The organism is Flavobacterium sp. CF108 (assembly GCF_900129795.1).
In the GTDB taxonomy this organism is placed as follows: Bacteria; Bacteroidota; Bacteroidia; order Flavobacteriales; family Flavobacteriaceae; genus Flavobacterium.
Genome location: NZ_FQWW01000007.1, coordinates 288,357 through 346,027 on the forward strand (window position 1 = coordinate 288,357; position 57,671 = coordinate 346,027).

At 33.3% G+C, this 57,671-nt stretch carries 45 protein-coding genes (2 of these 45 cut by a window edge); 32 read left to right on the top strand and 13 right to left on the bottom strand.

Going from position 1 to position 57,671, the window contains the following annotated elements:
* The 3 genes in view from BUE10_RS19250 to BUE10_RS19260 are tightly spaced (at most 45 nt apart) and all read right to left on the bottom strand, a layout consistent with a single transcriptional unit that may run on beyond the window.
* Positions 1 to 287, bottom strand: the 5' portion of a protein-coding gene (locus BUE10_RS19250) for a hypothetical protein (protein WP_073487750.1). The gene continues 265 nt to the left of window position 1, outside the view; 287 of the gene's 552 nt are visible here — the first part of the coding sequence; it begins with the start codon at positions 285 to 287; its stop codon lies beyond the left edge, outside the window.
* Positions 288 to 332: 45 nt separating this feature from the next.
* Positions 333 to 1,709 carry a hypothetical protein gene (locus BUE10_RS19255; RefSeq protein ID WP_073487752.1) on the bottom strand — a complete coding sequence of 459 codons (1,377 nt, stop codon included), beginning with the start codon at positions 1,707 to 1,709 and terminating at the stop codon, positions 333 to 335.
* Positions 1,710 to 1,718: 9 nt separating this feature from the next.
* The gene (locus BUE10_RS19260) at positions 1,719 to 2,837 is read right to left on the bottom strand and encodes a hypothetical protein (protein ID WP_073487754.1); all 1,119 of its coding nucleotides are present in this window, start codon (positions 2,835 to 2,837) and stop codon (positions 1,719 to 1,721) included.
* 635 nt (positions 2,838 to 3,472) lie between these two features.
* Between BUE10_RS19260 and BUE10_RS19265 the strand changes: the two genes are divergently transcribed.
* The 3 genes from BUE10_RS19265 to BUE10_RS19275 all read left to right on the top strand — a co-directional run bounded on the left by BUE10_RS19265 (position 3,473) and on the right by BUE10_RS19275 (position 10,588).
* The gene (locus BUE10_RS19265; RefSeq protein ID WP_073487756.1) at positions 3,473 to 5,401 is read left to right on the top strand and encodes an AbiJ-related protein; all 1,929 of its coding nucleotides are present in this window, start codon (positions 3,473 to 3,475) and stop codon (positions 5,399 to 5,401) included.
* Positions 5,388 to 6,230: an HNH endonuclease gene (locus BUE10_RS19270; protein ID WP_073487758.1), complete on the top strand. Its 843-nt coding sequence runs from the start codon at positions 5,388 to 5,390 to the stop codon at positions 6,228 to 6,230. The genes BUE10_RS19265 and BUE10_RS19270 overlap by 14 nt, the downstream gene beginning before the upstream one ends.
* Positions 6,231 to 6,508: 278 nt before the next feature.
* Positions 6,509 to 10,588, top strand: a complete 4,080-nt coding sequence (locus tag BUE10_RS19275; protein WP_159439072.1) for an NACHT domain-containing protein — start codon at positions 6,509 to 6,511, stop codon at positions 10,586 to 10,588.
* Between the two features lie 114 nt (positions 10,589 to 10,702).
* On the opposite strand, the gene BUE10_RS19280 is transcribed toward BUE10_RS19275, so the two are convergent.
* Positions 10,703 to 15,286 (bottom strand): NACHT domain-containing protein, encoded by a 4,584-nt coding sequence (locus BUE10_RS19280; protein ID WP_073487762.1) that lies wholly within the window; start codon positions 15,284 to 15,286, stop codon positions 10,703 to 10,705.
* Between the two features lie 201 nt (positions 15,287 to 15,487).
* On the opposite strand from BUE10_RS19280, the gene BUE10_RS19285 reads away from it, so the two are divergent.
* Positions 15,488 to 18,769 (top strand): SMEK domain-containing protein, encoded by a 3,282-nt coding sequence (locus BUE10_RS19285; protein WP_073487764.1) that lies wholly within the window; start codon positions 15,488 to 15,490, stop codon positions 18,767 to 18,769.
* A 114-nt stretch (positions 18,770 to 18,883) separates the two neighbouring features.
* On the opposite strand, the gene BUE10_RS19290 is transcribed toward BUE10_RS19285, so the two are convergent.
* The 4 genes from BUE10_RS19290 to BUE10_RS19305 form a co-directional block, all read right to left on the bottom strand.
* A complete protein-coding gene (locus tag BUE10_RS19290; RefSeq protein WP_073487766.1) occupies positions 18,884 to 19,906 on the bottom strand; it encodes a PDDEXK nuclease domain-containing protein in 1,023 nt (340 codons plus the stop codon).
* Positions 19,907 to 19,974: 68 nt separating this feature from the next.
* Complete coding sequence (mobC, locus tag BUE10_RS19295) at positions 19,975 to 21,957, bottom strand: conjugal transfer protein MobC (protein WP_073488013.1); 1,983 nt, start codon at positions 21,955 to 21,957, stop codon at positions 19,975 to 19,977.
* Between the two features lie 20 nt (positions 21,958 to 21,977).
* Positions 21,978 to 23,264 (bottom strand): relaxase/mobilization nuclease domain-containing protein, encoded by a 1,287-nt coding sequence (locus BUE10_RS19300; protein ID WP_073487768.1) that lies wholly within the window; start codon positions 23,262 to 23,264, stop codon positions 21,978 to 21,980.
* The gene (locus BUE10_RS19305) at positions 23,249 to 23,644 is read right to left on the bottom strand and encodes a plasmid mobilization protein (RefSeq protein ID WP_317043647.1); all 396 of its coding nucleotides are present in this window, start codon (positions 23,642 to 23,644) and stop codon (positions 23,249 to 23,251) included. The genes BUE10_RS19300 and BUE10_RS19305 overlap by 16 nt, the downstream gene beginning before the upstream one ends.
* Before the next feature lie 368 nt (positions 23,645 to 24,012).
* Here BUE10_RS19305 and BUE10_RS19315 point away from each other — a divergent pair, with 368 nt between their 5' ends.
* The 4 genes from BUE10_RS19315 to BUE10_RS19325 all read left to right on the top strand — a co-directional run bounded on the left by BUE10_RS19315 (position 24,013) and on the right by BUE10_RS19325 (position 26,398).
* The gene (locus BUE10_RS19315) at positions 24,013 to 24,303 is read left to right on the top strand and encodes a hypothetical protein (RefSeq protein ID WP_073487771.1); all 291 of its coding nucleotides are present in this window, start codon (positions 24,013 to 24,015) and stop codon (positions 24,301 to 24,303) included.
* Positions 24,304 to 24,309: 6 nt separating this feature from the next.
* Positions 24,310 to 24,456, top strand: coding sequence for a hypothetical protein (locus BUE10_RS24050; protein ID WP_159439073.1), 147 nt, complete (start codon positions 24,310 to 24,312; stop codon positions 24,454 to 24,456).
* 43 nt (positions 24,457 to 24,499) lie between these two features.
* A complete protein-coding gene (locus BUE10_RS19320) occupies positions 24,500 to 26,029 on the top strand; it encodes a MauE/DoxX family redox-associated membrane protein (protein WP_073487773.1) in 1,530 nt (509 codons plus the stop codon).
* A gap of 87 nt (positions 26,030 to 26,116) precedes the next feature.
* Positions 26,117 to 26,398: a DUF6520 family protein gene (locus BUE10_RS19325; protein WP_073487775.1), complete on the top strand. Its 282-nt coding sequence runs from the start codon at positions 26,117 to 26,119 to the stop codon at positions 26,396 to 26,398.
* An 81-nt stretch (positions 26,399 to 26,479) separates the two neighbouring features.
* Here BUE10_RS19325 and BUE10_RS19330 read toward each other — a convergent pair whose 3' ends face one another.
* Genes BUE10_RS19330 through BUE10_RS19340 form a run of 3 tightly spaced genes read right to left on the bottom strand, consistent with a single transcriptional unit; the run spans position 26,480 to position 33,556 of the window.
* On the bottom strand, positions 26,480 to 29,137 hold the full coding sequence (locus BUE10_RS19330) for a S9 family peptidase (RefSeq protein WP_083598186.1): 2,658 nt from the start codon (positions 29,135 to 29,137) through the stop codon (positions 26,480 to 26,482).
* Between the two features lie 8 nt (positions 29,138 to 29,145).
* The gene (locus BUE10_RS19335) at positions 29,146 to 30,525 is read right to left on the bottom strand and encodes a RagB/SusD family nutrient uptake outer membrane protein (protein WP_234984773.1); all 1,380 of its coding nucleotides are present in this window, start codon (positions 30,523 to 30,525) and stop codon (positions 29,146 to 29,148) included.
* Between the two features lie 10 nt (positions 30,526 to 30,535).
* Entirely contained in the window at positions 30,536 to 33,556 is a 3,021-nt protein-coding gene (locus BUE10_RS19340) for a SusC/RagA family TonB-linked outer membrane protein (protein WP_073487781.1), read from the bottom strand.
* Between the two features lie 500 nt (positions 33,557 to 34,056).
* Here BUE10_RS19340 and BUE10_RS19345 point away from each other — a divergent pair, with 500 nt between their 5' ends.
* From BUE10_RS19345 to BUE10_RS19440, 19 genes are all read left to right on the top strand, one after another.
* Complete coding sequence (locus BUE10_RS19345; protein WP_143187746.1) at positions 34,057 to 34,281, top strand: helix-turn-helix domain-containing protein; 225 nt, start codon at positions 34,057 to 34,059, stop codon at positions 34,279 to 34,281.
* 368 nt (positions 34,282 to 34,649) lie between these two features.
* Positions 34,650 to 35,378, top strand: a complete 729-nt coding sequence (locus BUE10_RS19350) for a hypothetical protein (RefSeq protein ID WP_073487783.1) — start codon at positions 34,650 to 34,652, stop codon at positions 35,376 to 35,378.
* 172 nt (positions 35,379 to 35,550) lie between these two features.
* Complete coding sequence (locus BUE10_RS19355) at positions 35,551 to 36,549, top strand: FRG domain-containing protein (protein WP_073487785.1); 999 nt, start codon at positions 35,551 to 35,553, stop codon at positions 36,547 to 36,549.
* 174 nt (positions 36,550 to 36,723) lie between these two features.
* Positions 36,724 to 37,545, top strand: a complete 822-nt coding sequence (locus BUE10_RS19360; RefSeq protein ID WP_073487787.1) for a pentapeptide repeat-containing protein — start codon at positions 36,724 to 36,726, stop codon at positions 37,543 to 37,545.
* A gap of 325 nt (positions 37,546 to 37,870) precedes the next feature.
* Positions 37,871 to 38,635 carry a hypothetical protein gene (locus BUE10_RS19370; protein ID WP_143187747.1) on the top strand — a complete coding sequence of 255 codons (765 nt, stop codon included), beginning with the start codon at positions 37,871 to 37,873 and terminating at the stop codon, positions 38,633 to 38,635.
* Positions 38,636 to 39,061: 426 nt separating this feature from the next.
* Entirely contained in the window at positions 39,062 to 39,490 is a 429-nt protein-coding gene (locus tag BUE10_RS19375) for a TIR domain-containing protein (RefSeq protein ID WP_073487792.1), read from the top strand.
* Positions 39,491 to 39,492: 2 nt separating this feature from the next.
* Positions 39,493 to 39,903, top strand: a complete 411-nt coding sequence (locus BUE10_RS19380; RefSeq protein WP_073487794.1) for a TIR domain-containing protein — start codon at positions 39,493 to 39,495, stop codon at positions 39,901 to 39,903.
* A 3-nt stretch (positions 39,904 to 39,906) separates the two neighbouring features.
* The gene (locus tag BUE10_RS19385; protein ID WP_073487796.1) at positions 39,907 to 40,860 is read left to right on the top strand and encodes a caspase family protein; all 954 of its coding nucleotides are present in this window, start codon (positions 39,907 to 39,909) and stop codon (positions 40,858 to 40,860) included.
* Positions 40,861 to 41,033: 173 nt separating this feature from the next.
* Complete coding sequence (locus tag BUE10_RS19390; protein WP_073487798.1) at positions 41,034 to 41,642, top strand: hypothetical protein; 609 nt, start codon at positions 41,034 to 41,036, stop codon at positions 41,640 to 41,642.
* A 162-nt stretch (positions 41,643 to 41,804) separates the two neighbouring features.
* Entirely contained in the window at positions 41,805 to 42,443 is a 639-nt protein-coding gene (locus BUE10_RS19395) for a hypothetical protein (RefSeq protein ID WP_073487800.1), read from the top strand.
* A gap of 182 nt (positions 42,444 to 42,625) precedes the next feature.
* A complete protein-coding gene (locus tag BUE10_RS19400) occupies positions 42,626 to 43,399 on the top strand; it encodes a hypothetical protein (protein ID WP_073487801.1) in 774 nt (257 codons plus the stop codon).
* A gap of 140 nt (positions 43,400 to 43,539) precedes the next feature.
* On the top strand, positions 43,540 to 44,622 hold the full coding sequence (locus tag BUE10_RS19405; protein ID WP_073487803.1) for a toll/interleukin-1 receptor domain-containing protein: 1,083 nt from the start codon (positions 43,540 to 43,542) through the stop codon (positions 44,620 to 44,622).
* A gap of 194 nt (positions 44,623 to 44,816) precedes the next feature.
* Positions 44,817 to 45,830: an HNH endonuclease signature motif containing protein gene (locus BUE10_RS19410; protein ID WP_200801718.1), complete on the top strand. Its 1,014-nt coding sequence runs from the start codon at positions 44,817 to 44,819 to the stop codon at positions 45,828 to 45,830.
* 96 nt (positions 45,831 to 45,926) lie between these two features.
* Entirely contained in the window at positions 45,927 to 47,033 is a 1,107-nt protein-coding gene (locus BUE10_RS19415) for a hypothetical protein (RefSeq protein WP_073487807.1), read from the top strand.
* A 158-nt stretch (positions 47,034 to 47,191) separates the two neighbouring features.
* Positions 47,192 to 47,938: a hypothetical protein gene (locus tag BUE10_RS19420; protein WP_073487809.1), complete on the top strand. Its 747-nt coding sequence runs from the start codon at positions 47,192 to 47,194 to the stop codon at positions 47,936 to 47,938.
* 322 nt (positions 47,939 to 48,260) lie between these two features.
* Positions 48,261 to 48,497 carry a hypothetical protein gene (locus BUE10_RS19425; protein WP_073487811.1) on the top strand — a complete coding sequence of 79 codons (237 nt, stop codon included), beginning with the start codon at positions 48,261 to 48,263 and terminating at the stop codon, positions 48,495 to 48,497.
* 83 nt (positions 48,498 to 48,580) lie between these two features.
* Entirely contained in the window at positions 48,581 to 49,156 is a 576-nt protein-coding gene (locus BUE10_RS19430) for a hypothetical protein (protein WP_073487813.1), read from the top strand.
* Positions 49,157 to 49,317: 161 nt separating this feature from the next.
* The gene (locus tag BUE10_RS19435; RefSeq protein ID WP_073487814.1) at positions 49,318 to 50,445 is read left to right on the top strand and encodes a DUF3800 domain-containing protein; all 1,128 of its coding nucleotides are present in this window, start codon (positions 49,318 to 49,320) and stop codon (positions 50,443 to 50,445) included.
* Between the two features lie 34 nt (positions 50,446 to 50,479).
* Positions 50,480 to 50,872 (top strand): hypothetical protein, encoded by a 393-nt coding sequence (locus BUE10_RS19440; RefSeq protein ID WP_073487816.1) that lies wholly within the window; start codon positions 50,480 to 50,482, stop codon positions 50,870 to 50,872.
* Between the two features lie 103 nt (positions 50,873 to 50,975).
* Here BUE10_RS19440 and BUE10_RS19445 read toward each other — a convergent pair whose 3' ends face one another.
* Together BUE10_RS19445 and BUE10_RS19450 are read right to left on the bottom strand one after the other, a co-directional pair.
* Positions 50,976 to 51,236 (bottom strand): hypothetical protein, encoded by a 261-nt coding sequence (locus tag BUE10_RS19445; RefSeq protein ID WP_073487818.1) that lies wholly within the window; start codon positions 51,234 to 51,236, stop codon positions 50,976 to 50,978.
* A 206-nt stretch (positions 51,237 to 51,442) separates the two neighbouring features.
* The gene (locus BUE10_RS19450) at positions 51,443 to 53,125 is read right to left on the bottom strand and encodes an AraC family transcriptional regulator (protein ID WP_073487820.1); all 1,683 of its coding nucleotides are present in this window, start codon (positions 53,123 to 53,125) and stop codon (positions 51,443 to 51,445) included.
* Between the two features lie 328 nt (positions 53,126 to 53,453).
* On the opposite strand from BUE10_RS19450, the gene BUE10_RS19455 reads away from it, so the two are divergent.
* The 5 genes from BUE10_RS19455 to BUE10_RS19475 all read left to right on the top strand — a co-directional run.
* The gene (locus tag BUE10_RS19455) at positions 53,454 to 54,134 is read left to right on the top strand and encodes a hypothetical protein (RefSeq protein ID WP_143187748.1); all 681 of its coding nucleotides are present in this window, start codon (positions 53,454 to 53,456) and stop codon (positions 54,132 to 54,134) included.
* 269 nt (positions 54,135 to 54,403) lie between these two features.
* Entirely contained in the window at positions 54,404 to 55,291 is an 888-nt protein-coding gene (locus BUE10_RS19460) for a helix-turn-helix domain-containing protein (RefSeq protein ID WP_073487824.1), read from the top strand.
* 35 nt (positions 55,292 to 55,326) lie between these two features.
* The gene (locus tag BUE10_RS19465) at positions 55,327 to 56,520 is read left to right on the top strand and encodes a hypothetical protein (protein ID WP_073487825.1); all 1,194 of its coding nucleotides are present in this window, start codon (positions 55,327 to 55,329) and stop codon (positions 56,518 to 56,520) included.
* Between the two features lie 17 nt (positions 56,521 to 56,537).
* Positions 56,538 to 57,095: a hypothetical protein gene (locus BUE10_RS19470; protein ID WP_073487827.1), complete on the top strand. Its 558-nt coding sequence runs from the start codon at positions 56,538 to 56,540 to the stop codon at positions 57,093 to 57,095.
* Positions 57,096 to 57,329: 234 nt separating this feature from the next.
* A protein-coding gene (locus tag BUE10_RS19475) for a hypothetical protein (protein ID WP_073487829.1) crosses the window boundary here: on the top strand, positions 57,330 to 57,671 show its 5' portion. 162 nt of this gene lie beyond the right edge of the window; the window shows 342 of its 504 coding nt (coding positions 1–342); its start codon is at positions 57,330 to 57,332; its stop codon lies beyond the right edge, outside the window.

Here is a 57,671-nt window from a genome sequence, read left to right on the forward strand (position 1 = left end):
TGAATTGTGGTCACAAAAGTTGAGGATGCGGTAAGAAGGGTCACCGCGAAGTTTAGCCAAAAATATATCTGCTGATTTTTATCTTCTTCAATTTTATGATCTTTTATACAAGTAAGTAATTTTTTTTTGACCAAGTCGTAATCACTATTGCTTACAGATGTATCGAAACCTTTTCCACTAATTTCAAAATCATATCTTGAAATTGATGATGATACCACTAAATTATAAATGCTGCTAACAAGCAGTAATAATGATAATGCTGCAAATAGGTAAAATATTTTTCTCATATCAAATGGTATATTAATTAAGAATATAGTACGCTTTGTTTCTGTTTAAGGTGCAGTAAATAAGGTTTTTAATAATTCTACTGCTACACGTGTATCAATGGATGCACCAAAAAACACGCCTACATTCCATTCTTTTTTAATATTCAGCGTTGATTCGGTAAAAACATCCTCTCCGAAGTCGAAATTATTATGCCCTGGAATTACATTACGTCTGCCAAAGTGTGCCCCTAATATGACAGCTCCACCGCGGGCAAAATCAAAAGAAAAGCCACCGAGAAAATTTTCGTCTGCATCTTTTCCAAACTGTGTACCCACAACTACGCCAAATCGGCTAGGATCAAATATTTGTCCATGAGGAGGATAAAGAAATGATCTTCCTTGTGGATAAAATACAGCCATAACAGTAATAAGGCCTCTGATACTGGGGTCATCAGCAATAAGAGTATTTTGAGTTGCATTTAGGGGAACCTGTTCAATATTCTGCGGATTTCTAAGAGTGGTTGCAATCAGTCCTGTAGTTATGCTTACATGATATAATTTAGGGACAGTGACATCTGCCTTGACAATTTCCGTTAATTGGCTAGTATTGGTAATTGGTGCACGCTTGATACTAAAGTTGAATTTTTCGGTAAAGGGACCGATCCTGGCAAAATCTATAACCGTTATTTTCACTGGCCCTGCTGACTGAGCCGAGGCGTTTTTTTCTATGTTAAATGTAGGATTGTAATTTCCAGTGTAATCAAAAAAGTATAAATTTTCTTTCCCCAGACAGTCGGATGTAATCAAGTGTACCTGATAGGTATATTTCTCAGTAGCAGTAGTAGGAGGTGCATATCCATAGTATTTGCCATAATGATCAACAAAAATATGCACTGTATTATTTTTATCAATATAGAGATTATTTTTGTCTTTAAGTACTATCTCTACATCATCTTTATATTTCTTAAGTATTCTATTATCAAATTCAGTCTGAGCATCCTGTTGAAAGCTTCCTTGTTCGCATTGGGAACGAGAACCTGTTTCATTATTTCCAATTCTAACATCAAAGGAATAAACAGTTTTATCATTCTTTTTAATTTCAATTGTTGAACTGGATGTAAATCCCCGAATCACAGCACCAAAATTAACTTTGTAGGTTTTATTTGGAGCATCGTAGACCTTGCTGAGTATATTAACTTTATCCTTTTCAACTGAACCTGCATAGAACTTAAAGGGATCAATGTCAGTCTCAATATTGACACCTGTAATTTCTATGGTTAAATCTTTTCCAGGTGTTCCTTTATAATCATTTTGGTTTACAGGATCTCCCTGCTTTGCAGTGGCTGCAGTGTTTATTTCACTAAAAGCAATTTGCCGGTTTTGTGCTTTAACAGCTATTGCCACGAAAAGAAGGATACTTAATAATGAGTTAGTTGTTTTCATAGGTTTTGATTAAATAAATTTATAATTGGTTAGGTTTTCAATCGTATAAGCGGCAATAATATAGGTGAAGTTATTATCTGATGCCACTACATAGCCAATGTAATTCCCGCTTAAATCGCATACGGCGGCACCGCTATCGCCGTCGCTGGCACAACGGTCTATCTGGATTAGATTGATAAGATGATGATCTTTTTTTCCTTCATAGTCAATATACTGATCAAAAGCAATATTTCTTAAAAAACCTTCACGAACAGCCTTGGAACCATTCCCACGAAAACGTAAGATTATTTTGTTTTCCTGCTCCCTGGTAAGCGTGCGATAGTAAATTGGTCCGGGAATTTCACTATAATTGGGTACTATATCGATTTGTGGTTTCATTATTGCCACATCGAGAGACTCTGTCAAAAATCCCTCTATGATCGTACCAACGGGTGTAATTGGGGCCCCATTAAGGTCTGAAAAGCAAGGTGATATCAGGGTTGGGTCGTTGGGATTCTCAACAGATAATTTACCAGCGGCTAATTCTTTATTACAATAAACGTGATAACAGCTCATGTAAAATAATTCACTGCCTTTTTTGATTGGAATGCCAAGAGTTCCATACATCAAATCATCTTTACGGCTCACGCCAGAGGCAATACTAGTAAATTGTGCTTTAGCAATGCCGGCCTGTTGAACATCTGTGGGAATCCGAAAGCCTTTGTATTGTATATATAAAGGAAATGGCTTTACATTGCCTTCTTTTTTAGTGACTTGGATAATAATAGCAACCGCTTTTAAGTTTTTGCCCTTTATATTTTTTCTACCTGCTGCTATACCGGTTATCTCAGGATACTCAAGCTTAAGATTTTGCGATGATGACCGAATATACTCTTCGGCAAGTTTAAATTGCATGGGCATGTCAAGCATATCAAAGTATACTATTTTTTTTCTGGCTGGTTTATTGAAAAAAAATGTAATATAATGACCTAAAATAATTCCAAGGAGCAATATGGATATGACTTCGATATAGGTACTCAAAAGAGACCTGCTTCCATAACTAAGAGCCACATCAATAAGATTTAAAATAATTAAAGTGATTAAAAAACTAATTAAAAGCCTATTTTGTGGTTGAGTATTTTTTGACATCACGATTATAAATTTTTTAAAGTGATTGGGTATACTTGGCTAAAGGCTTATAAAATTTTAATTATAACTAAGTTTTTTTAATGTATTGAATGTGAGTAAAATGAGTGTTTAATGTGTAAGATATTATTTATTATGATAAATAAGTAATTAACAAAAAAAAATAAAATTTAGTAAATAAATGTAGCTATTTCAAATTTTACAGCAATACGTATTTTTACCTGTTTTTTCAGAATAATTATTTTTAAGTTCTATCAGTTTTGAATTGTTGAAATTTGTTTTTTATTTCTTAATATTAAAAAAGCAGAGAACTAATTGGCCGCAAGAGGATGCAGAGTGCCATAAGTCCCGTAGGGGGGGAGCGAAGCCGAGCCATTATGCGCACGGGCATACGGTGGGCACTATCTTGGCTGTCTTTTTATGCCGTTTCGATTGAAAATCTTAGATTTCATTTAACTATCTGTATAAAAAGCCTATACCGATTTTATGATATGAAAAGTGAAAAGTTTTGCATTTGTAGTTTATTTATGATAAAAAAAATAAGTATTTTGGACAGCGCTCAGAGAGGGCTTAATTGAGGCAAAACAGTTTTTATTGGAGTAATCACAGCTGTCAAATAATAATTTAACATACCGAAATTGGACGAAATTATACTAACAAAGCAATTAAAAAGAGGTATATACAATGCCCTTTCAGCAAGGGAAGACTTTTTGGGGGTTTATAATGACTTTGATGGAATTCTAACATTTTTAAATAAAATCTGGCCACTACAGGATATGCCATCAGAGGATGACAGATATTCTAATGCTTTTGATGATGCAAGACAGCATTTAGTCCTCAACAGTGACTGGAGCCTTGAGTATACTTTTTTAGAGCGTTTCAAACTTGTGGAAGGAGAAAATATTTTTTTCAATGCCTTCCTTGAGACTATAGTTGGTCCGGAAGTCAGAAGAACAAAAGAGGAGATTCAATTTTACGCCTATCTGATCAATAGTTTTGTTGAAAAATCAGGGGCCCGTATGGCTCTTGTTGACTACTTTGAAGAGATGCCTGTTTACAAACTAAGGTCCCTTGTAAGCGCAAGTGATTTACCTTTAGAAATAAAGATAAATAATATTCCTTTTTTTAAAGAAGAGATAGAAATTGATGAATATCCCTGCTTTGTAATGCGTTACAGCCATTGGAACGACTATGGACTGCGTACCCGTATAGCACTTCAGTACAGGGTTTCCGATACCGATAGAAGCCAGGAACTATTTGTTATGATTATGAAACGGGATTCCAAAACCACATGGGATGAACTGGATGATAAATTTTTTATGTTGAAGGAAGACTTTTGTTCATGTGGTACCTCATCACATTTTTACTTTGATATAAAAGAAATACTTCCTCATTCTTATCAGAGTGTTCTTTTAGCAATTCGTGATGTGGGTCTTTTTCCAAGGATATCGGAACAGTTTGAAAATGACAACATTTTTAAAACTTCCTTTATGCGGGATAACACCAAAGAGAAAATGTTAAGGACTATCAGGTTTGATCTTAATGGTATTGATTATTATCAGGCTTTTAAATTCAATTTTAAATACAGGCCTCCTTATGCAGAGAATGATCTGCGCCTAAATTTTGATTTTCAGTCAGAAGGAGTTATACAGCACAGGGTTTACGGACTTATAGGTAAAAATGGAACAGGAAAGACACAGATACTTAATGCAATTGTTAGCAGTCTTTCACAAGAAGCTCCCAGCACAATCACACCAAGAAAGCCTATTTACGGCAAAATTTTCACCATTTCGTACAGCTTTTTTGATAAGTTCAGCGGACCTCCTGCTAATGCCTCATTCAATTATGTCTACTGCGGGCTAAAAAAAACCGGAGGTGGATGGCTCTCTGAGGATGAGCTCGTAGAGCGTTTTCATGCATCAGCTTTAAAAATTGTAGAAAAAGAAGAGGTTGGAAACTGGAAAGCACTGCTAAGTATTTTTCTACCAGCCCAAGCTGTGTTGCAAATGTTTGAAAGTGACTGGATGGGACGATGGAGTTTTCTTCCTGAAAATTTTAAAGATGTTTATTCGAAAGTGAGTTCCGGGCAGAACATTCTGCTTTTTGTTGTTACCGAAATTGTAGCGCAGATTCGTTATAATTCCCTGATACTTTATGACGAACCCGAAACACATCTTCATCCCAACGCCATAAGCGAACTTATGAATATGATATTTGAGCTTGTCCGCAGATATGAGTCTTTCTGTATAATAGCTACCCATTCCCCTATGATTATTCAGGAGCTTCAGTCCAGAAATATTTATGTAATTGAAAGGGAAGGAAATTATGTTTCTTCAAGAAAACTGGAAAAAGAGCCATTTGGGGAAAACCTTACGGTTATAACGGATGAAGTTTTTGGGAACAGGGAGGTACCCAGACATTACTTTACGCTACTAAGAAAGCTTGTGGATGAAGGCAGAGAATTTGATGAAATATTATCTTTAATTGAGAACGACAATGTGCCTTTAAGCCTTAATGCCAGATTGTTTATTAAATTATTAATATCGGAGCGAAATGAAAAACATTAGAGAATACGATGGCAGCTCCAAAACAGTCTATCTGAATGCGGTATCGAGAAAAATAGATGAGAATTTACGCACACGCCTCAATGGAATATCATTAGGGTTAGGTAATCAATATGATATCTACGATAACAATTTTAATCAAAGTAGACTTGGTGTCTTACAGAAAAATATTGGATTTAACGAAATATCTTCCGATATCAGATCTCTCTATGATTATAAAAGCGTTCCTATACGGGAACTTCGTGAAGCAATTGAAAAGAACATTCCTGCTGCGATTAGATACACATGTCAGTATTGTACATTAACACCAACAGAATCATTTGACCACTATCTGCCGCAGGAGGAATTTCCTGAATATGTAATTCATACCAATAATCTTATTCCATGCTGTAAAACGTGTAATGGATTTAAATCGTTTGTTTGGCGTAATTTTACTGGAATGCGCTTGTTCATTAATTTGTATCGCGATCCTATCCCACAACAAAGGTTTTTATTTGTTGAGATACTCGATGAAGGAAATGGAGATATAGATTTTAGATATTATCTTGATAATTCAGCAGGAATAGATAATCAGACTTTTGGTCTTCTGTTTACTCATTTTGACAGGTTGAGACTCGAGGAGCGTATGAGGAAAAAGGCAGTGGGGATCATATCTGAACTTGAGAATTCCATACTTAGTTCTAAATTAGGCTTAACTGATATTATTGCTGAAGTTAAAGCGACAGCAGAGAGAAATTTCGCTTCTTATGGTTCAAATTATTGGAAATCTATAGCTGAAATTGCTTTGGTTGAAAGTCCAATATTTTTAGCACGGTTTTTAGATCAAGATTAAAAAAAGCGTTGAGAACCTTAATATAAAAAAACATGGCAGTAAAACTATGAAAACCCTATTCACAAAAGTATTAGGTGGAAGTATTTTGGTTCTTCTTTTAGTTTATTTCGTATACAAATGAATTCATTTCGTTTTATTTGACTATACTACGGTAGTGCTAAGCAGCAACGTCAAGGACTTCTAAAATCCTTATATTTAAATATTAAATTACAACTATGACAAGTCAGGAAAAAGGAATTTTATTTGAAACCATTACAAAAGATTTTTTTGTTTTGTTATTGGAAAAAATTGGATTTACTGTTACAAAGGCTCGAGTTCAAAGAAGTGGAACCCAGCACGGATTTGATATATTAATTATATTATCAAAAGATTATACAGAAAATAAGATTTTCATAGAATGTAAAAATTATGGATCTGATTTGTCAATTGGAAATATAGTTAGGAAAGGGCTTAGCCTGGAAGCAAATTACAGACTTGATGAAAATGATCTTTTTATTGCCATTAATCCCAAATCAAATTTTGCCAATGAAGATAATTCTGAAAAGTTGTCGCCTGTTTTAAGCAATAAATTTCCTTTCAGCTATTATGCCCTTGACCTATCTAATGGGGTCAAAGAGCTGTTTGCTTTGGACAAAGTTTTTTTTGAAGCATTATATGAAGAAGAAGTGAGCTTTGAGGTTGATGAAGAGAAAGAGTTAAACCGATTTAAAAACATTATTTTTTCACGAAAACCTTTTAAAAAAATAATAATTAAGACAGAGGATAAAGTGAAATTCATTGGCGATTTTACCTTAGATGAGAATTATATAGAAAGAACCTTTTCCGAAGAATTAAGAAAAGAGGACAGTTATTTTAAAGATGATTCACAGGCGCTGGGTGCGCTTCTTAATGAGAACAGCCACATATTTGTTTTAGGAAACCCTGGAAGCGGTAAATCAACAGAATTGGTTAAACTGGCATTATCGAACTGGAGTGAGGGCGAAGTCACTGGTTATGTACCAATTTTTAAAAGCCTTAAAAACTTTACCAGTATCGATACTGTTGAGAGTTATTTACCGGAAAACTGGATGGATCTGAGTAAGATATTGTTGATTCTTGACGGTATCGATGAAATACATGATATAGAATCATTTAAGTCAAAGTTTCAGAATTTTATAGAGCGGAATGTCCACGGGAAGAAAGATTTAAAATACGTTATCAGCTGCAGAACCAATATATACGAAAGTATTGTTTTGGGTATTCCTCAATTTAAGACATTTTACCTTCAGGATCTTACTTATGATCAGGGTATTGAATTACTGCAGAAAAAATGCGGAAATTTTACACTTGAGACCAGATTTAATGTTTTTCTAAAAACTCCATTTTTAATTGACATACTTGCAGATTATATCACGGTGGAAAAAGAAGGCCCGAGCAGTACTGCCAAGCTGTGGAAAGTATATATTGACAAAAGGCTTACCCATGACAAAAAAGATAAGCTTGTAAAGATTTCAATAGATCCTCTTTTGATAAAAAAATATTCTAAAAAAACGGCATTGATTAACGAGCTGATGAAAACGAGCGTCTTTGACGAAGAAATTTTATATGCAATTTTAAAAGAAAATTCTGCAGACCTAAATGAATTTAAAAAGAACCCTTTACTGGATAAGATTGCCAATGAGGATGTATGGTTTTTTGAACATAGAAATATTCAGGAGTATTTTGCAGCACTTGTATTGTCAGAATTGAGTTTTGAGAGGATTAAAGACTTTATTGTAATTACAGAAAGCAGCAAAACACATCCTTCTCTGTTTAATACGATCTCGTTTCTTTTGAATATTATTGAAGGACAGTCTTATGAGGATCTGGTAAAATGGCTTGCAGATAATGAACCTGAATTATTGTTTAAAGCTGATTCAGACAGGACAGGTGCTTTTCAGGTTCCGGTCTTTAAGCACTATTTTACAAAACAATGCATTGAAAAGGGATTTTGGATCAGCACCAACAGAACATTTTCGGCACTGGAAATTGCAAGATTTGGAGACTGTGAGGAGAATTTAGAATTTTTGCTAAAGCTGGTGCAAGATGACAAGTGCCATTTCAGGATTGTGATTTCGGCTTTAAATTTATTGAACTTTTTTACAATAGGGCATCAGTATCATCATCAGGTAAAGAATCTTTTTATTGATAAACTAGGCAATAAAACAATTTCAAACTCAATTAAAGCGGCTGTTATAAGATGCAGTATGCATCATCAATTTTTGGCTGAAAATCAGGATTATTTAAATACAGTGTTTTCTATTTTCAAGTTGGAAGACAACCAGGAGATCAACAATGCACTGCTTTCTATGATTAGAAATTATAAAAAAATCGGTGATTTCTTCTGGTATATAAAAGGTGAATTCTTGAGAATACACAATATTGTAAAAAGAAGTGATGTTGATGATGTAGTAAGAGGCAATAATGGGATTATGGATGATATTATTGTTAAAATAAAAGATTCATCTCATTTTATAGAATTAATAAGCTTTTATTTTAATGATGAGTTTAAGCTTTCTTTTAGAAAAAACTTTTCTTCTGAACTTGTTGAGAGGTTTTTAGAGTTTAGCAGATCAGAAGAGGATTTTGTTACCCGTTTTTTAAAAGCGATTAATGGTAAAACAAATTATTATGTGCGTGACAACACACTTTTTGAGATTCTTGTCAAATGTGAAAAGGCTTTGGAGTGTTCTGTTTATTTAATTGAAAACAACCCTTTTGAGAAAGCAAGGGTAATTCTTGCGCGTATTGCTGACAGAAGCGTGCTCGAACTTATACGGGACCAGTTTCAAAAGCAGCTTATAAATTCTGAAGAGATACATGCTTTCAGGAACAATCTATGGTTCCAGAAGAAGAAAGCCAGTTATGAATTTGAAGCTGTAATGGAAGAAAGCGGTTTTAAGTTTGACAAGCCACTTTTAAAAGAAGAAGGCCTTGAGGAACTTCAGGCCGAAAATAATAGGAAAATTCAAATAAATTTTGATATTCTCTTTGACAAGACAACACTACTGAATGAAATCAAAGTCATATTTAAAGAAAATAATTTAATAATTGGTGAACAGGAAATTAGAAAAATCGAGAATGAGTGGTATGATAATGAAGACAACTGGAGCGGCTCTATTGATTCATCTATAAGTATCCTGCATACATTAGTTTATGCGTATGGAAGGCCGCTAAGTTATGCCGAAGTCGAGGATATTCTGCAGGACGGCCATGTGCAATTTCATGAGATTGAAGAATTAATAAAGCATAATGTCAATTCAAATATCAGATTTACTGTTTCAAAAGACCAGGAAAAGGCAATAAAGTCCTGGTGCGTTAAAGCATCTTCAGAAATTGGTTTCAATAAAATTATTATCACAAACGATGAAAATGAGTTTTTTTACGGGGCGGATTATTCTAAATTCAGGACTATTTTTGATTTTTTTGAAAAGTATGATTTCGAGTTGCCAAAGGATTTTTTGCTAAACTCACTTGAGTATTTTGATTTTGATTGGGCTGACCGAAAGAATCAGGAAGAATCATTTTTTAAACTGATCAGCAAAATCAATGATGCTGATTTGGCAGGGGAAAGAATTGCAGACAATATTAGAAATAAAAAATTATTTTACAATGCAGAAGAAAGACATATAGATTTTGCCTTAAATTATAATCTGCAGGATACGTTTTCTAAAATCAGGGAATACCTGAAAGAGCAAGGACCGGACCGTAATTTTGAAAAAAGATTAGAAAAGTATTTTGATCTGACCGGGGATATCGACCTGATGAAAGAATGCTGTGCGGATGTATCATCTCATAAATGCTGGCCGGCAATTAATATTTTAACCAAGCTTGGCAGAGAAACTGATTTTTGTGTGAGTAAAGCTATTGATTACCTTGAACTGCCTGTTGATGATAAGAAATATTATGTTTCCGAAGCCCTTCTTTTGTTGTTTCAGCAGAACAGAAAAGAAGCTGTTATATATTATACAGCAATGCTTAAACATGATTTAACTCATTTGACATATCATACGAATTATTCTATAGTAGATTATAAATCTTTAGAAGAAATGTTTTTTGAGATTTATAGTTATGGACCCGATCGGAATAAATTTAATAACAGCGGTGCCTTTTTAACTGCGTATGTTTCAAATTTGTCTGAAAGCGACCAGGGCTATGAAAACACCCAAAAGGTATTGAACAATATCAAGGAAAAGCTCAATAAGAAAGACCATGATTCAGAATTGTTTCACATACATGCACTTTTAGACCATTCAACAAACGGCTATATCAATTCAAAATCAAAATCAATGAATTTCGAAAATGCCTTACGAAAAACAGAAGAAATTACCAGTAGATAAGAAAATCATTTTCAAGTATTTTTTGTTTTGAATAAAATGCTTTTGTGCGGGTTTAGATTTGCCTTTCAACTGCCACCAGGATATTTAAATCCTTTGTTTTAAGTTTTTATAAATTTAGGAAAGTTCTTCAAGTATTTTTTCTGAAATATTTCTGTATCTGTAATCTTTGAGCATCAAGCTGAAGGATTCCAATAGGAGTTTTCTTGTCTGTTTGCTTCTGGAATCATTGTCTTTTATGGCATTAAATGCGACCGCGACAAACTTAGTAAGACCATCAGTACGTCTTAGAAACGTTTGAATTCTGATCTTATTAGTTTGTTTTTGTAATGCCTTGTTAAAAAGCTCGACGCTTTGAAAAGGATAACCATTGCACTGAAGTGTAAGATATGATACCATTCCGTCAGAAAGTTCGAAATTATCTTTCTCGATAAATGCCTGAAGAAATTCAAAAATGTCATTGAGTTTTATATGGTCCATCTGTGAATAATTAAAACTGATTTTATCTTCGGCTTGAAAAACATCAAGCAGATACATCAACAGCAGTTGTGATTTTTGCTTCGAGTTCTCATCATGATAATAATGTTTGGAAATTTGCCTTACAGCATAAGCCCGACTGTGTCCATTGATCCTTAAAAAACTGTGCAGCAGTAGTTCTGCTTCAGGACGATTAAAGAGGTATGAAAAATATAGTATTGAAAAAAGCCATTGTGAATCCTGGACTCCGAGCTCGGGGGCTTGAATGAGTTTTAAAAAAACGGGCTTTAAATCTGTAAAGTTTACACTGACCATATACTGAAGCGACCAGATAGAGGAGGCGGCAACATATATATTTTCTTCTCTGGTCAGCGAAGCATTAAAAAGGGCATAGGCACGCTCTTTATTAAGGCTGTTAAGATAAGCAAAACGATATAGGATACAAGCTTTGGCCTCATCAGGACCATCTTCAAGTATTTTCTCAAGTGTTTCAAAAACAATGCTCTCCAGTTCGCCTCTGTCTGCATGAATAAGCCCTGAGATGGCGGTGCCGAATGTGTTATTGCGTCCTTTTAGTGCAATTCCGTCAAAGGATGTACCTTTAGCCGGGTCAGCGGTAAAGGTTTTTATAGATTTAAAATCAAGTGCTGCATCTACAATAAATTGAAGTGTGGCAGTATCATAGGTTCCTTTTTTTAGAAGTGCTGCGGCAGTCTGAACTGCATAATCTTTATAATATTCAGTTTCAGTTTCAGGCATAATCTGCCTAAAGAGTGGGAGTATAATTTTTGGTTCACAAGAGGATTCTGACAACCCCATAAGTCCCATTAAAGGATAATCAGTATCAATTTTTGAATCATCTAACGCAGATTTTATGATCTCAATTTTTAATGCATAAGGCTCTGTTTTACAGAAATCGCGAAAAGCTCTCGAATGGTCATAAATTCCACCTTTCAATGAATCGTTACCGGATCTTTCTGCATTTTTATGATATTTTTTAAAAGAACCAATCCAGTTTTTATGGCTCATTTTTGCAAAACGTTCTTCAGATATAGGAGGAAAGATGCCTGAAGAAATCAAATTTCCTGAATAGCGTTTTTCTGTAACAGTTCCAAATTTGCGTTGAAGCTCCAGATATTTTTTAAGGAGAATCGGATCTGTATCTATTTCTGTTTTTGGGATTCTTTCAAGCAGCAGATATTGGCAGTAACCAACGAAAAGATGTTTATACTTTTTGGTCCCGTCATTGTAGATTCTTATTTCCTTTTTAAGTCTTATATCTTTTATCGTACTGATTACTGTGTTTTTTTGCAGACTATCAAAATAAGGGAATGCTTTTTCAAATACTTCCCTGAACTCAATACCAAAATCACATGAAGTTATAAACAGGGAATGCGTATTGACATGTTTGAAGAGATCAAAAATTGTATCCTTGTATTTTTCTTCTTTTCCTGCTGCTGCATAGATGATCAGCCTAAGGACAGGCTCGAAGGTTGAAGTTTTATGAACCTGAATAAAATCCATAAGCACTTCATTTTTTTCTCCTGCACAGTTTCTAAGGCAGACAGCCAGAATTCTGTAGCAAATCTCCATTCCCTGAAGTGTATCCTCATTATCAAAGTCAACGTCATAAAGATAAACTGTACTATATATTTCGGTATCGTGCTTGTCAGAAGTTTTCAAATGATCTTTAAGAGTATTTTGAAGCTTTGGAATCATCTGCTCTGGGATTTTTTCTGAGAGTAATTTTAGTATTGCCTGCCCCTGGTAACTAATGTCGATCTGCTCGTCAAAGTAATTGCCCGATAAAAGAGACTTCTGAATTTTTTCCAGACAGTAGCAAGGATCAAATTCAGCAATTCTGTGAAGTATTGTCATATATTCTTCCGAATGGGTGTCATACAGATATTCACAGCGCTCCATAAGCTTCAAAGCTATCGGATTAGTCCAATTGTCAATATAATAGAGTATTCCGGATATAAATTTTTCATCTTTTAGTCCTTCCAGGAATCTCCATACAATTGAATCTTCCACGGCAGTGTATGAGGCAAGAAAAAGCTCGCAGCTTCTTCTGCGGTCCAGCTGATCGTCTCGATTTCGATCTGCATGCAGTTCAGGTTCCAAACCATTTTGTCCTTGTGTATTTTCAGCATTAAGAAAATCCAGTAAATTTGATTCAATAGCAATGCGTAGCCAGTCCTCTGACCGGGCATGCTGCAGAAACAAGATATTAAATTCCATATTTTCTGAGGCGACTTTCATTACCATGTCAGCTTCCTGATCAGAAGGATTTTCTATGAATACCAGCCAACAGAAAACCATATGCCGGACATGATGCATTATTTCCGGATCATCGAAGAGCTCTCTGAGGGTCTGATGGTAAAGGTCAGGGTTGTAATCCCTTAAATAATGAAATATCATCTTAACGGCAGATCTGATCAGTATGGACTGCTCCTGATTTTTGATGTAATCAATAAGCTCGCTGCCTTTTTCAACAAAACGTTTTGAGAAAGTAAAGTCGTAGAAAGTCTGGTGAAAGAACTGGATATAATTTTCTTCTCTTTTGATTAGTCTTTCACTTTCAAGATAACGGAGTTCTTTTGCATATTCTTCAAACTGTGCTGCGATTATGGTAATACGCTGAAATTTGAACATGCTCTCAGCGATCTTGTAGAGCAGTTTTTTTACTTTTTTTGCAGTGACAGGATGTTTGTGAGGAATGTCTGTTACTTTAATGCTCCATAATTCCGTGTAGAGATCCTGAAGGGAGTTAACTGATAGAATGTTCCCTTTGGATTTGGCAATTCTTGAGAAAATATTAAGATGATTAGGTGTGCGAAGCAGTGAAAGCAGTTTTGCATTAACCTGTGATCTTTGGATCCCAAGTTTATCGAGTTGTTGCAGTATAAGATCATCATTAAGAGGAGCTACCGTTATTGTCTTGATATTTCTATAAGCTCTAAAAGCAGGATCATAATGAAGGTCAAATATCCGTACCGATATAATAATCCTTACATTAGGATCGTAGGTGAATTTTTCAACCAGAGACCTAAAGACCTCCAGATAATTTCTGTCAGAGGACATGGATTGTGAAAGCGCATCGATTTGATCGATCAGTATTACGACCTTTTGATACTTAATCTTACATAAATCGATAAACTGAACTACTGGTAGGGAAAGTCCAATTTTATGCTGGAGGTCCAGTAGATTGGATGACTGGAGTTTATCGGCTTTAAGTCCAAGTACCGGAATTCCCTGCAAAGTGATAGTATCGTAAAGATCCTTAAGAATTACAGTTTTTCCTTTTCCTGCATTTCCCGCCAGCATACAGATATTGAGCTGCCGGTCTGATTGATCAATCTGTGCAGGCTGTGTGATCCAGTCATGAAGTAATCTAGTTTCTTCCCGCTCTATGTGGGAATCTGGAATATCGTCAAATTCATTTTTCTCGATTTTTAAACTTGAGGAGCCTTTTTGGAGTTCATTTTGAATTCTTTGCAGATCAAATTTAGGATCTAAAATGCTGCTTAATTGTTCTTGTAATTTTATTATTTCAGAATTATCTACAACAGTGAGTACATTGAAAAATAAAGGAATTAAACTCTTGCAAGCGGACTCAAAAAGGATGCTGTCAAGATCCTGAGGAATTATTTTCCTTACTTTTATTTTAGAGAAAATTTCACTTACCAGAGGGTTTACATTTTGTATTTCAAGACTGGCAAGAGTTGGATTTTTTATATTTTTGGCAACCCATTTATAAAGATCAGCGTCAACAGGAGCAAGGCGGTTAAAATCATCTATAAAATTGCTGCACTCCAGAGAAAATCCGGAAGATACCGCTATATAATAATGGAAGTCATCAGTATCTGGCAGAAGTTCTTCATCAATGATGCTGTAAAGAACATATTTAGTTATTTCTTCGGCAAACTGTTGTTTATTTAATGGAGAGGCATATTTTTTGCATTGAATCAAGCCTGTGTTAGAGTCATTTTTTCTCAAAGCGCAGTCTCTGCCCTGATCCCTGACACCAGACATAAGGCTAATATTATCAAATGGAAATTCCGTACTGTTTAGTTTTGGCCTGTATATGCTATAGAGTAGCTCTTCAAATCTCCTGTGGTCAAGATCGTTGTAAGGGAACGATTTACCGGCCAGAGGCTGGGGTTTATCATGTTCGTTTTTCAGGTTATCCAGATTTGGAATTTCGTAGGTTACAAGAGACATCTAAAGACTGTATTGGAATGATAATTAGCAAAAGTCATTAAGGTAAAAGTACGTAAATATTAATGAATTCAAAATTGAGAATTTAATCGGTTAGCTTAAATTTTATTTAAAAGAAGTAAATCCGAATCACCAAAAAATAAAATGAGATTACAATATCCGTTGAGTTGGAATATATTATTTTTACGTTTCAAATTTTAGGAAATGCCAAGACAGCAGGAAGAAATAAGGGAGATTAACAGTTACATACAGGCATGGCTTCTGGAAATTAAAATTTCCACCACATTAAGCTATACTGACATCAACAAGGTATCCGAAGGAACTTGCTTGAAACTGCTCAACCTAATTTACGGTTATGAACTGGAGGATCTTGATAAGGAGAAGAAAAATTTTCCTGCTGTAGATCTTGGCAACAGTACTTCATCAAAGATTGCATTCCAGATAACTTCCAATACTACAAAGGACAAAATAAGGCAGTCCCTTAAAAAATTTAAAAAGCATAATCTTGATAAGCGATTTACAGGTGGCATTAAATTTTTATTACTTCACGGCACAAAGAAAACCAGAACTACTATTGAAGGTTACGAGGATATTTTTGATGGGGACAGGGATATTCTTTATTTATCTGACCTTGTCAGAGAGATTGCTGCAATTTATGTGAGTGATCAAGAACGTTTTTTTGAAATAAAAGAATTTTTAAAATTTGAATTTGGAAATTATAATAAAAAAGTTAAACCCCTCATTTTTGGAGATGAAGCTGATAAGGTTAGGCATTATTTAGAAGTTACCCTAAAAAGCAACGCAGCGGATGTGGATAATCTGGTTCATTTTGATGTGGGCAGAGCTGATTCTATGATTAATACGGAGGTTTTATTTGAGGAACCTTTTGTTGGAAAAGGGGCCGTGATTACCGGGGAGTCAGGCCACGGAAAATCACTGATAATCAGGAGTTGGGCCATCTCGCTTTGTAATAAGGATTTTGTGCCGGTCATATTGGAGGCTAAATATTGCGGCTCAGGTCTTTCTGTTTCTATTGAGAAGGTGGCTTTAGAATATGGTTTTGCCTCTGCCTTAACTTTTGTAAAAGCCTGCAGGGCTACAGGAAAGAAAATCCTGCTTGTAATTGACGGGCTTAATGAATGTACAGCAGAGACCACTGAAAGAATTATTGCAGAGCTGAAAGAGCTTTTGCGTCAATATGAAACTCTTTTTTTAATAAGTACACAGCGGCTTACCGAGAGCCTAAAAGCACTTGGAGCTGAAACCATAAAAGTCTATAAGCCTGATTCCAAATTGAAGACCGCCATCGCCGGAAAATATTCAAATTCTGTAAACAAGCTTTACCCGATTCTAGATATGGTATCCACCTGTATGGAAGCCCGGATGGTCGGTGAGATTGGAGTATTTGGTGTTGAGAGAATCAGCAGATACAGCCTGTTTGAACTTTACGTGCGAAGAAAACTTGGACCTGTGGATAAAGATGGTATTTATTTATTATCTGCCTTTACCAGAAGAATGTCACAGGAAATTTCCTTTAGTATTTCTTTGAGCCAGGCTGAGGGCATCATGCATGATAGTAAAATAGAAACAACTGTTCTTGATAGCTGTCTGGTTACCAAATTGTTGGTTAAGGATTTTGCCAGGATAAGTTTCAGTCACGAAATGCTGTTGGATTTTTTTACTGCAGCGAGTATCAGCAGATTCAATGCCGATTTTGAAGCTTTCAATAAAGAGTTTAATGCTCCAAAGAACGACGGAAAAAAATTGCTGATTATAGGAGCAATAGAAGATCCGGTAATTAGGGTCAATGTCCTTGAAAGTATTACCGATACTAAGTTAATTCTCCTTCTTTTGGAAGGAGAAGGAGGAGAAGCCAGCCAATATTGGGCAATTGAGAAACTCAACACTGTATTAGCAAGAATAAGCGCAGAAACAGAATCCATAAAATTTGCAATAGAAGTAAAAGACCATCCGGAGGTAGTCATTGAGGCGGGTTCGATTTCTGTATGGTCATCTGATGAACTAGCCTTTGCTGAAGCGGTTGTTTACCAGCTAATGAAAGGAAAACTATTGAAAGAGGTGTTTTTAATTACCTCCTCCATGGACAATAATCTGGATACTTCCTTTAATAACATGCTTGCTGAAGCAAGAGAGAAGAAAGTTGGTCTTCGAAACGGCCTGTTTCGTGCCGTTTATGACCCATTTAATGGAAGCTCATTTACAGTTACCGGCATTGCAACGCTGTTCAGCTCTCTTAATTCCGGATTTATTTCCTTTAGTGCAGCCAATGAAATTTCTTCAGAAGAGGTAGCAGAACTTGCCGGGGAAAATCAGCTGAAAAATGGCCAGTTTTACCTGCTGCTGCTTTTTTGTCGTTTTAGTGAGCGTTCCAAGGTTTTATTTGATTTAATTTTAAAAGCACTGACAGAGCGATGGGACTATCTTCCTACTGTTCTTAGAATGGAAATTTTGAATGCTGTTCCGTATTGCCATGATAGAGAGGACCAGAGACTAGCACTAATCCAGGCTGTAGAAAACATCCATTCAAAACCGGGAAACCCATTTCTATCGAGCACACTTTTTGATATACTCAGCTCTTTGGGTGCGCTTGATGATGATGCTCAGAATTATGAAGGAACGGTGCAGGCCGATTTGAATGCTATATTGTCAAATCCGGATGACGAAAATTCGTGGCATCAAGCATTTTACATGTTTGACAATCAGTTTGACCATCCTTACAGTTCAGCCTTTAGTACTGTTTTAAACGGTCTTGATAAGAGTTCTGAGAGAACTTTTTACACGATGGCCCTTCGTCATGACGACGAATCTGATGCTTTTGTAAAAACATTAATATTCATAGCCGAGAGTGTTTTGGGAGAAGCATGCTGCCCGTATCTCATTAAGTACACAAATCGCGAAATGATTCAAACCAGCATGCCTCAGGAAAGGCTTAAAACTTATATTGTTGTTTGCCTAATTTTTGCAAAATACAGGTTTCCTTTGACTAGTTCTATAAAAAGTACCGATGATCCGGCTGCGAAATTTCTCTATGCCACAGCTGAGCTTTTATATTGGATCAACAGAATTGATTTGACTGATGCTGAGATTGCAGAGAATAGCAGGGATCTAATAAAGATAATTTTTAGCGATTTGTCTCTTTATGTAGTTGATGGTCTTAAACTGTTCGAACATGCCTGCTATCAATCCTTTTCTCCTGAAACTTTTAAAAGGGAGGAAGTTAAATTTATTAATTCATGTTTCGCAAATCATCTTTTGGCAGCTTGCCGATCTTCTTTAAAACTAAGAGATGCAAGATATGTCTACAACCATTTCAATAATTCAAGGGACGTGTACCGGTATGCTGTCGACCAGATCGGATTGCAAGGAAATAGTAATGACATTATGATGCTTAGGGAGATTGCTGATGATATTGATTTGGGGAAAAATGCTGTAGAAGCCATTATGAATATAGAGAAAAAAAGTTGATGCTAAAATCGATTATTTTGATAACTTAATTGCAATTGATATGAATAATTACCAAACTAATACTGTTTAATATAGATGAGAAAAGATAATAATTTTTAAAGGCAAAAACTTATTTTAGAGCAATCTTTTCCTCTCTATTCTTTCTTTAGCTTCGATCAAAATACTATGTATTTTTTTCTCTAATTCCTTTTTAGAGGGTAGTTCTGTCCAGTATTCCGCTACTATAATTCCATCCTTGTGCATCTCAAGTAATTCAATCTGCTCTCTTGAGCTCTCTGCACATAATATAAGTCCTACCGGAGGAAGTTCTCCATCAGCTTTTTCGTAACGATCAAGCCATTTAAGATATAATTCCATTTGTCCTTTATGCTTTGCTTCGAATTTCCCCAGTTTTAGTTCTATAGCTACTAAGCGTTTTAAGATGCGATGATAAAATAAGAGATCCAGATGAAAATCTTCACCATCAATTATCATTCTTTTCTGGCGTTCCACAAAGGCAAATCCTTTACCTAATTCCAAAATGAAGGTTTCGAGTTCTCTTAAGATTGACTGTTCCAGATCCTTTTCCAAAAAGGTGTCACGAAGTCCCAGAAAATCTAAAAAATAAGGGTCCTTGAAATTATTATGAATGCCGTGATTCTCGCCGGGAATCTGCAAATTTGCTATTGTAGTTCTTTCAAATTCCTTGGATGCTATTTTTTTGCGAAGCTCTCTCACTCCTAAAGTCTGGGATGCTGCTTTCTGGGCGTAAAAGAGTTTGGCTTCAAAATTTTTCAAAGGCAGTAAACTTAAAAAATGGGACCAGCTCAATTGTCGTGACAGTGTCACGACAATTTCTTGATCGCTGAACTGTTGGGCAAATTGCATCATTCTTCTGAGGTTTTTCTCTTCAAAATTCCGACCAAATTTTACAGTTAATTCTCGTGACACTGTCACGACAATCTGCTTTCCGTAATCAGCTCTCTTATTTTGTAATGTTTTATTGTTGATCCTATTTCCAATATTCCAAAACAGCATGGTTAGTGTGCTGTTGGCTTGTGCTGCCAAAAGATGCTGGCTCTGCTCTATAAGCAGAGAAAGTTCTTTTAGCAGGATAGTGTCATCTGTGTCTTTATTTTTTCTTGTTGTCTTTGCCATTTGTATATAAGAAAGGTTATGTAAAAATAAATTAAAATCCATTTAGAATCGGTCAGAAATTTATGCTTTTATTTTTTTAAAATTAAAAAGGACTGTGAAGGATCATTTAAAAGACGTTCCATTTCAGAATGAACAATTTCCTGAATATCCTGTTTTATCTGCAGGTAATTTCGTTGAATCATGGTATTGTCCAGTTTGCGTACGACTGGTATTTCCTTATAATTTTCTTCTTCTTTTTTAATAGCATCATGATCGTTTATAATTTCCGAGTGAAAAGTTTTAAGTTCAATTTTGCAGTCCGGATTATCGGCTACTATGCCTACAAATTCACCGGAACTTAAGGATGAAATTTTTGATGGAGGAACGGCTGATTCCAATTGTTTGGATCGGCTGATTGATGTATCTGCACTGTTTATGGAAAGGTTTTCACGATCCTGCATTATTTTCCCAAAGCGCTCAGAGAGCTGTTTGGCTGTATCTCCGTTTACCTGGCCGCTGATGATATTTCCGGTAATATTTAGAATCACATCTGCCTGTTCACGTCCGTAATCTTTTCGAAGCTGGCTGAAGTCCTGTATCCCCAGACAGGTAGCCACCTTATTGCTTCGTGCGGTGGCAATCAGGCTGTCCATATTATTAAGATATATTGTTGGGAATTCATCGAATATTAGACTACTTTTAAGTTTTCCTTTTTGATTGACCTGTTTGATTAAACGGCTCACATACAGGGAAAGAACAGCTCCATAGGTTTGGATTTTCTGAGGGTTGTTTCCCATACATACAATTTTGGGCTCGAGAGGATTATTGATATCCAAAGTAAAATCATTTCCTGAAAGGACATAGTATAATTGAGAAGATGCAAGCCTGGCCATAGATATTTTCGCAGAGGCTATTTGTCCTTCCAATTGCTCCATAACGTCTGCGAGATATGCACTGACAAAAGGATTGATAAGTACTTCTATTTCTTTTTCTGTTCTGAGCAATGTAAAGAGCTGGTCATAATCCAGCTGCATGAGTTCAATTACATGGGGCAATGTGCAGAATTCTCCATTATTGTATTTGCGGAGATACCAGATAATGGCGGTCAGGAAATTGATTGGGGATTCTACAAAAAAGTCACCCTGCTTTTTAATCCATTCGCGGTTAAGTCCCAAAAGAATAGTGCGAGCAGATTCAGAAGCATCGGTAATGTCAGTCATGGATTTTGGATCGAGCGGGTTGCATCTGTGGGTACGGCTTAGGTCATCAAAGTTGATGATATAAAATTTTGGTTCCACAGCATAAAAATGTCTGTATTTCAGCCAGGTATTGTAAGCTATTATGGTCAGGTCAGCGTATTTAAAATCATAAACAAACATGCTAAATCTTTTTCGAATATGCTGGGTAATGACATGGCGAATTACAAAATATGATTTGCCTGATCCAGGAGTTCCAGAAACTAATAACGAACGAAAAGGGTTGATGATATTAATCCAGCTATCTCTTACTTTATCTTTCAGATGATAACGTGCAGGCAGGTTAATCGAATATTCATTCTCCAGCAGCCTTTCTTCCTGAGGGAAAGTTTCGTTTTCCTTATTAAAAATATCTTTCCCACTGAGCCTTTTTTTAATAATTCGCGAAAGCAGCGTTCCACCTGAAAGTATCAGAAGAAAACCAATGGATGTGATTAATATATATACTATAACACTATAGATTACTTCTGTTTTCAGAAACAATAAAAGATAACTGATGAAGTAGATCAGGATACCTATTATGACATAGGCAAAGGTCGTTTTGTAGTTCAGTTTTTCATCTTTGCGGCCTTTAGCCCCCATAAGGGAAATCGCTAAAAATCCGAGTGCAAACAATTTACATTTGTGAAAATTATTCAATAGTCCTGTATTGTATATGTTACGCAGTATAGCATCACTAAATTCACTCACCAACTCCCATTGTTTGAAAGCGCTATAACATTCATAATAAAAATGGATACTCAATAATACAATACTAATGAGTCGTGTCATATCCAAAATTTTTCTAAGCGCCTGATCATTTTCTCCTGTCTGCATTCCCATGGTCTTTAATTTTTTTATTGATTATCAGATTGCCCTTTTCTTTTTCTCTTTTTTCGTCTGCCTTTTAATTGTCCGGGTATATAATCTCCAGTAAATTCATATTTAAGAATAGAATCAATTAGTTCTTTTATATCATGATCTGCAGATATAATTTTATCCGGTTTTTCATCTGCACCATCACTGGATGTATTTTCAGTAATCTCAGATTTCCTTTTAGATTCTGTTTCCTTTAAAACAGGCCCGGCTTCCCCACAGCGCTGCTCAATAGCTTTGGCAGCATACAGCTTGCCTAAAATACTGCCGTTGCAGACACATTTTGTGAGGTGATCTACATAGGTAATTCCAAATAAAAATCCCTTGTCATTTCTTCTGCAAACCATAGCAATACCTTTTTTCTGCAGTATGGTTCCGAGTTGTGAAAACGATATTCTTTTGCCGCTCAGAAAAGCAAGATCAATTTCATTTTTGACCCTTTTCAAATTCTCAGACCGCGCTTTTTTATTTGATATAAATTTCTTTTCCAGATTCTGCAGCGTTGGCTTATTGTAAAAACTGCTGGCTTTAATTGGAACACCTATCAGTTTTTTATCCTTATCTATTATCCTGTATACAAGTCCCCTGTGCAGAAACATTTTGGAGTTTTCACTGCCGCGTTCTGCCGATACATTATATAAGTTCAGTACAGCATTTAGTTCCCCGATCGTGGCAAACTTATAATTGGGAATTACAGCGTTTAAAACGCCGGAAATTGCTTTTTTAGTTTCGGCGGTGCCATATTGTACTTTACTATTATTTATAGTTTTCAGCTCGGTCTGCTGCTTTTTATCTCTGTCTTGTGCACGAACCAGACAAAAAGTATTTTCAATTTCCTTCCGGGCTTTTTCCGACTGGTTTTTTCCAATATTTTGCATATCAATTCGCCTGCCGTCAGACTGTACTCTTATCGACACGATATGGATGTGGGGATGTCCGGAATCGTTATGCTGGTAGACCAGATAGGGCTGTTTTCCAAAGCCGATTTTACTCATATACACAGATGCAATTTCCATCAGCTTTTCTTTTGAGAGATGTATTTCCGAAGGGTCAAAATTGAGTGATATGTGTACGCTGTTCCGGGTTACATTTTCATTTAATTCGAGTTGTTTCAACAATAGTTTTAATTTAAAATCAGCAGTCATCTGATCCACATCCATGGGATAATTTCCTTCGCCGATGCACTGCGCGACACCCAGGGAAACTTTGTTTTCATTGTACTGGAAAATACTTCGAAGGGAATGTCCTGTATTTATGATTGCAACCATTTTTCAGAAAGATTTTTAATACAATCTTTAATTTGGCCAATCGAATTTAAAAGCACTTTTTTCTCCAGTTCATACGCTGTAATCCAGTGTTTGAATTCGGGAATCTGCACCAGTGTGTGGAGCTTTTTGACGGCCTGATTAAAGTTGTTCCCAATACCATTCAAATCGGTTCTGAGAAGAATTAGCTCACTCATTAATTCATCCAGAGATTCATTGCGGTATTTCATCACAATGGGTTTCTGCAGGAGATTTTTTCTTGCAAAATCACTTAGTTTGGGGCAGGTCGATTTGATAAAATTCTTCTGCAGTATTTCATATTCAGCATTGGTTAATCTTAAATGTATCCATCTGATCCTGTTTTTGTTCTGTTCTTTCATCATCTGTCTTTTTCATTTTCAATAATAATTTTTCTTGCAGTATTACTGCCCACGAGCTCCGAGTAAAAGGGCAGCAAGATATCGGTTGTGATACAACCGGACATCTTGCCGATTGCAGGAACGGGGCAATCTTTGAGCTTCTGTTTAAAAAAAACATTTTTTTTTATACTGCTTAATAATATATCTGATAAAATTATCAGGAACATCTCATAAGAGTTATCAATTGTAATAAGTTAAGCCGTACTTAATTTGACACTAAATTATAAAAGCCGTTGGTGCTGAGCAATCCCCTCTATATTTTGAATGGGGTAAATTGTCTGTAACTTTTTATTTTTACTAATCAAATATTATTAATTTAAAACACGTGAATTATGATTACAAAAAATGATGTTGCCAAGGTTTTTGATACTGTACTTAGTATCCCTGGCATGTGTGAAATGGTGAAGATTGATTTGAAAATTTCACGAAAAAATGTACTATTATTAAGCCATATTATTTCCGATGGACTTACAAATGAAAAGGATGCTTCAAGTCTGCTCGGAAGCATAGGAGAGGAGGGATTTTCGGAACTCAAAAATCTTTCCGAGGAATGCCTGCAGAAAGCGGGACTTGTCGAGCTCAATCAGAAGCTGATTACCCTTAGCGAGGCTTGTAAATCTTAAATAAAAATGCAAAAGAATAAAGGTGCTTTAGAGATACAATGTATTTATAAAGCACTTTTTATTTTCGGAAGTACTAATTTAAAAAGTCTTGTTTTTGACAGCATTTGTCTTGTTTTTGATATTAATTTAAAAACAGTTGCTATTTACTTTTGATCTAGGATGTTATTCAAAAATTCTAAACTTTAAATTATAGATTATGAATTTGAAAACCAATATCAAAAGAAATATCATTGAAGTAGTTTATCTTCTTTATGTTCTATTGTTTGTTTATGCTGCAGTAAGTAAATTGTTGGATTTTGAAAACTTTCAGGTACAAATTGGCCAGTCTCCACTTTTAAGTGCGTTTGCCCAATGGGTCTCCTGGCTGGTTCCTATAATTGAACTGCTCATTGCATTTCTGCTATTGCTACCTAAGTTTAAAAATCTCGGACTATATGCAGCATTTAGCCTGATGATTATGTTCACGGCCTACATTTTTATCGTACTTCATTACAGTTCTTTTGTCCCTTGTTCCTGTGGGGGTATATTAGAGAAGATGAGTTGGGAGATACATCTTATATTTAATCTGTTTTTTGTTTTATTAGCTGCACTGGCTATTATATCTCAAAATGATTTTTCAATAAAACAAAAAGGTAATAATAGTTACCTGCCTATAAAAAAAATGGCCACGTTATCAGTTCTGAGTATAGGCGTGATCATAGTGTTATTCCTGATATCAGAAAAAATTATGCATAATGAGAATCCCTTTATAAGACGCTATGCTAATCACCCCGCAACTTTTCTTGATCAAAAGGACCTGCAGTTTAATTCATACTATTTTGCTGGTGTAAACAGAGGGCGAATATATCTTGGTAATTATACCACAGCTTTAAAGCTGCTTTCTTTTGATAGTAAGCTGCAAAACAAACTGGCACATACCATCATCTTTGACCCTAAAAAGATTCCTTTTCGAAGGGTTACAATCAGGTTAAAGGAGCGTTATTTTTATTTGAAAGATGGAAGTGTACCGGCAGTCTTTCGTGGAAGTATTTCAGATTGGAAAATTAACACAGAGATCAAAGGACTGCCGTACTTTAATCAGGCAGAGCCGATGGATAGTTCCTCTCTTGTATTTCGCTCGAATAACGGACTGAATCTGGCCAATATATTGGGAGTATTCAGATCTGATAAAACCCCTAAAATAAAATACAATAGTTCGCTTTTGCAAAAGCAGATTGATGGCGTTTTCGATACCGATGGCATGCTAGTGTATAATGAAAAAACAAATAAAATAGTATATGTTTATTTTTATCGCAATGAGTTTATAGTAGCAGACAAAATGGGAAAACTCGATTATCGCGGCCATACTATTGACACTACAACCAAAGCAAAAATAAAAGTATCTTATTTAGAAGATCGCCAGGTGCGCAAAATGTCTGCACCTCCCTTTATTGTCAATGCAAATGTTGCCGTTTACAGCAATCTGCTATTTATACATTCCAAAGTAAAAGGGCAATATGAAAATGATAAACTTTGGGAACAGGCTTCGATAGTTGACCTTTATGATCTAAACAAAAAATCTTATCTAATGAGTTTTCCAATTTACAATATTGGCGATCAGAAACTAAAATCCTTTATTGTTACTTCTACATCTCTATATGCTATAATTGGCAACTATCTAGTGGTTTACGATTTGAAAACAAGTATTAAAAAAGAAATGAAAGGTGGGGATCTGAAAAATTACTAACCTTAAAAATATATCGGCCGATATCAGGAGACAGATCGAAAACCTGTATAAAAAAGTAGATCAAGTTATAATTTAATATTTAGTATTATGAAAACATTATTTTTAAAAAATGTTGCACCCTTAGCGGTAGTAACATTGGCAATTACGGGAGCTTTTGCAACAATGTCAATGCAAAAGACGGCTTCGGCTGCAATACCTAAATTGGGGTATTCATTGAACGCTCAGGGAAACTGTACTAATACCTCACAAGCCTGTGAAACTGATGAAGATGAATATGTTTGCAGAATAGGCGGGGGAACTACAACAGGTGCCCAGGCTTTTGGAAAGGATAACAATGGAAATTGTGTTGAAGTATTATATCGTCCTTGAAAAAAGATTAGTTTAAAAGTAATCTTAAACTGCGATGCCGTTCCAATTCGGAACGGCATCGTTTTTATTTGTCACAATAAACTACATTGTGCCCCTATTGATCCAGTCATTTGTTTTCTCATCTTTGAGATAATGCCCAAACCATTGCAAAACCCTTTGGGTAAGATCTTTTTGATTAATAGGATTAAGCAGTGTATGTCCTTCCTTTGGATACTGAAGAAAAATACTTTTCTTTCCTAATCTGCGCAGAGCCAGATAATAGGACATACTTTGATGAGAATCTACCTGAAGGTCTTCTTTTCCAGTCCACATTAAAAGTGGTATCTGCAGTTTTTCGATAAATTCAAGCGGAGAATTTCGATCAAAATCAGCGCGATTAGTAAAAGGCGTTTTTTGCCCAAGGCGCCATCCTCCGGACGCAAAGCGCCACATTTCGGGACGGGTTGTGTTGACTCCAAGTTCAAGGAACCTTCTGGTAAGATCTGTAATAGCTCCGCTTGCTATAGCGGTTGCAAAGATCGGGGTCTGGTTGATGACAAAAGAAGCTTCGTATCCTCCAAAAGAATGTCCCTTCAGCGCTATTTTAGAAGGATCGACAAATCCAATTTCTATTACTTTTTTTGTTCCAGAAACTACGCAATCTGTTGTTGAAGGACCAACATTTCCCTTCTCGTGCTTGATATCCGGCAAAAATACAAAGTATCCTTCTGAAGTAAAAACAGCTACATTAAAGCCCGATTCATTGTATAGCGAGGGATTGTAATATTGATGCAGATCATCTGATTGCACTTCATAAATACTAACAATCATTGGATATTTTTTATTGGGATTAAAATTGGCAGGATAATATAAAATTCCTTTTAATTTTTCGTTTTTAGAATTCTGAAAATATATCATTTTATTTTTTCCCCAATAGTAACTCTCATGCTGCGGATTGCTCTGAAAAACACACTTTAATTCTGATTTTTTCTCTTTGGAAATTAATCTTGGAGGCAGGCTGAAACTTTGCTCAATACAGAAAATTTTCTGCTTTTGCGGTGCATAAGTGAATTCGTCGAAAAAGGAATCTGCATAGATAACTGGCTTTTCCCCAATATCTTTTTTCCAGTTAAAATATCCTGTTTTTCCATCTTCTCCCACTGCTCGAAGAAATAGTTCCTTGTTCAGATCGTATTGTTCAAGTAAGCGGGAATTATAAAGATATTTTTCAGTATTTCTATTTGCAGTAAGATCCAGACGATATTGTATGTTCACTTCTCGTCCATGAGTCAGTCTTCGGGAAGCACTCCCATCAGGTTTAATGGCCCAGATATCAAACTCGTCGCAAAGCAAAATCTCATCGTCAGATAAACTCCAGCCAGGATTCCCAAATGCAAAATTATCTTTTAATTCATGTACTTTTCCAGCAAAGGGAATACCTAATTTTGCTGTGATATTGATATGTTTTTTTTGGGCAATATTATAAATCCACCAGCTATTATCCCTGAAATAAGAAATGTATTTACCGGTGGGTGAGACAAACATATCTAAATAATATGCGGATTGTTTGGTTAGGAAAATATTTTTTTCTAAAGTCTTTAGATCCAATATAAAGTAATCTCTTATACTGTTGTCATCGAATAGAGGTTCATACTGTTTTGGGTTGGATAGAACTGCATATTTATGATTTGTGGAAAGTACAATGGAGGGTAATTCAGGTGTGGTAATTTGGGTGAAATTGCCAGAGAAGGGATGCCACAACGCTACTTTCGGGCTTTCATCAAATTTTCCATGACGCTGTTCCTGCGTATACACCCATTTGTCATTTGCGTTCCAGATTTCTACATTGGAATCTTCTGGATTGCGAGGTATTTTTTTTGCTTTTATAGTAAAGAAGACTTTTTGCAGATCGTCAGAAATAATAATTGCATCGGTTGAAAAATTTATAATAGAAAAGCCTTGCGGAAAACCTTTCTGTGTGGCCGGATCAAATTTGAATAATTTATCATTTTTAAGAGTAAATAGACACAGAGATTCAATTGATTCTGCTGCAGAATTTGCATAGAAAACGACTGCTTTGTCATCCTTTTGCCATGTAAAAGTATCAAAATTAAAATCTCGTGAATTGATAATCGATTTGGAGTTCTTTAACTTTGAAAGGTCAGTTAAAAATACTGAGTTTTTACCATTAAATGAAATGGAATATACCAATTGATGTCCACCGGGACTCACAGAATAATAGGTAACATCATGTATTTCCTTAAGGATTTTTCCAAAAGGTTTTTTAATGATTAAGGTATTTGTTTTTTCTGAGTCAGTAACAAGTAAAATCAACACATCAAGCGACGGGCAGTAGGAGTAATTTCCAACTTTGGGAGTGATTTCTTTTCTGCCTGTTACCGGATCGGTAACATGGATTTCATTATTTATAGTACAGACAAAATAATTATCCTTGGTAAAAACAGATTGATTAGCAGAGGGAAAGCTGAAGTTTTTATCATTATCAGTACTACGAACAAACAATGTATCGGCTCCACTTTGATAACTCATCTTATAACTAGTCCATTTTTCATCTGGAGCTATTTTATCCATTTCAAGACTGCCCCATAAATGATAGTCAGCTGCTGTCAATTGTTTTTTTTGCACCACCTGCCCCCATGAGGGACAGGCTACTAATGGCAAAATAAAAAATAAAACCAGAGACAATGCTCTTAAAAAAAACTCTTTAAAAAACAGGGTTGTATTGAGAAAAAACATCATATAAAATTTTAATATCCTGGGTTTTGAGGCCGCAGATTTGGATTTGTACTTAATTCATTTTGGGGAATAGGCAATAAGCTGTCAGTAGAATTCCATCCCGGTTTTATAGTAGAGAGTGAAGCGTCCAATTGTTCAAAGCGTTTAAGGTCAAAAAACCGGTGGCCATGCTCTGCAAAAAACTCCCATCTTCTTTCCTGTACTATTGCATTTAATATTTCTTCCTTACTTGAAGCAATGGTGTTCCCTAATCCCGCGCGGTTTCTAATTTTGTTCAGATCTTCCTTTGCGCCAATAAAATCCCCTTGCTCAATCCTGGCCTCGGCACGAATAAGGTACTGCTCGGCAAGACGAAAGATGATAGAGTACTCTTTTGATACAGCTGTATTATTTTGTTCCTTGTATTTAAAGACATGGTACCATGTGGTACTTCCTTTGGTGATCGGTTGAATCCAATTCGTTTTTCTCAAATCACCCATTGGAAATGAATTGACTAATGCCGGATTTAGAGACATAGTGGTTGGCGGACCAGTCTGGAAAATAAATAAGGAACCTTCTTTGGTATTTTGTCCAGCTGCAGCTGACTGCAATTGCCAAATCGTTTCTCTTGAAGAAATTAGAAAAACCTTTGTCGGATCTTCCAAAGAAAATATTTCCGTTTGGTTCAGTACTGCTGAAGCTTGGTTTGCCGCCTGAGCATACAATTTGTTATTCAGGTATACCCGTGCCAGTAATGCCTGGCAAACTAATTTATTTGGGCGCGTCCTGTCACTGCTGCTGTAGGTCTCTGATAAAAGCAAAATGGAATTTTCCAAATCAGCAATAATATTTGCATATACTTCACTGCTTTGATCCCTGCTTACCGTACTGTTTTTTTGATAATCGGTTGTTTTGATGTAAGGAACATTTCCAAAAAGACTGGTCAGATAAAAATGAGCCAGCGCACGTATAAACAAGGCTTCACCTTTGAGCTGATTCTTGTTTTCAATCGAGAGCGAAGTGCTGTTTTCTACACCTTCCATTAGTGAATTGGCAGCATAAATTTGATTGTAGGAAGTATTCCAATACCCTGCTATAATTGAGCTGGAAGGCAATACTGCATTATTGTAGAACTGCATACTTGGATTAGATGGGTTTCCATACGCTATTATTTCATCTGTATAATTTCCCAATTGATTGGTTAATCCTGTATTGGTACCTGTTAAAGGACCCGTATCCCTAATTTTAGCATAAATGTTTATCAGTGCTGCATTCGCGGTTTCATAATTCTCAAATACAGCGTTGCTGGTGAGTTGTGATTTTGGAAGATCAACTTCTACAAAAGAATCACAACCGTTAATTATAAATAGGAAACTCAATCCCACTACGCATTGTTTAGTTAGATGTATCATTTTCATTGAATTAAAATGTTATTTGTACGCCAGCTGTAATCACTTTAAGAGGGGGAAGGAAACCGGAAGTTGTAAATTCAGGATCTCCATCTTTGTATTTTGTGAAGGTCAAAAGGTTCTGGCCCTGAAGCATGATTTTACAATTGGTTTCTTTAAGATTTAACGGCACTTCATAGGTAAGGGAAATATTTTTTAAGCGAATAAAAGAAGCATCTGCTATGATGGCATCACTCTCAGAATAATAAAAATCGGCTGTTAATGCATCACTGTTGTAACCTGTGGTGTTAATTTGGTAAAGCGAGCTGTCTCCAGCTTGTTGCCATGAGTTACTTATCCTGCTTTGCTGATTGGACATCATTCCTGCAGGACCCATGGGAAACAGGCGATTTTTTTGCTTTACGAATTGAAAAAGAAAGTCAAGGCTCCAGCGATTATAAGTCAATTGATTTTGGATACCACCGAAGTATTCGGGATTCAGGTCAGCGGTAATTTGTCTGTCTTCAGGAAATGAAATAACACCATCATTGTTGGGGTCTTCAAATTCATAAACGCCTGTTTGAGAATTAATACCCTTATATTTATAAATCAGCGCAATATTGAGCGGTTCGCCAATTCTATATTGTTCTTTATAAGTAGAGCTTTCCAATCCGGGAAAACTAACCAGTTTATTTTGGGCAAATGTGATATTGAAATTTGTTGTCCACTGAAAATTTCCTTTATTGAAATTCACTGTACGGAGTGTCAGCTCCAATCCACTATTTTCAACAGTTGCATCGAGGTTAGCCTGTATGGTTGTAAAGCCTGTAGTTCCGGGCAGCGGTATGCCTACCAATTGATTTGAAGAACGGTTTTGGTACCATGATGCTGTTGTAAAAATGCGATCATTTAAAAAGCCCAATTCCATTGCAAACTCCAGTTTTTTGTTGATCTCCCACCCAAAATTAGGATTGAAGAGCCTTGAAGGCTGTAACCCAATACTTCCATTGTAACTAATACCCGTAGTGGTGTAGGTATTTAAGAATTGATAATCTCCAATTTGATCATTTCCTGTTGTCCCATAGCTTGCTCGTATTTTTCCAAAACTCAGCCAAGTGCTGGATTTCATAAAACTTTCGTTTGTGAAAAGCCAGGCAGCTCCAATAGCCCCAAATGTGGAGAATTGGTTACCAGGTCCAAAACGGCTTGAACCATCACGGCGTGCGGTAAGATTTAAAATATAGCGCTGCTGCCAATTATAGTTTAACCTTCCAAAAAAGGCTTGATACTTATATTGTGTTTCATCATTTTGCAGTACTGTAAGGGTTTTGGCAGCCGCTAAGTTGTAAATAAGACTGTTAGAACTGAAGCCGCTGCCAGACTGATATAGGGTTTTATTACTTTGGTTTTGAAATGTAGCTCCTAAAAGGATACCGAATTTTCCTTTTGCAATATCTTTTTCCCAATTGATTTGCGGCTCAGCAATCCACGAAGAACGATTGGTTATATTGCTGTAGATAGTAGAACGCGAACTGCTCACGCTATAAATAGGGTTATAAACAGATGAAGGAGAAGTACGTGTTTCTGTGGTACCTAAATCTGTATAGCCAAAGCTGCTTTTTACTGTAAGATTATCAGCAAGTTCATAAGACAATACAGTATTGGCGACAAGATCTTTCGTTTTGGATTTAAATTGAGCGTTGAGGTTTCCAAGGGGATTTTCCCAAGTTTCATTCTCCCAGTTCAAAGAACCGTCGGGATTGTAGAGTGCGGGCGCATTAGGAGCAAGGGTACGCGCATAATAGGTGAGATCAAAGGCCGGCTGATCGTTATCCTGCACATTATAGACAGCTGAAAAATTCATACGAAACTTATTATCCTCCGAGCGATGATTGATGTTAATCTGTGCACCTCCTTTGTTATAACCGAAATCTCCGGGATAAACTACTGATTCATCATGGTAATTACCACTTAAGAGAAATTGGGTATGTTCTGATCCGCCAGAGACCGCTCCCTGAATATCGCTGATTTGAGAAGTTCCACCTATAAGCTCTTTCTGCCAATTGGTATTACGGTTCTGATCCCATGTTCCATTAATGTCATAATCAGTTTCACCGTACTCTATACCATCATTTATGAAAGCTTGTTTTCTCATAGCCAGATATTGTCCGGTATTCATAAGATCCATAAATTTTGTTACTTTTCCGGCCCCGGTCGAACTTGTGATGGTGAATTTTGTTTTCCCTGCTTTTCCTTTTTTAGTTGTAATCAATACTACCCCATTAGCTCCACGAGATCCGTAGATAGAGGTTGCATCGGCATCTTTCAGGACTTCAATACTTTCGATATTATCTGGATTGATGCTGTTGAGCGGACTGGTAGCAGTTGGGTATATGGTAGAGGTCTGTCTATATCCAATTGGATCAGAGGCATAGGGAACACCGTCAATGATGTAGAGCGGAGCATTTGCAGTAGAACGCACACTGTTCTGACCCCTGATTTTGATATCAAAACCGCCGCCGGCCACACCTGTGGTCTGAGTTATGCTTACCCCGGCCATTCTGCCCTGCATGGCAGCTAGAACATTAGTTACAGGCTGCGTCTGAATATCTTTAGAAGTAATACGGGCTATATTTCCTGTACGTTCACTTTCTTTTACAGAATAATATCCTGCGTTAACTCGAACTTCCTGCAGGGTGGTCGTATCATATATCAATTGAACATCGACTTTTGTACGACCATTTACAGGTACTAGTACGGTTTTAAAACCAATAAACGACACTATTAAAGTATCCTGCGGGGAGGCAGAAAGACTGTATTGCCCACTATAATCTGAAATAGCTGTAGAATTAGTTTTATTCTTTACAGCAATAGTAACTCCTGGCAATGGATTGATGCCATCTGTGATAGTTCCCTGAATATGATGCTGTTGGAAATTAGAGAGGTTATGCCTAAAAGTTTTTTTAGCATAAACGGATGAAAAAGACAAGAGCATACCCATAAAAATTAGGCAATAAAGATCTTTCCCATCCTTGTAAAATGAAAAATTATTCATAATATTGGATTGGTTAGTTGAACGATGGTTTGATTGGCTACGGTCCTCTATGGTTGTTTGGCGACGAAGTAGAGGGCCATTTTTTATGCATTAAGTGGAAGTCTTAATTGACATAAAGAAGATTTATTTAAAACATAAGCAATAATTGTTTTTAAAGGTTGGACTTCTTTGATACGAAACTTTAAAAAAGAAAAGCTATTGCCAAGAATAATAAGAGAGTTTGGGTAATAAAAAAGGCGCGGAACTCAGCTTATTGACTTGAGGTACTGGAAATACCGAGGAACAATAAGTGAGCCCACGCCATAGGCGTGAGCATCTTACTTATCCTCTCGTTCCTTTTAAATTTCCAGTTTTCAAGTCGAGATTCTAAGCGAATGCTTCAAATATTTTTATGTGAAGAATCGCAAATATATAAATTCAATCACAAATATAATAAAAAAAACTCACAACTACACATATATGTGTAGGATTAATATTTTTTTATACTGCAAATTTATCTTGTGGAAGAAAAAGAAATAAATAAGGTACAAATTGCTCTTGGAGCTACTATAAGGAAAATTAGAGAGGAGAGGACTAATTATTCACAATCTAAGTTAGCTGTTGAAATTGGCATGTCAGAAAATCAGGTGAGTAGAATTGAAAGAGGCGAAACAAACCCAACAGTCAAAACCCTAACCATAATTGCAAAAGCCTTAAAAGTTGATATAAAGGATCTATTTGTATAAAGTAATAGGTATAAATTACTCTTAAAAAACTACTCCATTTCAATTTGATTTACGTAAAAATTAGAAAAAACTATATTAAATACAAAAGATGCTTAGGCATCTTTTTTTATTTCGTTGAAATTATAAAAACACGTATTTATACGGGGTCTCTCTATTTATTAAAAAACTAATTTGCCATTTCAAGGTATAATTATGGAAAACCGTAAAAGAAAATGAAATTGGTTACGTAAGTTTGATAGTAAGAGATTATAAATGGCATAAAGCTATCTGATAATGTGCGTTACTAAGCCATTCTATGACAAGAATAAACGAGTTATGCGTGATACTGCCCAAACTAACTAAAATAAATAATATCAGAAGAATCTATAATGAAAATTAAATTCCCTTGTTCAAAATGTTTTATTGAACGCATAGAAACAATAGATTTTATTCAAGTTCAAGACGGAAGTTTATATTTTTACACTTGTTCGCAAGGTCATAAAAATGTATACTTTGAAAAAAATGAAAAGTTTGAGTTATTGATGGAATCTGCTGTATATGCAATTCTTGATGGTTATTATAGAGAAGCTGTTTCATCAATGTCAGCAAGTTTAGAACGCTTACAAGAATTTGCTATTAAAGTATTATGTAAAGAAAGCGAAGTTTCAGATGAACTCTTTAAAACGTCATGGAAAGAAGTGAGTCAACAATCAGAAAGACAACTAGGCGCATTTATATTTTTATATACTCAGAAATACAAATCTATTCCAGATACTTTAAATAGTAATGAAAGAAACTTTAGAAACGATATTATTCATAAAGGAAAATTTCCAACTTATGAAGAAACTATAAAATATGGACAAAGAATTTTAGACATTACATTTAATATTCTTAGTAAGCTTAGAAGTACATCTGAACAAACAATAAGAAATTTTGCAGACCAAAAACAAGAAGAAATGTTTAGAAAGTTTGAAGAAATTAATGAAGACCCATTTACGGTATTATCACCAAACATAATAAACTTGCATTATCATATTTCAAGTTTTGAGAAAACAAACTTAGTTGAATATTTAGAATTAGCTAAAATAGAACATAATAAAAAAAGTACGAACGCATAACAGCTACAATGGATTTTGGCAATTGGTTTAATGGAAAGTTGGTTTTGGATTTGGGATGATTTGGTAAATCCTAAGAATGGGCTTAATTTAGTACCAAACCCGCTGTAGCACCAAGACGTTAGGGCAAGCATCAAAAATGACACACATTAACAATTAACCAAACGAATTCACAATGATAATTGAAACATATACAAATTTAGCAGAAAAAGCAAACCACTTTGACACCGTTAATATTGACAACAAAGCAGACCTTGACAATCTAATTGCAAAATGGACACAAAAGGACAATGATAAAAAAATGATTTTTCGCGGATTGACGGAAGCCAAATATAAACTGATTAACTCTGCTCAACGTTTTTGGAATGGAGAAGAATTAGACAAACTTGGAAGAACTTATAAAGATTTTATTCAAACTGAAATAGACAAAGCCAAAACATTTCAGAACAACCTTTTGATAAAATTTTACGATGCTTTTGGACATACAGCTTATGATTTGTCAATTTTAAGTTTTTTACAACACTATAAAGCACCCACTCCATTACTTGATTTCACTTATAATTTCGACAGTGCATTATTCTTTGGTACTGACGGATTAACTCATAGTCCATCAACAGACATTGGTAACTATTTTTCTATATATGCAATCAATACAGAGGAAAAAGACTTCACTTCATTTATCTCACATTTAGATTCCAGTATTTTGCAAATTGACAGTATCTTGGAAAGTAACAAGGAAATCGAAATTGATACTACAGAAATCTTAAACAAATTTGAACAATTACAATACAGTCATTTTCATGAACTCACACTTTTTTATCTCCCTGGATATATTCAAGGTGGCACTTCTTTCACTATTGCTAACAAACCCAATTTTAAATTAGTTTACAATCAACATAACCTTAATATAATTAATCAAGAGGGATTATTTGTATTTAATTCCGACCCAACACATCCTTTAGAAGATTTTTTTAGCGGTGGTTCTGGGACAGGTTTTCAATCAACATTTCAACTACCAAAAATGAAGTGTTGGAATATTCACAAGAGCTTAAACGAATACGTAGTTAGACACCTAACAGAGAATAGACCATGGCCAATAAATAAAGAATTCATGTATCCACAAGAGGAATTTATTGCAAGTAGTGCTTTTAAGCAATTCAAGAACTTCACATAATAAGCGACGAATGCCAGCCCCTAACAGCTTGGCGATATTGGGGTTTTAGGCTGAATTTAAAGATGGTTTTGTATTTGGAAAATTTGTGTTTAACCGAAAAATCTCGCATCTTTATTCCCAACCTCGCCAGGCACCAGAACGTTAGCTGTAATATTTCCAGAAAAAAAGAATTATATGAAATACATAAAATCAATTATTATCTTATTTATAATTGCATTTTCATTATATATCGGATATAACGCAATTTTTCCATATAATTCTCCTGAATGGATGGGATTCGCCCCATATGATGCAGTCAAAAGTGGTGCAGAACCAAAAAAATTATGGGACTGGTTAGACTTACTAATTGTTCCTTTATCAATTGCAACAATCGGCTGGATATATAAAGAATATGAAAAATCCAAAGATGAAAAAAAGGACTTTGAAAATAAACAAAATGAGACATTAGATTCTTACTTCAGAGTTATTTCTGACTTAATAATAAAATCAAATTTGCTTGATATTCATTTAAATAAAGAAAGTAAAATTATTGCTAGAACTCGTACAATTGTTGCGATAGAAAATCTTAACGATGAAAGAAAAGGGCAAGTTCTACAATTTTTATATGAATCTAAATTAATAGATAAAGATATTATAGAATTGATAGGTGCTAATTTTAGAACTTCTGAAGTTTCTGGAATAGTATTAAAAGACACAATAATAAAAGGTGTTTATTTTTGTAATTCAAAATTTATAAGATCTTATTTAGATCGTTCCGTATTTACAGCTTGTGATTTTACTAATACAGATTTCACTGATTCATCAATGCAAAACACTGATTTATCGTATACTAAATTAATCAGATGTAAATTAGTAAATATTGATTTGACCACTGTTGACTTTGAGGGTGCTGACCTAACAGATGCTGACCTAACAAACTCAGTAATACTCAAAAGTCAATTAGAAAAAATATTTAAAAAAAATAATATCAAATTAAATAAAACTAAAATATTATGAGTGAAAATTGTTCAAGATGTAATGGAAACGGTCAAATAGCTTGCCCAGGTTGTGGAGGAAGAGGTGCAAAGAGCCAAAATAAAGGTCTTAATGAAACTAAAGTTGTCAATTGTTCTGGTTGCAATGGAAGTGGTCGAGCAACTTGTGGTGGATGTGGAGGAAGTGGTAAAAAATAAATACTACAGCTAACAGCACTACAACGGATTTAGGGAATAGGCTCAATGGGAATATACTTTTGTATTCAGGATAATTTGGCAAATCCTAGATTAGCGTTTAATTTAATCAAACTCGATGTATGGAAAACGTTAAACCCAAAATATATAAAATGGATAAAAAAGAAATCTCAGTTAGTGTTTTAAAATCAATTTTCGGTGTAATACCATATGGTGGAAATGCACTTGATGAATTGTTTTTTGAATATAGTGGAAGAATAAAGCAAAAAAGACTTAACAGGTTTGTGGAAATATTAGCGGATAACTTCACAAAAGATAGGGAGATAAATTTAGAAAATATTAAAACAGAAGATTTCAATGACTTGTTCGAATCAGTTTTAAGAAGAGTTGTTCAAACGAAATCTGAATTAAAATTAGTGAGATTCAAAGATATTTTAATAAAGGAATTAAACTGTCCTTCAGAAAATGTTGAACTTATTGATCATTTTCTAGATTTGATAAGTAATTTAACTGAAGAAGAAATTACAATACTTTACAATCATAGATATTTCACAATAAAATATGAAGAAGAAATTGATGAAATGAATTTATTGAAAGACAATCTAAATTCACTAGAACAACAAATGAAAAATGAAACAATAATTATTAATGAATCAAAATTTAGAAAACCACACGATGAAGTCAAAATAAAATATGAAACGAAGAAAGAGTATATTCTTTCTTTTGCTAAATATAAGAAATCTGAATTTTATGGCTTATCGGAAAATAAATTTATGTTTTATAAACAAAGACTTTTTTCAAAAGGTCTTTTGATTGACAACAGGATGAATAGAATAGGAAACCTTCCTTTTGGCCATATGGGCATAACAGAATTTGGAATTGAATTTATTGATTTTATAAAAAATAGTGAGGAATAACTGTGAGTAAGATTTGCTACAATTGATTTTGGTAATTGGCTTTATGTAAAGATGGAATAGGATTTGTAAAGTCATTGTTTAACTAAAGATTTTGGCTTCTTTAATCCGAAAAAGATAAAATTAGAGACTGACTTAAGATGAAATATTTAAAAGGTGCTTAGACATCTTTTTTTATTTAGTTGAAATTACAAAAAAAACACGTATTTATACGGGGGCTCTCTATTTATTAAAAAACTAATTTGCCATTTCAAGGGACAATTATGGAAAACCGTAAAAGAAAATGAAAGTGGTTAAGTAAGTTTGGTATTAAAGCTTCTAAATGGCATAAAATTATTTAAAATTATTCGGTAATAAACCATTTTATGGTAAGAATAAAAGAGTTGGCAATAATGCTAAGAACACCATACACTGATAAATATATTATTAATGGGACTTTTAGACTGGCTATTTGAAGTAGAAGAAGCAAAAAAAGATACACGAAAAAGGGTATTTATAAGTTTTGCAATTGAGGACGTTGAGTATCGAGATTATTTAGTGCAACAAGCAAGAAAAAAACATTCACCTTTTGACTTTATAGATATGTCGGTAAAGAAAGAATGGAATCAAAATGAGTGGAAAGACAGATGTAGAAATAAAATAAAAAGATGCGATGGTGTGATTGCATTACTAAGTAAAAATACTCACAGAGCTGGTGGAGCAAGATGGGAAATAAAATGCGCAAGGGAAGAAGGCATAAAAATAATTGGAATGCATATCAAAAAAAATGACAAAGGTGCAATTCCAATAGAATTACAAGGCAAACGAGTTATAGTTTGGAGTTGGAACAATTTAGAAAAATTCATAAATAAATTATAAATATGGCAAACCCAAGAGCATTCATAAGTTTTGACTTTGACAATAACGAAGGACAAAAAAAGTATTTTGTTGGACAATCAATAAATTCAAAAACTCCTTTCAATATTGAAGATTGGTCATCAAAATCTTCACTACCCCAAAACGAGTGGGAAAAAATAATCCATGAAAAAATTAATAAGTGTAATATGTTAATTGTACTTGTTGGAAAAAGTATGTTTTCAGCAACAGGAGTAGCCAAAGAGATAGCTTTTGCAAAAGAACATAATGTGCCTGTATTTGGTGTGTATGTAGATGGAGCTAACTCTTCATCAACATTACCAAGTGGTCTTACAACAGGAAGAGTTGTGGCTTGGGAATGGGAAAAAATTGCTTTTGCAATTGACCAAGTTATGAAAGAAGGTAAAAATCAATAATATATGAGAAAAGCATTAGTTATCGGAATTGATTATTATGAAACAATAAACTCACTACACGGTTGTGTTAATGATGCTTATGCGGTTAAAACAGTTCTCGATAGACATAGTGATGGGACTAAAAATTTTGATGCAGTTATTGAAATAGCAACTGGTCCAAAAGCAACAATTGAAAGAAAAGAATTAAAGAATAAAGTAGAAGAACTTTTTAAAGACAAAAGTGATATCGCATTATTTTATTTTTCAGGACACGGTTATGTAGAAAGCACAGGAGGATATTTAATTACCTCTGAATGCAAAGATGGAGATGACGGACTTTCAATGAATGATTTATTAGAAATTGCAAATAACTCTCCTGCAAGAAATAAAATTATAATTCTTGACTGTTGTCATTCAGGAATGGTTGGTAAAACTTCTCAAAAAGGAGACAGATCAATTCTTTCAGAAGGGTTAACGATTCTAACAGCATCAAGTGAAACCCAATATGCAATAGAAGAAAACGGTTCTGGAGTTTTTACAACTTTATTTATAGACGCAATGAATGGTAGTGCATCAAATCTAGTTGGAGATATAACACCTGGTAGTATTTATGCTCATATTGATCAATCTCTTGGCTCTTGGGAACAACGACCAATTTTCAAAACAAATGTTACAACCTTTACTACACTACGAAAAGTTCAGCCACCTATAGCATTGTCAGATTTAAAACAATTGATAAAACTTTTTCCAGTAAAAGGTCAAAATTTCAAATTAGATCCTTCATTTGAACCTGAAAGTGCTAACCCTGATGAAGACAATGTATTACAATTTAAAATATTACAAAAGTTTAACCGAATAAATCTTGTTATACCTGTTGATGCTGAACATATGTATTATGCCGCAATGGAATCAAAAGCATGTAAATTAACAATACTCGGAGAACATTATTGGAATTTACTTGACCGAGATAGATTATGAACTAAGTTGATATGAGCACTACTGCCAACAGCGGTTTCGCTCAATGGCTGGTTTATCTTTCTAAGCCGGAGATTACTCAACCGGAAAATTGTACATATTAACAACTAACTATAAAGTTGTCTACACTGCGTGAAGCCGCGGAACGTTAGCCACAATTTAAAAAAAAGACAATTTTGGAAAATTTAAATAATGTAGAAACTTACTTAAAAGTATTCGTTGGAATAATTGGAATAATTGCTGCATTTATAAAATTAAGAGAAAGTTTTGCTTCAATAAAAAGAAAACAAGAATTGAAACTTGATTTGGAGATTTTGGAAAAATTAAAATCAAATGACAATTTTGAAAGTTCCGAAATTGAAGAGAAAATTAATTATAAACTAAAAAAAGCATTTGGGAACCAATCAGAAAACTTGACCAACTTTTTTGTTGGAATTGCTGTATTTGTAGGTTTCGGATTTTGGACTGTTGACATATTTAGAAGTTCTATCGTATTTAACGGTTGGATAATTTTGACTTTGCTCTGCTGTTTAATTGGGCTGACTATGATTTTTAGCAATGATAATAAAAAAGAAGAGGAAGTTGTCTTCTATCAAATAGGTTTTTATAATAAGGAGAATTTTAGAATAGGAGTAATAATTACACTATTAACTGGAATTTTAACAGTTATTTTAATTTGGAAACTCGATGGATTTTCTTTTTGGCAATTCCTCTCAGGATTGCTTTGTGTAATTGGAATTGGTAGTCTGATAAAAAATATAAAACGAATAGAAAATTATGATTAACAGCCGTTTAGCAAGATTTATGTTTTTATACTTAATTTGAACTTGGTTCTGTATTTTTAAAGTTCAGTTTTTTAACCGCAAAATTAGTCTTCTTTATTCCTCAACCAAGCGGCATAGAGGTATAAGATAAATTGAAAACCGAAACGTAATCGAAAAGTTAAAATGAATAAAGAAACTCAAATTAAATTATCCGAAGAAATTATTGAAACTGCGTTTCATTTATTAATTAATAAATTAGCATTTGGGGGATTAACAGCAAAAAACGAAGCTTCGTTTCAACTAGAATTTGGTTATATTTTGAAAACTCTCGGACAGTTATATGAATTTAGGCTTGAAGATAAATTCCATTTAGAATTTGAAACTTATATAGATCTAAATAATGAAAGTATAAAAAGCAAAAGTAATAAAGCGAGAGTTGATTTGTTATTGACATATAAAGACGATGAAACAATTACAAAAACTGCAATTGAACTAAAATTTTTTAAGAAAGGAAATCATAGAGAGCCAAATAATCGATATGATGTTTTTAAAGATATTTCAAATTTAGAATTATATAAAAAGAATGGCATTGATATTTGCTATTTCATATTGGCAACTGATCATTTGCATTATGTAAATCAAGAAAATTATTCAGTCGACACAGCAGATTTTAATTTTAGAGATAATCATAAGTATAAATCTGGAACTGTATTGCAATATAAAACAGGAAAACCATATGGAGAAGATTTAAAACTAAACCAAGATTATGAATTTAAATGGAAGCACATAAATGAGTTTTATTTTTTGAAACTGAAAGTGTAGAAACTTGAAAAAAATAAAAATATAGTCTACAACAGCTACAACAGATTCGGGTAATTGACTTAAAGTGAAGCTGATTGGTCTTTGTGATGATTTGGTAAATCCAAAGGAATAGACTTAATTTAGTTTCAAACCCCTTTAGTACCAGAACTTTCTACACATTTTTACAAAATAATTAATATTAAATGAAAAAAGAACATATTGGTAATGGCGCTCATTGGACAGTTTATAGAATTACAACTGACGAAAAAGACTTATCTACTTCTATAGTTTTTAAACAGCCTCTAAAATATCAAACTTCAGATAAAAACATTGAGAACTATAACTTAGTATTATCAAGTAACTTACCTACACTGTCAAAGTTTTCAAAAAAAAATATTAACGGAGTTGAAGGCATAGAAGCAGAAGATTTAAACCCAAAAAATTGTGATGGTTATTACGTTAGTCCTAATACAGTAAGGACATCTGAAAATTTAGCCAGTTTATTAGTAAAATATATCGATGGTAGTCAACCAATTATACCTGATGAGTATAAAGATGTTATCTTAGACTATATGAAGGATCCTGAAAAAGCAGTTAATGATAGAGATAAATTGCTTGAGATAAAAATTTTAAAAGGCGCGGAAAAATATGTTTATGAAAATAAAATTAGTGTAATTTCAAATTTTAATAGTTTTTTAATTAAGTTAAAAACTGACATGAAAAGAGCATCTGATAATAGAATAGAATTATTTAGTGATGCATTCTTTTTTAGAGTTTCTGAGACAACTAAAGAAATCGACTATAAGATTGCTGATTTTGACTGCATTGTCTCAAAGGAAAAAACTAATATTTCTCCAGTAAATTTGTTAAAGGGAAATATGAGTTATTTTGAAACAGCGCTGATTGAATTTATTGAACTTTTCATCGAAAAAGCTCATAAGGAGGCATACATAACTGAATTGAAAAACGTGAAGTAACAGCTGTTTGACACAATTGCGAGTTTTGTAGTAAGATTACATTTCGCATAAATTTTCTTTAATAGAAATAATCAGTTCCGCAGTTTGCAACTGCGTGCAAAAATAAAAATAGAGAATTTAAAGACATAATGAGATAAATATTGAAAACTATATACAAAAAAATCATATCTGATTTAAATATAAATATTGGAGAAGTAAATTATGAAATTTACTTAGGTGCTGATATTTACTATAAAAAAAATGAAAGTGGTTACTGGGATATACAAATTTATAAAAGGACTCAAGGAACTCCTTTAGAAAAATATATGTTTGTTTCTGCTCTAATTACAATTAAAAGAAAAGAAGACAAATGGTACAAAGATGAAACAGAACCTCTTTCAGTAATTGGTAAACAAATATTACAAGAACTTAGAATTGATCAAACCGAAAAAACAGAGGGGATTATATGTGAAATAATTGATAGCTTGAATTATTCTTTAGAAGTTGATATGATTTTAAAAAAGCAATATTTAACTCATGATGATATTAGAGAACTAATAAAATATTATCAACAAGTCTCTATTGTTCAAAGTATGTTATTTCAGTTTTTAGCAGGAATTTCTGCTCTTAGGCATAATGGTGGTGACACAACCAATTTTCACGAAACTTTCGTTCAAAAAAAAATCTATAATGCTTTTCAAATAATAGATATTTATGAAAAATGTATTAAAAACCAAATCATCTGTAAAAGTGATGTAAAAGAAATATTCAATTTGTTATATCCCAACTTATACAATAAAATAAAAATTATGGAAATAATTTCAAACCAAGACGAAACACAAAATTATGATGTCGCACTTTCATTTGCAGGAGAAGATAGACCAATAGCAAAAAAAATAGCTGACGAATTAACAAAACAACATTACAAGGTTTTCTATGATGAATACGAACAAGCTAGTTTATGGGGCAAAGATTTATATGCACATTTAAATGATGTATATAAAAATCGAGCAAGATATTGTTTAATGATTATTTCCGAAAATTATTCTAAAAAAGTTTGGACCTCTCATGAAAGAAAGGCCGCTCAAACAAAAGCTTTCCTAAACAATAAAGAATACATCTTACCCCTAAGAATAGATGAAACAGAAATAGACGGATTAAATGAAACTGTTGGATATATTGATTTAAAACAAGTTGGTATAGATAAAGCTATAGACTTATTAAAACAGAAATTGAACTCATAAAAACTTTTGCTAAGAGACGTTTATGGTTGTGTTGAATTAGTTGAATTGCTGTTTTGTATCAACTTTTTGAAAAGTAGAAAAATTGAAGTTGACGAACAGCCACCGGCGAGAAAACGTTAGCGGTCAGCATATGGCGAGCCGCTTTGACAAGAATATCAAACTGATAAAGAAACTTATGAAAGACTATGGTTGACTTGAAAGACTTTAAACAAGAAAGTGAATGTATTTACAAAAGTGAGCGTTATTGTGTTCGGGACAACGGAGCAGTATTTCGCTACCCACTTGACGGAAAACGACCAAGACCAACAGACAACAATTGGACTTTTGGCAAACTAAACAATAAGACAGGCTATTTAGAAATTGCTTCTGTTCGAATTCACCGAATAGTTGCGACGGCATTTCATAGCGAACCACCAACAAAGGAACATGTTGTTGATCACATTGACACGAACAAACAAAATAATAGGCCAGGCAATCTACGTTGGGTAACGAGATTAGAAAACATTTTACTTAATCCAATTACAGCAAGACGTATTGAAATTATTTGTGGAAGCGTTGAAGCATTTCTTGCCAATCCTTCAAAATTTCGAGACAAATTTGCAGACCCAAACTATGAGTGGATGTGCACCGTTTCAGCAAAAGAAGCACAAATAAGTTTAGAACGGATGTTGTCCTGGGCAAATAGTTACAAACCACTAAAAGGAGGTTCATTAGGAGAATGGATATTTAATCGAGAGATGGCTGAAACTCCACCTCCCGTACAACCCAATTACATGATGTCGAAAACTCCTAATGCAGCACAACGTATTATTTTTCTTAATGATAAGCCAAACGAATTTCCGAGTACACCACAAGTGTTTGATGGTGATCCATTGACAGCATATTTTGATAGTTTGATTGCTGGAGCGCCATTCTTTAGAAACCATAATGGAGAATATATAGTCGTAAAAAGGGGATTTTCAAAAGATAAGAAGACACTTTATGTAATGACAAAGGCTGCTTATGTATGGATAGAAGACAAGGATGGAGAACATGTGCCTGTCCCTATAGATGAACTTACGGAAGAAGATTCTGTTGAGGATTTGCCTCATTCACTTACGGAAGTAACTTATGAAGATGGTTTATTTGTGCATGCAAAGATGGAGCTAGGGTTTCATCCTATAGAAGAGTTGGAAGAATTATACAACAGCTATACTCAAGAGCTGTAATGGATTGGTGGATATATATTTGATGGTTTAAAATAAAATGAGAGAGATAATTGGACAAAATTCGATCGATTGTAAATTAAAAAACTAGATTATAATATGGCAAGATCTGATGATGGGTGTTTTGGAATTTTCGGTGCGATCGTTATTATAATACTTGTAATTGTCGAAACATTCAAAGGTAATTTTATCCCAATACTGATTATTGCGGGTATTTTTTTACTATTCAAAATATTTATATGGTGGTCAGAACTAAAGCGTAAAAATGATCAAATAAGGACAGAAGGTGGAAAAGAAAATAATTATGGACCATATTTACTAGGAATAATAATTTTGGGCGGAATTCTGGTAAACATTTATTTTAAAAATAATCATCGAAGCACTAATACAGAATCCATTGTATCGGACCCTTATCCGATTTCGCAGCCTACAATAACGAAAACAGAAATCAAAAAAGAGATCCCAAAAGAAATCTTGTGGAGTCAAAAAAGCTTTGGTAACACTGAGTTTCAACTTCCGGAGAATATGTTTTTTAAAGAAAGTTTATCAAATTCAGAAAGCCAAGTCTACATTGATGACTCTCAATATTTGTCGCTAACAATAACAGGGAAATTTTTGGATGAAGAAAGCAAAGATAAAAGAATAGATGATTTTAGCGAGAATTTAAAAGCCTTCGCAGAATCATTTAACGAAAATAATAGACGAAATTTTGATGATTTCAAACTTGAAAATTATGAAATTACAAGTTTTGGAAATGTAAGGGCAATAAAAATTCAGCAAACTTCATCAAAAGTTTCAGGAAAAAATATTGAAATCTTAGTGACTAGCTATGAAGTTATTGCTAATCCTTATTATTATGATATTACATTTTCATATCCTAAAGACAGTGTTAAATTCATTGACACTTTTGAAAAAATTAGTAAGTTATTTGTCTTTACTAAATTGCCAAACAATAATCAGGTTGAAATGGAAACTTCCGCTGATTTGGGACCTGGATATTATGTCGTGGTAAGCAACCTGATTGACAAAATTTATTTTTATGACAAACCAGACGACACTTTTATTCGAAAAGCTTTCTTAGTGGGCGATGAAAAAGTTTTTGTTGAAAAAATTTCAAACAGTTTTGGATATATTGAGTTTAAAAATAATCGTGGTTTAATAAGTAAAGGTTGGGTAAAATTAAAATACTTAGATAAAATAAATTAGAAAGTATCACGTAAAAAACGAGTAATTATACTTGCGGAATTCATTCGTTAAAGAACTACTTTGTCAAAAAAATTGCAGAAAACTTAAATTATCAAAAACAAGTTAAGAATTAAATTACTACAGACATTAATTTGAATTCTAATCATAATACACAAAATATGAAATATATGCTTACTGGGATAGAAGTTCATCCTGATTTAGGTTTTGGAATTACAGCCGACTCGTATTATCACAGTGCTGAACATTTAATGACAAATCATTTTGAACATTATGATTTGACACAACAAGTAGAAATGCCTCAAAATTTTCTATTTAGACATTCTATAGAATTATATCTAAAATCTCTAATAATAATTTTCCATAAAGAGCTTAATATTGATTATGGAAACGTAGCTTTCGATAGTGATGATCCAGAAGCTTTTGTCGATGGAAAATGGAGAAAACTGTATTCTTCTCACTTTATAGACAAACTCTACGATTATTGGTTAAACAATTTACTTCTTCCAAACATTCAAAAACTGACTGATTTAGCTCCTAAAGGTGATTGGCAAGAATATAAAAAAATAACAACTCTATTTAGGATAATTTCAAAATACGATCAGGATAGTTCTTATTTCAGATACCCAATAACTAAAAATTCAGCCTTAGATAATGAAAAAAACACAATGCAAAAATTTAAAGCAAAGGACAATATCGAGGATTTGATAAATGAGATGCAAGAAAAAAATGGAGATAAAAAAGGTAACTTAACAATGCTTGTTTTTGACAATCAAGATAATATAATTGAAGCTTTTCACAAAGCAGATAATGTTCTTCCAGAAGTTAGAGATGCATTATATGAAGTTGCATCGTACTTCCATGGAATCCACATAATGACTAGAGTTACTCTATGTGGAGGAATGTAAATAATATTAACTGAGCTTTTAAAATACTTGGCTTACAAACAGTGCATTTTATGACGAGATTGAGTCTCCTTTATATTTTTATACAATACTATGATTGGATGAAGAGGATTTATGTTATTATCAAAAAAATCAAATAGTGACTAAACGACATTTTTTAAATAAGTATACAGTATATTGTTAACTCAAGGGCTTTTTTTAAAGTCAGTTAGGATCTCAAACGGGTATTTATATGAAATTAATTCTTTTATTAAAGAATTAATTTACAATTCTAAATATCGTATCTAGAATCTGTAAATAAATAAAATAAATAAAAATCAATAAAATGGAAAGAAAAGCAATTTCAATGTCCCATAACATGAAAGGTATATTAGATGATGACTATACTTTATATAATGATGGGACAATATTACATCTATACGATAAACATACTTATCCTGGTGGGCAAAATATTGAAGAATACCTAACAGTTGCTGATTTGTCACAAGCCTTAAAGCAACGACTTTTTAATTCGGCCAAAGAGGAAGATAAAGAATTAGTTCGTGTAGTATTAGATTTGTAAAAATGATACATTAGGACGATCTTATATTTCTTGAGTAATAAATATTTACATTGTAAATAATATTAATACCAAACATAATAAATATGAAACAAACCGAAAAATTAGATTTATTACTTCGAGAACTTTACAAACACAAATTTGATGGGCATGTTCATTCTTTAACGCAAATATGTGAAGAGAAGGATCTCCCAATAGAACCACACAATGAAGTGAGATTGTTAGCTCATAGATTGATAGACGACGGATTTATTACTGGAAATTTTACATTGGATGATTGTTTAGCAGAGATTACTAGCTATGGTGTAGAATATTGTGAGGATGATTCCTATACTTATAAAGGTTCTTCTCTTATTACAAATAACTATATTTCTATTTCTAACAGTCCAAATAGCAATATAGTTTCAGAATCAAAAAATGTTACTATTAATTTTACCAATTATTCAAGTATAAAAGGAAAAATTAGCGAGATAAAAGATGCAATAAATTCTGCGACTTTAGATGATGAGACTAGAACTGATTTATTAGATTGTTTAGAGGAGGTTGAGACGTCAATTGATGCTGGTAAAAAGCCTAAATTTTCCATGAAGCAATTAATAGAAATAGGCGCAAATGTTTCAGGAATTACTTCATTAATAGTTGAATTAAGCCAATTACTTTAAGAAAGTAAAATTAAATTCAATTTTAGCAGTAAATACTTTTGATACCTGAAAAATGTACAGATAAAAAGGGTTTATAAGCTAAATTCAGTTAGTTGAATAAATTAGTTAAAAAGGCTTTTTAGACTGTCTGAAAATAAAAATAAAATCGAAATATTATAAAAATGAAATTATATATAGACGAAAGTGGAAACACAGGCGAAACGTTGAGCCAAGATGGAAATTTTAATTTTGCTGACCAACCATTTTATGTGCTTTCGGGCTTATTAATTAATGATACGGCTAAAGTCGCTCTGGAATCATTCATTTCTCAATTGAAGGTAAAATATCATATACAAGGAAACGAGCTCAAATCAAAAGGAATTTATAAAACTAAATCTAACTTTTTAAAAGAGTTAGTTGATTATTTAACGGATAAAAAAATTCCAGTATTTACGGAATTAATGGATAAACTATATTATCTCGATACTCAGTTAATTGAATATTTTATTGTTCCTTATTATTCTTTGGAATTTAATAACTTAAATATTGAGAAGAAGAGAATAATTTCTGCTGAACTTGGGAAATTTTTAAATCAAGATATTTATGATAAATTTCTAAATGCAATTAAAATTAATTCGCATGAGTCATTAGAAGAATTTTATGAGGTTTTAATTAATCACTTTGATGCAATAAATGAGAATGCATTGAAAAAAAATGTTGAATTAACTAAAGAGGACTATTTTGACGAAAAAGCAATAAATCCAGAAGCTGCATTGCGTAAATTTTTCCCAATACCTGATGAAAACCCAAACAATCGACTAATACATCTTTTACCGAATTATAATGCGTTCACTAATTTAATTGGCAGAGTCCAGAAATATGTTATTGATTTCACAAGTAAAGATTATTTTGATATAATACATGATGAACAAAAGCAATTTGATGTCATTTATATTAAAACTATTCAATCGATGATGCAATTAAATTTAGATTCAATTGTTGAGAATACTCAACTTGCATCAAAAGGCACATTTAATTTAAATGAAAGTATTAGCTTAAGTTTTATAGATTCGAAAACTGATATATCAATTCAGGTTGCTGACTTACTTTCAGGTTTTATTATGAGATTTTGGTTAGATTTCAAAAATGGCAACAAAATTAATGTAGAAAAATATTTGCCACTGATGATAAAATTGAATCATCCACTTCCTGGCTCATCAATTGGTATAAATTATATGGTTCCTTATTTCGATCATACAGATATTACAAAAAAAATGATAGAAACTGCTATGTCTAAAAATGCTTTGTAAATTGTAAAAATTGTATAGAAATAAAAAGTAAAAAATGAAAATAGATCATAATAAGATTGAAAGTTTGCTGATTGAAATTCATAAATCAAATTATTACATAATGCCCCTTGCAGATGATTTTCAGTCAAATGAAGAATACAAATTATATGTAAATCATATTGAAATTATGATTGAAGAATTGGGACTAATAAACAATTTTGAAAGTAAAAAATCAACATTATATCTTACAAAATTTGGGAGAAATGTTATTGTTAACTACGGAGGCTGGATCAAATATTTAGAACATGAGGCAAAAGTTCAAGATAGAGTTGAATTGAAAGCTCAATATGATTTAAAAATATCAAAATATTTAGCCAAAACGAGATTTTGGCCTTTAATCATTTCCATAATAAGTTTATTGCTAACTATTGGAAATATGTTGCTATAAAAATTTGAAGTAAATTTAATAAAGGAGTTTGTAGATTTAAATTTTATTATAAAAACAAAAACTAGATTTAAAATAAAGGGATACAATTTGTATCCCTTTGTTGTTAACAAATAATTTGTTCTAACTTTTCTAATAATTTAATAATATCCAGTGATTCTTTAGATTTAGGAATTCCGTTCCAATTCCAAGGGTCTTCGACAGCTTCTATTTTTAGTAATAGTTTTTGAACTTCTTTGATTTTAAGTCGGTCTAATTCACCGGATTTAATTGTGTCTTTACAGTATCTTATAGCATTATGCTTTATATAATTACTGAAGTATTTCTTCTGAGATTCGATTTGAATCTTAATAAAATTTAAACTCATATTTCTTTTTTTAAAATTAAGTAGTAAAGGTATTTTATCAGTTAATTTTAAAAAAGGACACAAAAAATCGAGTAAATATTTTATTGTTATTAGATCATATATATGTGATTAATACTTGATTTTTAGATGTTTGATTTTTAAATAAGATTAAGCTTTTTAAATTTTGTATTTTATGCAGTTAAAGGATATTAATAAAACCAAAAGTTTTATTCTTCTTTTATTTCTATATTTTTCTTTATCTCTTTAATAAAATAGGAGGTAGTTATGCCGGTTCTGGCATAAAAAGCATTTGTAAAACGCTGGATAGTGCTAAAACCAACTTCCTCTGCTAGCGCCTTATTGGTATAATTCTGAAACATTTTGTCCTGTTTCATAAGGTTGATAATGTAATCTATTTTTAGATCATTTACATAGTCAGTAAATTTCTTGCCACGAAAATGGTATACTATTTTATATAAATAATTAATATTGGTATTAAAAGAAACTGCAAGTTTTGCAAGAGTCACATTCTTTTCAAGAAACTTTTTTTCTTTTTCAAATTTCTCCAATTTTAAAAGAAGCGAAGAGATAGTATCCTGGCTGATGTCTTCGATGCTGTTGGTGGGAGTTTTATTATCTGTTTTTGTCTCTGCTTTTTTCTCCATTAACTCGATAAAATTTTGTTTGTATTTGCTTTTATTTCTTTTATATCTGTAAAAAATAAATAAGAAAGCAAGTAGCAATCCGGTAACGATAAGAGTAAAAATTAGGTCATTATATTTTCTTAACTCAAGGGAATACTCAATATTTTTCATTTCCTTCAATATTTTCTGACTGTCATAGTCATTGTAGATTCTGCCGGTTAAATATTGATATCGATTATCAAGAATACTATCGGCCTTAAGCATCCTTTTTATATAATGGAGCTGCTCGTTAAGGTCTTTTTTTGATTTGTAGTAATCAATTAGTAATTGATAATTTTCTATAAGATCAGGACGTATGTATTTTTTATCACCGAAAATTTTGTCGACCTTCTTAAAATAGGGTAGTGCCTTTTGAAACTTATCAAGCTTCCAGTAACTTTTACCTATATAAAAATATCCTACAGATTCATTGGCAAAATCCTTTGATTCCTTAAGAGGATTAATTACAGACGTAATTTTCTCAATCGACGTTTGATAGTTACCCTTGAAATATTGATTGATACCTTCAGAGTGAATAAAATAAATGTCCATTTCATTATTATTGAGTTTTTTCCCCTCTGCAAGTCCTTTTTTGTTCATTTCTGTACATAAGCCGTAATTTCCAATCCTATTATAACAAAGTCCAAGGGAATGGACTGAGTTTAGATATGGTCTTGAATCTTCATCCTTATAATAGTCTATGCATTCTTTAAACAATGAAATAGCCTCATTATAGAAGCCCAAATAGTATTTAATATGAGCAATATTATATTTCACTTTATGAACTAAATATTCATCGCGGGTTTGGGAAATGAACTTATTTGCAATTAAGTAATTATCCAGAGCAGATTTATGCTGTTTCATACCATAGTAAGCAATCCCTTTAGTTAAATAGGCGGAACCGATTAGAGCATTATCGTCCGTTTGTTTTGCTGTATAGATCATGCTGTCTGCATAGACCAGCTTTAAATTGTCTTTTGAGTAATGCAGATAATTTTTATATCCATTTATAATCTCCTCAGAGTTCTCTTCGGATTTCGCTTTATAAAGAAAAGATTTTAAGTAAAGAGCCTGGATTTTGGAATTTTTATGAGAATCCTCGATACGTTGAAAAAGGTAATCATAGTCTTTGTTTTGAATTGTATCAGGAATTTGAATTGCAGTTTTCTGGCCATAAAGATTAACTGCCAAAGATAGATAGATTATTAAATAAAGTGTTTTGATCATAGTAGTGGATTATAGGTTAAGAGATACCATTTGCTTTTTTATATGCTGTTAAAATAAATGTCAGATATAAAAAAAGGATCTCAAATTTAATATAAACAATTGAAAATGAGCGCTTTTTTGGATGTAAAATGGTGTGTTGATTTTAGTAAAATCCACACTTTTATTTTCTAAAATCCACAAGTAATGTGTTGTGTATAAAAAATAGTGCGTCTAGATTTGCTTTGAATTCAAAAGCAAAAAATTTAGCATCGTGCTAAATAATAGTTCTGCTGACCCGGGTGAAATGAACTGAGAATTATTTCTCATTCACATTCAAATAATCTTAATCATGAAAAAGTTATCATTATGCAACGTTTTCTTTTGTATGTTAGTTTCATGTTCAACAGAATCAGATATAGAATTATCTGACAATCCATCTAACAACACTAGTACATCAAAAAAGTCTTCTATTCTATCAGGCAATCAATCAAACCCATTTGATGGGGATGGTAAAAAATACGATGATGCACTTCTTTCTTATTTACAAAATAATGAAGCCCCAGATACGATAGAAGAATTAACCGCTCAAATTCAATTTATTTCAGAAGAGTATACAACTTCAAATAATAATTTGACCATTACCCCTGAGCATGTTTCTTTAATTATGAATGACCCGATAAATAAATTATTAGGAACTATTGAGAATTCCTCTTTAGGTATGCAGGCGAAGGCAGAAGTTGTAGGTTTCATTGAAAATTTAATTGATCTTCAGGAAGAAGAATATGAGCAAATTTATAATTACATCATTTCTTATGAAACGCAGGTAATTGCTAATACAGAATTGAGTACCGAAGAAAAGCAAAGCATTCTTATTATTTCCTCAATTTCAACCTACGCACTTGAAGGAGAATCAAAACGGAAAGATAAAGATTGGGAAACATCAGTAGGCAACAGAGAACCAAAACCGTTTTTCGATTATAATCAGACGCCCCTTATTTCTCTCATTGCATTGCTTGATGCAATCATTTAGCTCAGTTTTTGTGATGAAATAAAGACTCATTTTAGAGGCTAGAGAAAACCTATTTATGTGAGTCTTTATTTCATCTTAAAACCTTCTAATTAGGATGAAACTTTTGCCAGTATTATAACTCTAATCCCAGAAAATCCAAACTTATTTATCTATAATAGAAATCAATACCTGTTTCTTGTCATTTAGAAGGGGTTTTATGCTGTCTCTTAAGGGTAAGATATCAGTATTATTTCTGCTTTTATAAGATGTTTTTTTGAACTATTCTAAACATGATCAAAGATTTAATAAATATTGAACTAAAAGACCTGCCTGTTGAAGGTTTGGATATTCACATCATCAAAAAATATGTGATTAAAACGAGTAGTGATGAATCCTTCATTGTCAATAATTTTTCAATACTGCTTATAAAATCAGGTAAGTTTAAAATTCAGCTAAAAGAAATTACACAGGAATTAACGGCAAGAGATTTAATGATTATTCCTAAAAATTCTTTTTGTACGCTATTGGAAGTTCATGATAAAATGCAATTATTTTTAATTTCATTCACGTCAGATTTTGTCTTTAAAAATTCTTTAAAGAAAGAATTAGTGGAATCTTTTTATTTTTTGATTGCAAAATCTTCAATGAAAATTCAACTGGAAGAAAAGGACTTTTTAGTACTGTCGCTCATTTATAAACTTATTTATTTAGTTATTAAGGATGTGGAAAAAAGTGTTTTTGATCAGGAATTACAGCGTATCAGTTTTAATCTATTTCTATATGAACTAAAACAGATATATGTAAGATACAATAATGATTTAATACTAAATCTAGCAAGAAAGGAAAGCCTTACAATTGAGTTTCTTACCATTGTTACAATTCATTGTATGAAACATCACAGCGTGAAGTTTTACGCGGGATCTTTATTTGTTACCTCTGGATATTTAAGTAAAATAGTTAAACAAACAACAGGAAAAACTCTTAAAGGGATAATTGCAGATGCTATCATTATTGAAGCCAAGAATCTTCTCGAAGATTTGCATTTAACAATTACTATGATTGCTGAAGAATTGGAATTTAGCGATGCATATACTTTTAGTAAATTTTTCAAAAAACATACTTCCATTTCGCCATCTGAATATCGTTCGAATACTATCGAGAGGTTCAAGAACCGTTAGTTTTCGTTGCACTAAATGTAAATTAAAACAACAGTATGATGATTAGTATGTATCCTTTAGAATGGTTAGACTCTCTGATATTGTATACTTTTAATCCAAAGAAGACAAATGTCAAAATGCTGTCAAAGAGTGAATTATTTCTAATATCTGAAAATGTTTTAAAAGAATCACAAAAGGTTCAAATTCAACTTAAAAAAGAGGTTTTTTCTTTACATAAGAAGAGACATATTCGACTGCTGGTACGCAAATACCACTCAACGTTAATATTTCTTCTCGACAATATAGTAGAGAATCAGCAGGATGAAATGCTAAAATCAAGCGCAGTTTTAAAAATTGTGGATTTAATAATAAACAGTTTAGATGAACTTCTTTCGTTTGTTGAAAATAGATACTCCAATTATTTAAGTCTTGATGAAAGAGCGCCAGTGACTTATTTAATAGTTTCCAGAAAAGAATTGCTTTTAAGATTGGAGAGGCTCAAAAAAAGAAAAATAAGTGATAGTTCAGATCAGAAAGTGATGGAAATTATAATTGATGTTCTTTCCGAAACAATCCAATCCGGTATGGGGCATAAAATTACCTATAGACAGATTTTTTATCAAAAAGAACTTTTGAAGAGCTTAGAAATATTTGCAGAGACAAATGAAAGATCAAATTTTTATTCCGGTCTGCATGAAGTATTAATAGCGCAAAATTTTAACTGTCATAAATACATAAATCATTTTATTGATCAAATTTCCATTGAACTTAATTCTCAGGATAATTTGAAAAGTAAGATGAGTGAACTTCTCTTTTATTATAAGGAGTTCAGTCAGTTGTTATCGAATGAAAAGGGAACGTTTGATCCGAGTCAGCAAAATATTAAATATGTATTAGAAAATTGGTTTAAACATGAGATCGCTTATTTAGAAAGAAAAATAGAGTTGTCTTTAGAAACTGATGACATGATAATCAGCAGTTTTCAAATGAATAAGCAGAATAAGATTGAATGTATTTTATCAACAGATCAAATGGCCCTGATATTAAGGGCTGGCGATGAGTCCAGAATTTTGAAGGCAAAATCAATGAGCCATGTTTTTAAAACGATTGTTCCACATCTTGCAACTTCACAAAAAAAAGATTTGTCATATAATGCTATGCGCAGCAAATCGTATGTGGCAGAAGAAAGGGATAAGGAAATTGCGATTAAAACATTAGAACGTATAATAAAACATATAAAGGAGTATTAATAACTAAATATTAAAACATGAAAAAAGCAGTAAAAATTTTATTAGGATTAAGTCTTATATTAGCAGGATGTAATAGTAAGAGCTTAGATAACAAGACAGCAGCAGATCTTATAATTCAAAAATATAAGTATCCTAAAGTTGTGTATTATGATGTATTCTGCGGTGATCCCGTACATGCGCGCAGAGCAATTGATGCAGGATTGGAAGAAAAAGGACTAGTGACTGTGGATCGAACGCAAAAACTAAAGGATATTGGAAACCCTTTAATTCATTTTACCGATTCGGCTAAGCCTTATTTATTAGAAACTCCTAAAGAGGACAGACAATACAATATTCAAAGAGTAAAGGTTGCTGATGAAAAATTTGGCAAAATTACCAGGATTCTATCCAATACCTCTAATAAAGAAATAACCATTGTAGAGTATACCATAGTACGGGATAAAAATGACTTTGGGCCATTATGGCAAAATTTAGATAATAATAGCAAGCGTAAAGAATATTTTTATTTTACGGATAACGGCTGGCAGATTATCGACAAGTCAGATGTAGAGCTTATGAATTTCAAAGTATATTAAAATTAGTCACTTCAATGAAACGATAAAATTTTAAAATTTCAATTTTTATACATGTAACCAGCCTCTTTTTTTAGAGGTTTTTTTATTGATTTTACTGAAAAAATTGAGGGTACAACTGGGGTACAACAAAAGTTGTACTTGTAGAAAATTTATTCAATTTGTTCCTTTGGTCTGTAGAATAAATCATATCAAAATTGGTAACGGTTTTTATGCATAGGATGAAAAGGATGTTGAATGATTAATGGAAAGGCTATGTTTACGAATATTTCATGGAGCAATTATATAATTGCCGTTTGTGTGCTGGTATTTATCTGGTACCTGGTTGTTGGATTTAAGTTTTATTTTTTTGATTTCAAACAGATTATTTCAGGTGAACAAAAAATTAAATTTCTAAACTTTAGAAATAAAAATGAAAGTCAATTTATCTCCAATTCTTCAGGAGAAAACAATTTAAAAGGATCAATATTTTCATCCTATCCAGAATCATTTGACACTCTGGATGATACAGAGGAATTATCAGACAGGCTTACAAAAGCTATTGCTGAAAGTATCGAGCGAAATTTATCTAAGGAAGAG

Excerpts from the sequence above, each read along its gene's own strand:
- mobC (WP_073488013.1), bottom strand. The coding sequence starts at position 21,957 with ATGCAGACAGGAGAAAATGATCAGGCGCTTAGAAAAATTTTGGATATG.
- BUE10_RS19255 (WP_073487752.1), bottom strand. The coding sequence starts at position 1,709 with ATGAAAACAACTAACTCATTATTAAGTATCCTTCTTTTCGTGGCAATA.
- BUE10_RS19360 (WP_073487787.1), top strand. The coding sequence starts at position 36,724 with ATGAAATACATAAAATCAATTATTATCTTATTTATAATTGCATTTTCA.
- BUE10_RS19415 (WP_073487807.1), top strand. The coding sequence starts at position 45,927 with ATGGCAAGATCTGATGATGGGTGTTTTGGAATTTTCGGTGCGATCGTT.
- BUE10_RS19375 (WP_073487792.1), top strand. The coding sequence starts at position 39,062 with ATGGGACTTTTAGACTGGCTATTTGAAGTAGAAGAAGCAAAAAAAGAT.
- BUE10_RS19465 (WP_073487825.1), top strand. The coding sequence starts at position 55,327 with ATGATGATTAGTATGTATCCTTTAGAATGGTTAGACTCTCTGATATTG.
- BUE10_RS19400 (WP_073487801.1), top strand. The coding sequence starts at position 42,626 with ATGAAAAAAGAACATATTGGTAATGGCGCTCATTGGACAGTTTATAGA.
- BUE10_RS19370 (WP_143187747.1), top strand. The coding sequence starts at position 37,871 with ATGGATAAAAAAGAAATCTCAGTTAGTGTTTTAAAATCAATTTTCGGT.
- BUE10_RS19420 (WP_073487809.1), top strand. The coding sequence starts at position 47,192 with ATGAAATATATGCTTACTGGGATAGAAGTTCATCCTGATTTAGGTTTT.
- BUE10_RS19305 (WP_317043647.1), bottom strand. The coding sequence starts at position 23,644 with ATGATGAAAGAACAGAACAAAAACAGGATCAGATGGATACATTTAAGA.
- BUE10_RS19325 (WP_073487775.1), top strand. The coding sequence starts at position 26,117 with ATGAAAACATTATTTTTAAAAAATGTTGCACCCTTAGCGGTAGTAACA.
- BUE10_RS19435 (WP_073487814.1), top strand. The coding sequence starts at position 49,318 with ATGAAATTATATATAGACGAAAGTGGAAACACAGGCGAAACGTTGAGC.
- BUE10_RS19395 (WP_073487800.1), top strand. The coding sequence starts at position 41,805 with ATGAATAAAGAAACTCAAATTAAATTATCCGAAGAAATTATTGAAACT.
- BUE10_RS19260 (WP_073487754.1), bottom strand. The coding sequence starts at position 2,837 with ATGTCAAAAAATACTCAACCACAAAATAGGCTTTTAATTAGTTTTTTA.
- BUE10_RS19270 (WP_073487758.1), top strand. The coding sequence starts at position 5,388 with ATGAAAAACATTAGAGAATACGATGGCAGCTCCAAAACAGTCTATCTG.
- BUE10_RS19450 (WP_073487820.1), bottom strand. The coding sequence starts at position 53,125 with ATGATCAAAACACTTTATTTAATAATCTATCTATCTTTGGCAGTTAAT.
- BUE10_RS19445 (WP_073487818.1), bottom strand. The coding sequence starts at position 51,236 with ATGAGTTTAAATTTTATTAAGATTCAAATCGAATCTCAGAAGAAATAC.
- BUE10_RS19315 (WP_073487771.1), top strand. The coding sequence starts at position 24,013 with ATGATTACAAAAAATGATGTTGCCAAGGTTTTTGATACTGTACTTAGT.
- BUE10_RS19340 (WP_073487781.1), bottom strand. The coding sequence starts at position 33,556 with ATGAATAATTTTTCATTTTACAAGGATGGGAAAGATCTTTATTGCCTA.
- BUE10_RS19380 (WP_073487794.1), top strand. The coding sequence starts at position 39,493 with ATGGCAAACCCAAGAGCATTCATAAGTTTTGACTTTGACAATAACGAA.
- BUE10_RS19455 (WP_143187748.1), top strand. The coding sequence starts at position 53,454 with ATGAAAAAGTTATCATTATGCAACGTTTTCTTTTGTATGTTAGTTTCA.
- BUE10_RS19385 (WP_073487796.1), top strand. The coding sequence starts at position 39,907 with ATGAGAAAAGCATTAGTTATCGGAATTGATTATTATGAAACAATAAAC.
- BUE10_RS19440 (WP_073487816.1), top strand. The coding sequence starts at position 50,480 with ATGAAAATAGATCATAATAAGATTGAAAGTTTGCTGATTGAAATTCAT.
- BUE10_RS19350 (WP_073487783.1), top strand. The coding sequence starts at position 34,650 with ATGAAAATTAAATTCCCTTGTTCAAAATGTTTTATTGAACGCATAGAA.
- BUE10_RS19430 (WP_073487813.1), top strand. The coding sequence starts at position 48,581 with ATGAAACAAACCGAAAAATTAGATTTATTACTTCGAGAACTTTACAAA.
- BUE10_RS19320 (WP_073487773.1), top strand. The coding sequence starts at position 24,500 with ATGAATTTGAAAACCAATATCAAAAGAAATATCATTGAAGTAGTTTAT.
- BUE10_RS19280 (WP_073487762.1), bottom strand. The coding sequence starts at position 15,286 with ATGTCTCTTGTAACCTACGAAATTCCAAATCTGGATAACCTGAAAAAC.
- BUE10_RS19470 (WP_073487827.1), top strand. The coding sequence starts at position 56,538 with ATGAAAAAAGCAGTAAAAATTTTATTAGGATTAAGTCTTATATTAGCA.
- BUE10_RS19355 (WP_073487785.1), top strand. The coding sequence starts at position 35,551 with ATGATAATTGAAACATATACAAATTTAGCAGAAAAAGCAAACCACTTT.
- BUE10_RS19300 (WP_073487768.1), bottom strand. The coding sequence starts at position 23,264 with ATGGTTGCAATCATAAATACAGGACATTCCCTTCGAAGTATTTTCCAG.
- BUE10_RS24050 (WP_159439073.1), top strand. The coding sequence starts at position 24,310 with ATGCAAAAGAATAAAGGTGCTTTAGAGATACAATGTATTTATAAAGCA.
- BUE10_RS19460 (WP_073487824.1), top strand. The coding sequence starts at position 54,404 with ATGATCAAAGATTTAATAAATATTGAACTAAAAGACCTGCCTGTTGAA.
- BUE10_RS19330 (WP_083598186.1), bottom strand. The coding sequence starts at position 29,137 with ATGATGTTTTTTCTCAATACAACCCTGTTTTTTAAAGAGTTTTTTTTA.
- BUE10_RS19335 (WP_234984773.1), bottom strand. The coding sequence starts at position 30,525 with ATGATACATCTAACTAAACAATGCGTAGTGGGATTGAGTTTCCTATTT.
- BUE10_RS19285 (WP_073487764.1), top strand. The coding sequence starts at position 15,488 with ATGCCAAGACAGCAGGAAGAAATAAGGGAGATTAACAGTTACATACAG.
- BUE10_RS19290 (WP_073487766.1), bottom strand. The coding sequence starts at position 19,906 with ATGGCAAAGACAACAAGAAAAAATAAAGACACAGATGACACTATCCTG.
- BUE10_RS19425 (WP_073487811.1), top strand. The coding sequence starts at position 48,261 with ATGGAAAGAAAAGCAATTTCAATGTCCCATAACATGAAAGGTATATTA.